Source organism: Pseudomonas sp. Ag1, assembly GCF_000278565.1.
Taxonomy (GTDB): domain Bacteria; phylum Pseudomonadota; class Gammaproteobacteria; order Pseudomonadales; family Pseudomonadaceae; genus Aquipseudomonas.
The window spans coordinates 57,672-115,342 of the sequence record NZ_AKVH01000103.1; the positions used below are offsets into that span (position 1 = coordinate 57,672).

Below are 57,671 nucleotides of genomic sequence, written 5' to 3' on the forward strand. Positions count from 1 at the left end.
CTCAGGTTGAATGGGCGGTCAGTGTGCAAAGTCGCGAGTGCAGCGTCTTGGGAGCTGTTCATCGGTTATCCAAGGGCAGGAGAAAAGGGCAGTCGTGCATCCACCATCACCAGCGGGCGGCCATGCACCTGTTCCAGGCGGCCACTCACACCATAGACGTTTTTCAGCAACGCCTGATTGATCACCACTTGCGGTGGCCCGGCAGCGGCCAACTGACCGTTGTGCAACACCACCACCTGATCACTGAAGCCCAGGGCGAGGTTGATGTCGTGCACCACCACCAGGGTGATCAGGTTGCGTTCGCGGGTGGCCTGGGTGATGGCTTCCACCACCTGGCACTGGTGATACAGGTCCAGGGCGCTGGTGGGTTCGTCCAGCAGCAACACCCGAGGCTGGCGCACCAGGGCCTGGGCCAGGCCCACCAGTTGGCGCTGGCCACCGGAAAGTGCATCGATCGGGCGGTCGGCGAGGGCGGTCAGGTCGAGGTCGGCGAGGATTTTTTCCACGCCCTTGAGCACCGTCGGGCTCGGCCGCCCAGGCGCAAAACCCGCGCCGCGATGGCCGGCCATGGCCGCACTCAGTACCGCTTCGAAGGCGCACAGGCGCGTACGCTCCGGCAGGCTCTGAGGCAGGTACACCACTTGTTGCGCGCGCTCGACTTGCGGCAGGCGATTGAGATCGACACCCTCCAGCCAGATCTGGCCGTGCGCCTTGTGCAGTCCGGCGATGCCACGCAACAAGGTCGACTTGCCGGCAGCGTTGGGGCCGATCAGCGCGGTGATGGTGCCGGGCAGCAACGCCGGCAGATGAATGTCCTGCAGCACGCTGCGACTGCCGTAGTGCATGCTCAATGCTTGTGTGCTTAATCCGGTCACAGAGCACCTCGGCGGTTACGCATCACAATCGCCATGAAAAACGGAATTCCCACCAGTGCGGTGACAATCCCCACCGGAATCAACACGCCGGGCATCAATGCCTTGCTGGCAATCGACGCCATCGACAGGATCAAGCCACCGCTGAGCACGCTCGCTGGCAGGAACAAGCGGTGATCTTCACCCACCAACAGCCGCGCGATATGCGGAGCAATCAGCCCGATAAAACCGATAGTGCCGACAAACGAAACCGCCAGCGCCGACAGCAGGCTGATGCGCAGCAACGACAGCACCCGCAGGCGGCCGACATCAATCCCGAAACTGCGGGCGCGTTCCTCGCCCAGGGTCAGGGCAGTCAACGCCCAACTCTGACGCAGGGAAAACGGCAGGCACAGCAGCAACGCCGCAGCGAGGATCGCGAGCTTTTCCCAGGACGCCCGGGCCAGGCTGCCCAGGGTCCAGAACACCAGTTGCTGAAGGCTGTCCTGGCTCGCCACAAACTGCAGCAGTGCCACCAGCGCATTGAACGCAAACACCAGGGCAATCCCGAACAGCACCAGGCTCTCCACACCAAACCCACGCCAGCGTGCCAACAGATACAGCAATGCCACCGATGCCAGTGCGAACAGAAAGGCGTTGGCCGAAATCAGGTACTGCGCCGGCACGCCAGGAATGCCCATCCCGAGCACAATGGCCAGGGCTGCACCGAAGGCGGCGGCGGCGGAAACGCCGAGGGTGAACGGGCTGGCCAGCGGGTTATCCAGCACCGTCTGCATTTCGGCGCCGGCCAGGGCCAGTGCCGCGCCCACCAGTACCGCCATCAACGCGTAAGGCAGGCGCACATTCCATACGATCACCGCCTCCACCCGCGGCATCGAAGCCGGGTCCCACAGCACTTGCAACAGGCGCGTCAGGCTCATGCCGGAAGGCCCGGTGGTGATGTCCACCGCCAGGGAAACCACCAATGCCAACGCCAGCGCCGACAACAGCAATACCCGTCGTCCATGGCGGTGGCGATAGCGCTCACCTGCGCCATCGGCGCTCGCACAGGCTTGCACCTGCGTCACGGCACAAGGCTCGTGGTGAATACGCCGCTGGCCGGAATTGGCATAAAGCGCCGGTACAATTCGGCTCGGGTCTGTTCCGGATCCAGGTCGGCGAACAACTCAGGATGCAGCCACTTGGCCAGGGCCTGCACTGCGATCAAGTGTTCCGGCGAGTCATAGAAAATATGCCAGAGGCCATGCACGTTGCCTTCACGTACCGCCCGCAGTTCATTCAGCGGCGCGCGCTGGGACACTTGCTTGAGGCTGTCGTTGGCCTGCTGCGGCGTGGCCGAATAGCCGAGGGTCACACCGCCCTGGCCGTGGCCGAATACGCCGGTGGCGACGTACACATCCGGATCGCTGGACAGAATGTATTCGACGTTCAATGTGCCGATCGGGCCGGGAATGCGCCCGTCGGCGATGTTCCGGCCACCCGCGAGCTTGATCATTTCCCCGAAGTTGCCGGTGCCCGGCGAACCACAGCAATCCTGCAGGCCGGCGAGCATGTCGATGAAGATCTTCGGCCGTTTTACCGTCCCGGCCTTGGCCAGGGTATCGGTGACCTTGGCCAGCGAGGCCTGGTAAAACGCGATGTAGTCCTCGGCTTGTTGATTACGGTCCAGAGCCTTGCCCAGCAGGCGCATGCTCGGCACCGTGTTGCTCAGCGGATGGTCGCTGAAGTCGACGAAAATCACCGCCACGCCGGCCGCTTCCAGCTGCTTGACCGCCTCGCTGTCGGGGCTCGGGCCATGGCCGCCGCTCAAGGCCATGATCGCCAGGTCCGGGTGTACCGCCAGGGCCTTTTCCACACTGAAGGTTTCGGCGGAGGTGCCGCCTACCAACGGTACGTTGTCGGCTTCGGGAAAGTGCTTCTGGAACGCGGCGTAACCCTGCACGTCCAGGCCGCGAAAATCCCCTTGCCAGCCGGCGATGCGGGTAAACGGGTTCTTGCCTTCAAGGAGCGACAGCGAGTAGATCATCCGGCCTTCACCCAGCAGGATATGCGAGACCTTGTCCGGTACGTCGACCTTGCGCCCCGCCAGGTCGGTGACGGTGTGGGCGCAGGCCAGGCCGCTCATTAACAGGCCAAGACCGAGCAGCAGGCCGCGTTGCAACAACAGAGGGTGTTTCATGAACAATTTCCTTGAACAGTTGGGCGCACGTGGCGGACGCGTTTGCGCCACCACAACAACAGCCCGGTGAGATAGAGCAGCGGCAATGCCAGGCCGCAAAGAAAGGCCAGGGCCGCGCCGGGCAACCCGAGCAACAGGTGGCCGTGGGCGGCGGAGAACAGCGGTTTGATCGCGGCGGGGTTGGCGAAGAACCAGTCGGGCCGGGCCAGCCAGGCGCCGCTGCCGGCAATCACCGCCAACGGCAGGCACAGCCAGGCGGCTGCGACGTTGTGCCATTCCCGCAGGCGGCGCAGGCCCTGGCTGCCCGGGCGCAAGCTGGCGGCTTTCCACCAGCTGCGCCGCCCCGGCCACCACAGGTACAGGCCGCTGCCCACCGAGCCCAGCAGCACCAGGCCACAGGCAAACAGGGCGACGGCGCCAATGGGCGGCGGCAACAGCAGTGCCCGGTGCAGCGCCACCAGCTTCGCCAGCCACAGGTCATCGAACACAAAAAATGCCCGTGGCTCGGCACTGTAGGGATCGATCATCGCAATGCCGATGCCGGGCCGATCCTCCAGGGCTCCGAAGACGATCGCGTTGTCCGATTCCAGGAAACCCTGGCGCGGTTTTGCGGCGCCAAAGACTTTCTGAAATTGCGGGTAGGCACCCAGTGCCGCGCTGATCCACTGCGCGTCATCCAGCAGTGCGCCGTGTTCAACCGGAGCCAGGTCCAAGGCCTGGCTGCCGACCTCCCAGCGCAGGATCGGCCCCTTGAGTTCCAGCAGCGCACCGCTCAAGCCAATCAGCGCCAGCAGCAGGCCGACGCTCAGCGCCAGCCATCGATGCACACGAAGCCACCACCCACGCATGGCAGTTACCAGCGATAGCGCAGGCTGGCGATGACACTGCGGTCATACCCGGCACTGCAGCTGGAGAGGGAGCAGCCTTCGTAATAGTGCTTGTCGGTCAGGTTGGTGGCATTCACCGCCAGGCGCAGGCCCTTGGCCGCCGGGATCAGCTTGTCGAAATCGTAGTGCACCGCCGCGTCGAGCAAGGTGTAGGAGGGCACGCTCACAGTGTTGGCAGCATCGGCCTCGGTGGAACCGATATAGCGTACGCCGACGCCAAATCCGAGCCCGGTGAGCGGGCCAAAGGGCAGGGTGTAGTCAGCCCACAACGACGCCATTTTTTCCGGGGTGTCGGTGGGGCGGTTGCCTTTTTCCAGCGGGTTGTTGCTCTTGCTGACTTCGGCGTCGTTGTAGGTCAGGGTTGCCAGCAGGTCCAGGCCCTTGGCGAGGCTGGCCTTGCCTTCCAGCTCCACGCCGCGCACGTTGACCTCACCGGTCTGCACGCTGTTCAGCGGGTTGCTCGGGTCGGTGGTCTTGACGTTCTGCTGGGTCAGGTCGAACAGCGACAGGGTGATGTAGCTGTCGATCCCGGGCGGCTGGTACTTGATGCCGACTTCCGACTGCTTGGCGGTGCTCGGTTTGAAGCTGGTGCCGTAGAAATCAGTGCCGAGCACCGGGTCGAACGAGGTGGCGTAGCTGATGTACGGCGACAGGCCGTTGTCGGCCAGGTAAACGAGGCCTGCACGGTAGGTGAACTTGTTGTCGTCCTGCTTCTGCCCGGTGTCGGTCAGGCGGTTGTCGGTGCGCGCACTCGAATGATCCTGGCGACCGCCGACGGTCAGTACCCAACGGTCGTTGAACGTCATCTGCTGCTGGGCGTAGAGCCCGGTCTGGTCGGCGCGCTGCAAGGTGCTGGCGAACGGGGTGTTCGGCGCGAACACACCCCCGTGCACCGGGTTGTAGATGTCGATCGACGATGCCGCGCCGCCGTTGAGGTAATAGTCTTCACGGGTGCGCCGGTAATCGACCCCCAGCAGCGACACCATCTGCACCTCGCCAAGGTTCCAGCGGGCCTGGGCATTGTTGTCCAGGGAGTACACGTCGCCGACGATGCGGAAGCGGTAGGCCGACCGGTTCAAGGTGCGCAGGTCCGGCGCCAGGGACATGCCGCTGGCGGTGTTGGTCAGCAGGTTGACGTGGCCATAACGTGCGCTGGAATTCAGGCTCCACACATCGTTGATCCGGTGCTCCAACAGGTAGCCCAGCGAGTATTGCGTGCGGCCGTTGTCCAGGCCGGGTTCGTCGAGAAAGACGTTGTGTTTGACCTTGCCATTCGGGTTCGGCTTGAGCGTGCCCACCGTCGGCAGGAACACCCGGGGCGCGCCGAATTCATCCTCCGAGTAATCGGCCAGTACGGTCAGGCTGGTGTCGTCGTTCGGCCGCCAGGTAAACGACGGCGCGATGAAGGTTTTGTCGTCCTTGATGTGATCGAACTGGGTGCCGCTGCTGCGCTCCAGGCCCACCAGCCGATAGAGGAATTGCCTCTGGTCATCCAGTGGCCCGCTGAAGTCGAACTGGCCCTGGGCGCGGTCGAAACTGCCGCCCTGGAGCTGCACTTCATGGAACGACTGGTCCAGTGGCCGCTTGCTGATCTGGTTGACCACACCGCCCGGTGCGTTCTGGCCGAACAACACCGAGGCCGGGCCCTTGAGCACGTCGATGCGTTCCAGGCCATAGGCTTCGGCTTTTGGCCAGGCCTGGGTGGTGGTGCCACGTAAGCCGTCGCGCAACATGCCGGTGCTGGTCACGTCGAAGCCGCGAATCGAGAGGTTGTCGAAGCGCTGGCTGGCGGCGGTAGTGTTGGCCTGCACGCCGGCCGTGTAGCGCAACGCTTCGCTCACCGATTGCACTTGCTGCGCGTCCATCTGGTCGCGGGTCACTACGGAGATCGACTGGGGGATTTCATTGAGCGCGGTGTCGGTCTTGGTCCCGCTGAGGCTACGCTTGGCCACGTAGCCGGCCTGTTGTCCGGTGGGGCTGTCGGCTTGGGTCCCGGTGACCACGCTGCTGTCGAGCACCAGGGCGTGATCGGTGTCCGCCTCGGCGGCCTGCACAAGGTTCATCTGGGTCAGCGACAGGCCCAGGGCAACGCCATGGATCAGGGTTGCCAAGGGCTTGCGACTGGTTTTCAAGTGCGGGACTGCGGTATCGATTGGCAAACCTGGGGTGTCTCGGTACAGAACGCGGGTGCCCATGCTTCACTCCATGATGAGGTGTTCAATGCGAATGCAAACGTATCTCATCCAGGCGTTGTGACGCAGGGCTATTGCTTTGGGTCGAGCGATCATTTCTTTCGTTTGCGGGGCAGGGCGGAACTTTCACAACCCGTCAGCGCAACGCCTTGGGCGAAACCCCGAAACGCTTGCGAAACGCCGTGGAGAAATGCGCCGGGCTGTAACCCACGCGGTACGCGGCGCTGGACACATTGGTCTCACCGCTGGCGAGCAGGCGATAGGCTTCGGCCAGGCGCTGTTCCTGCAAGTACACATAGACACTGGTGCCGAATACCTGACGAAAGCCCGCGGTCAATTTGCGCGGGTTGAGGCCGACTGCGCGAGACAGCTCGGCCAATGACGGCGAAGCCTGCAACGAACCGAGCAACAGGTCGCGGGCGGCATGAATGCGTTCGATGTCCGCTGAGTTGCAATGGGCGTCCTGCACCGGGCGCGACTCGGTTTGCGCGAGAATTCCCTCCACCCCCAGCGCTGTCAGCTCCAGGGCCTTGCCGCCCAGATAGAAGGAGCGGGCAGGGCCCTGCAACGGGCAGGTGAAAATTTGTTGGGCAAGGGCGAGCAACGGTTTGCTCGCGGGCTGGCAGAACATCATCGGCCCGCCGCCGCGTTTATCCAGCAGGCGCTCAGGCTCAAGGCCGACGCTGCGGATCGACGGGAAATCCAGCTGCACGGTGGTGTAGCGCACCGGCACACCACTGGCGAACAGGTGATCGCCACAATGTTCACCCTGGTTGGCCACGGCGCACAGGGTCGGCCCGCGAATCTCCACTTCCTGCTGGCCTTCGACCCGGCAATTGAGCTGGCCGCTGAGCACCAGGATGATCTTCAAACCTTGCCACAGCGGCTCTTGCATCCACATCTGGCTGTCCATCAACACAGTCCCGGCGGACAGGGTGATTTCCGGCACGACGGTGGCGGCACCCGTGTTCAAAGTGTTGGGAAAATTGAGGGTGAAATCCCTTTGGGTCGGTAGCGGCGCAGCGTGTGGGCTGAGCATGGCGGACTCCCTGTGAACCGGAAAAGAGGGGCATACGCTAGCAGGAAATTTCTTACCTGTAATTAAGAATGATTATCCTTTAGCCGAAAGCCCGGACCACGCCTCATCGCTGCAGGCCGCAGAAACTCACGCTGTAGCGCAATCAAAAGAAAAAGCCGCGCAAACGAATGTCCTGCCGGTTGCCGTGCTGCGGCTTTTGCCTATTAATAATCACTCTCATTTCCGCAGCCCTTGGCGACTCATGGATGAACCGCTCAATGACCCATTCTCCCTAGCCCTTTTCACCCTTGCCCCGCAGGCCTTTTGTTCACGGCATCGGCCCCTTATTGCCGAAAAAAACTCTGGAGACCCCATGACTATCATTGACGACTGCCCCGATTGGCCCGAAGCGTTTGCCCAACGCTATCGCGACGCAGGCTATTGGCGCGACGAGACCTTTGGCGACCTGCTGCGCAACGCCGCCCGCACCTTTGGCGAGCGTGAAGCGATCACCGATGGAACGCTGCGGGTGAGCTATCGCCAACTGGATCAACGGGTCGATCAACTGGCCGGCGGGTTCTCCCGGCTGGGGTTGGTGGCAGGGGACAACGTGGTGGTGCAACTGCCGAACTGCGTGGGTTTTGTCGAAGTGTGCTTCGCCCTGTATCGCCTCGGCGTACGGCCAATCTTTGCGTTACCGGCCCATCGTCATCTGGAAATCGGCCGCTTCTGCGAGTTTGCCCAGGCCAGGGCATACCTCTGCGCTGACGTCACGGCAGGTTTTGATTATCGGGGCATGGCCCGTGGCTTGAAGGCGGCCCATGGCGACCTTGCGTGGGTGATCGTGGCCGGTGAGGCTGAAGAATTCATCGCGCTCGAAGACCTTTATCTGGACGACCCGCAGCCAACCTTTTCTGCGCCGCCCGCGGATGCCGTCGCGTGTTTCCAGTTGTCCGGTGGCTCCACCGGCGTGCCGAAACTGATCCCGCGTCGCCACAATGAATACCTCTACAACGTGCGGACCAGCGCCGAACGTTGCGGCCTGACCGACGCCACGGTGTACCTCGCCGCGCTGCCCATGGCCCATAACTTTCCCATGTGCTGCCCGGGGTTCATGGGCACCTTGCTGATGGGCGGCCGTGTGGTGCTGAGCGGCTCGCCAAGCGCCGAAACCTGCTTCGCCCTGATCGAGCATGAACGCGTGACCCATACCGCGCTGGTGCCGCCACTGGTGCTGGTCTGGCTGGATGCCGCCCAGGCGCGCGGGCAGGGCCTGCCAGGATTGCAACTGCTGCAAGTCGGCGGCGCCAAACTGAGCTTCGAGGCTGCCCGCCGCGTGGAACCCACCCTCGGCTGCCGCTTGCAGCAAGTGTTCGGCATGGCCGAGGGGCTGATTTGCTATACCGACCCCAACGACCCACCGCAACGAGTCCTGCACACCCAGGGCAAACCCATGTCCCCGGGCGACGAAATCCGGGTGGTGGACGACAACGAACAGGACGTGATACAGGGCCAGGTCGGCCAATTGCTGACCCGTGGTCCGTACACGATTCGCGGTTACTACCGCCACCCTGCGCACAACGCCCAGGCGTTTACCACTGACGGTTTCTACCGCACCGGCGACCGGGTAATGCTCACCGACGACGGCTACCTGATGGTCGAAGGTCGCGACAAGGACGTGATCAACCGTGGCGGCGAAAAGATCGCCGCCGAAGAAGTCGAAAACCTCCTGCTCAGCCATCCTGCCGTCGCCGATGTGGCCTTGGTGGCGATGCCGGACGCCTACCTCGGCGAACGCACCTGCGCCTTCGTGATTCCCCGTGGCACGGCACCGCGCCCGCCGGAACTGCTGCGCCATCTGCGTGAGCAAGGGTTGGCGGCCTTCAAGCTGCCGGACCGCTTCGAATTTATCCCCGGTTTCCCGCAAACCGGCGTGGGCAAGGTCAGCCGCAAGCACCTGCGGGAGGCTATCCAGCAGCTGTATTTCGGGGCAAAACAACCTGAGGGAAGCGCCGACCGTGGCTGATCAAGACTCGCTGCGTGAACTGCTCGCGCCTGTACGTGGCCGGTTGATCTGCGCCATGCTGCTGCAAGCCCTGGCGACCCTGATCGGCCTGCTGCCGTTGATCGCGGTGGCGGAGTTGGCGCCGTCGTTGCTGGACGGAAAACTCGATCTGCACGATGGGTTCTGGTGGTTGTTGGCCGGTGCGGGCGCTTTGCTGTTGCGCATGCTCGGGCTGGCTGCCGCCTTGCAGATGACCCACCTGGCCGACAGCGACCTGCAACGCCAGGTTCGCCAACGGCTGGCCGCGCATTTGGCGCGGGTTCCGCTGGCTTGGTTCAGCGCCCGTGGTGGGCAAAAAGTCGACCGTGTTTTGCTCGACGACGTAGGTGCGCTGCATCAACTGGTGGCGCACTTGCCAAACAACCTCGCCGCCGCATTGGTGGCGCCCCTGGCGTGCCTGTTGTACCTGCTGACGGTAAGTGTGCCGATGACCGTTGTGGTGCTGCTGCCTCCAGCGCTGGCGCTGTGGCGACTGCGAGCCTTGCGCTCCCAGGCTTATCGGGATGACCAGAAGGCACTGGGCGCCGCGCTGGGCAACCTGTCCCTGGCCACCCAGCAGTTTGTGCAGAGCATCGCCATGGTCAAGTCATTCGGCCGGGCCGATCGGGTGCAGTCAAAGTTCTTCGGTGCGGTGGAACGTTTCGCCAGTTTCTTTTCCTGCTGGGCCCAACGCTGGGCCGGGCTTGGGGCGAGTGTCGAGGTGCTGCTTTCGCCGTTGCTGGTGCTGGCCCTGGTGCTGTTGGGCGGTGCGTCGCTGGTGGCTGGCGGTTGGCTGATGCCGGTGCAACTGCTGCCGTTCCTGCTGCTGGGGCCGGCCCTGGCAGCGCCGGTCGCGGCCGTCGGGCATGGTGCGGATGCACTGGTGCAGGGCCGCATGGCCGCCAGCCGTATCGCCACCGTGCTCAACAGCGCGACGTTGACGCAACCTCGCGAATCCCGCGAGCCCAAGGGCCGCCAGGTGAGCTTTGAAGGCGTGGACTTTCGCTACCCCGACGGCACGCAGGTGCTGCATGACATTGACCTGGATCTACCGCCCGGCACGCTGACCGCATTGGTGGGCGACTCGGGCGCCGGCAAATCCACCCTGGCCACTTTGCTTGCGCGCTTTGCCGATGTGAGTGCCGGGGCGATCCGCATCGGCGACGTCGACCTGCGGGACATGCACAGCGCCACCTTGTATCGCCAGGTCGCCTTTGTGTTCCAGGATGTGCGCCTGCTGCGCACCAGCGTCCTCGACAACCTGCGCCTGGCGCGCCCCGACGCCACGCAAATCGAGGTGGAAGCCGCCGCCCGGGCCGCGCAGATTCACCAGCGCATCCTCGCGCTGCCCCAGGGGTATCACACCGTCCTCGGAGCCGGCGTGCAACTGTCCGGCGGTGAAGTGCAACGCCTGGGCATTGCCCGGGCGATGCTCAGTGAAGCGCCGATCCTGATTCTCGATGAAGCCACCGCCGCCAGTGATCCTGAATCCGAAGCCGCGATCCAGCAGGCGCTGTCTCGCCTGGCCCGTGCCCGCACGGTGCTGGTAATCGCCCACCGCTTGAGCAGCATCCAGGACGCCGACCAGATCGTCGTGCTGCAAGGCGGGCGGATTGTCGAGCGCGGTACGCATCACGGCTTGCTGGACCAGCAGGGCACTTACGCCGGGCTGTGGGCCGCTGAGCAGTTTTCGGCGGCCGCACTGAAGAGGGCACGGGCATGATTCGCGCGCTGTTACGCAGCCTGCAACCCCGTGAAGCCGGCTTGTTGCGGCGTGCGCTGATGGCGATGGCGTTGAGTGCGTTGGCCCAGGGCGCAGCGTTGGCGTTGTTGCCGATGGCCTTTGCCCAGTGGTTCGGCAACACCACGCCTTGGGCCTGGGCCATCGGTTTCACCGGCATGGCCTTGTTGTGCCTCTGGCTGCGCCGGTATGCCCAGCTGGCGGGCTATCGCGCCGGTGCCGAAGCAGCCCAGGCGTTGAACCGACGCATTGGTGACAAGCTGGTGCAACTGCCGCTGGAATGGTTTGTGGAGCGGCGCAGCGCTGAACTGAATCGCCTGGTGACTCACACCGTGCTGCAAATCATGAGCACCCCGGCGCACCTTTTGCAGCCAATGGCCAATGCGCTGTTGACGCCTTTGGCACTCCTGCTGGCGCTGTTTTTCTACGACCGCTCCATGGCGTTGGCGGCACTGGCCGCGTTGCCGTTGCTGGTGCTGGTGTACCACTGGGGCGTGCGCTGGGGCGGGCAAGCTGAAGCACTGAGCGAAGCCGCAGCCAATGAAGCGGCGGCCCGGGTGATGGAGTTTCTGCGCCAGCAACCGTTGCTGCGCTCCAGCGGGCGCACCGAGCAAGGTTTCGACCTGCTCACCGAGGCCCTGGCCCAGCAGCAACAGGCACAGCGTCACGCCCACTGGCGCACTTTTCCCGCCGCGCTGGGTTTGGCGGTGGTGTTGCAGGCCGGCTACAGCGCCATCCTGTTATGCGGCCTGTATGCCGTGTTGGGTGGCACCCTCGATGCGGCGAAGTTCCTGGCGCTGGCGATTCTCGCCACCTGCCTGGTGGAGCCAATGGGCGCGCTGGTCAACCTCGGTACCACGTTGCGCCAGACCCGCCACGGCTTGAATCGCCTGCGCCACCTGCTGCAGATGCCGGGGTTGCCTGAGCCTCTCGAACCCCAACCTGCCCTGGGTTACGACGTGCAAGTGCGGGACGTAGGACTGGTCCGCCAGGGCCAGGCGATCTTGCAAGGCATCGACTTCACGTTGCAGGAGCGTTCGCTGAACCTGGTGGTGGGGGCGTCCGGCTCCGGCAAGTCCAGCCTGTTGCGCCTGCTGGCGCGCTTCAGCGATGTAAGCAGTGGCGCGATTCACCTCGGCGGTGTCGACCTGCGGCAACTGTCGGCCCTGGCCCGAGATACCCAGGTCGCCTTGATGTTCCAGGACAGCCCGCTGTTGCCGGGCAGCCTGCTGGACAACCTGCTGCTGGGCCGCCCCGACGCCAGCGAAGAGCAATGGCAGCACGCCGCCCGCGCCACCGGCCTCGACCGCCTCGCCGAGCGCCTGCCCCAGGGCTGGCACACCGTGCTGGGCGAGCAGGGCGTCAGCCTGTCCGGCGGCGAGCGCCAATGCCTGGCGTTGTCGCGGGTGTTGCTCAAGGACGCGTCGCTGATCCTGCTGGACGAGCCGACCGCCGCCCTCGATGCCATCAGCGAGGCGCGGGTCAATCGGACCCTGTTGCAACTGGCCCGCCGGCACACGGTGGTGCTGGTCACCCACAAACCGACCTTGGCGCCCCATGCCGACCAGATTCTGCTGCTCGACCACGGCCAGTTGGCCCAGGTCGGCCGCCATGACGCGTTGATGGCCACGCCCGGCCGTTACCGCGAGTTGTTCCACGAGCGCGAAGCGATCAATCGCTGGCGCTTGCGCCCAGACCCTACCGTTCCCCAAAGGACCGTCCCCCATGACCGATAACCCATCACTGGCATGCGTTCATCCTGCACCCGGCGGCCTCGCACACAGCCCCGAGGCGCTGTGCGCCGGTGTCGCGCAGTTGCTCGACTATGCCCCCCAGGACCTGGAGCCCGATGCCTCGCTGATCGAGCAGGGCCTGGACTCGGTGAGCATGATGCGCCTGCCGGCCTTGCTCGCCCGCGAAGGTGTGCAGGTGAGCTTTGCCGAACTGATTGAGCAGCCGACCCTTGAGGCCTGGTGGTTGCTGATCGACCGCCGTCGCGGGCAGGCGACGCACCTCAAGCCCGTCGCCGCCGACAACGATTTCGCCCTCACACCGTTGCAGCAGGCTTATTGGTTTGGTCGCGACCCGGCCATGCCGCTGGGGGGCGTTGGCTGTCACCTGTATCAGGAGCTGGACGGGTATCAGGTCGACGCTCAACGCCTGGAAAGCGCGGTGATGCGCCTGACTCACCGCCATCCCATGCTGCGCGCCTGTTTCCCGAACGCCACTTGCCAGCGCGTGCTGCCGACCAGCCCGTGGCCTGGGTTGACCGTGCATGAACGGCCGGATGAGTTGGCCTTGCGTGAGCGCCTGGCCCACCGCTGCCTGGATGTGCGCCAGGGCGAGGTGTTTGATGTGCAACTCAGCCGCTTGCCCGACGGCCGCAGCCGGGTGCACCTGAACATCGATTTGCTGGTGGCGGACGTCCTGAGTATCAGCGTACTGCTGCGGGATCTGGCGCTGATCTACAGCGGGCAAGAGGCGCAGCTGCCACGTCTGGAATGGGATTTTGCCCACTACCTGGGCGCCACCCGAACCAGCGATGCCGGCGCGCGGGACTACTGGCTGCAACGTCTGGATGACCTGCCCGACGGCCCGCAACTCCCCTTGGCACACGAGCCGCAATCCCTCGGCCCGCCGCGTTTTCGTCGCCTGGCGATGCGCCTCGGCCGCGCGCAGTTGCGAGCCCTGGAAGACCAGGCCCGCCAACACGGCCTGACCCTGGCCAGCGTGCTGTGCTGCGCCTATACCCAAGTGCTGGGCCGCTGGAGCGCCAGCCAGCATTTCCTGTTGAACGTGCCGCTGTTCAACCGCCAGGAGCTGCACCCCTGCGTCCCGCATCTGCTGGCGGATTTTTCCAACCTGGTGCTGCTGGAGATCGACCAGCGCCAGGCGGGTTCTTTCGCGCAGCAGGCGCAAGCCCTGCAACGCCAACTGCACCGCGACATCGCCCACAGCGCCTGGCCTGGTGTGGAAGTGCTGCGTGAGTTGTCCCGCACCCGGCAAGGCGGCGCCCCCGTAGTGTTTGCCTGCAACCTTGGCGAAGCGTTTGTCGACGCCACTTGCCGGCAGCACCTGGGCGAACCGGGCTGGGCCTTGTCGCAAACGCCCCAAGTGTGGCTTGACCACCAGAGCTATCCGCTGCCCGATGGCCTGTTGCTCAACTGGGACGGGGTAGATGCGCTGTTCCCCGAAGGCCTGCTGGACGAAATGTTCACCGCCTATGGCGACCTGCTGGCGTGGCTGTGTACCGGTGACTGGCGCCAACCCGCGCCGCTGCCGTTGCCCCAAGGCCAGCAAGAGGTCCGTGCAGCGGTCAACCACACGCCCTGGGCCTATGACAAAGGCTTGCTGCACGATGGCTTTTTCCAACAGGCGCAGGTGCACCCGCAGCGGGTGGCATTGATCACCGAGGACGCTGAGTTGAGTTACGCCGAGCTGGCGGCCCAGGCCCTGCAAGTGGCAGGTGCCCTGCGCCAGTGGGGGATTGAACCGGGTGATACGGTGGCGATCACCTTGCCCAAAGGCCAGGCGCAAATCGTTGCGGTGCTCGGCATATTGGCGGCGGGCGCGGTGTATGTGCCGGTGGGTATCGAACAGCCGGCAGCCCGTCGCGACATGATCTATCAACGCGCCGGAGCCAAGGTGGTGATCACCGATACGGCCCACCGTGATCGCGGTGTATGGCTGGCGGACTTGCAAGTGGTGGACCTGGCCCAGGCGCGTTCGGCCAGGGCCCTGAAACAACCGATCGAGGTGGCGCCGGACGCACTGGCCTATGTGATTTTTACCTCTGGCACTACCGGCGAACCCAAGGGCGTCGAGGTTTCCCACCAGGCGGCGCTGAACACCGTCGCCGCGATCAACCGGCGTTATCAGGTGGGCGCGGATGACCGTGTGCTCGGGGTTTCCGCCCTCGATTTCGACCTGTCGGTGTACGACCTGTTTGGCCTGCTGAGTGTCGGTGGCGCCGTGGTGCTGCCAGCGGATGCGCGGCGCAAGGAGCCGTCCGAATGGTTGCGGCTGATCCGCCAGCAGCGCGTGACCCTGTGGAACTCGGTACCGGCGTTGCTCGACATGCTGACCCTCAAGGCCCGCGAGCCGAATGCCCTGAGCGGATTACGCCTGGCGATGGTCTCGGGTGACTGGGTCGGGCTGGACCTGCCACGCCGCCTGCGATTGGCAGCCGGCGAAAGCGCCCGGTTCGCCGCTCTCGGCGGCGCCACTGAAGCGGCCATCTGGTCCAACGTCCAGGACGTCGACGAAGTGCCGGCTCACTGGCTCTCGATTCCCTACGGCAAACCCCTGGATAACCAAAGCTTTCGAGTCGTCGACAGCCAGGGCCGCGATTGCCCGGACTGGGTGGCGGGGGAGTTGTGGATCGGCGGCGCCGGGGTTGCCCAGGGCTATCGTGGCCTGCCGCATCTCAGCGCCCAACGCTTCGTCGAGCACGCCGGGCAACGCTGGTACCGCACCGGCGATCAGGGCCGTTATTGGCCCGACGGCAGCCTCGAATTTCTCGGGCGTATGGACCAGCAGGTCAAGGTCCGTGGCTTCCGCATCGAACTCAGTGAGATCGACGTGGCCCTGGAACGCCATCCGGCCGTCAGTCGTGCCGTCACCCTGGTGTTGCCCGGGGCCAACCCGCAGTTGGCAGCAACCCTGATGGGCGACGCGCTGCCGGATGCCGAAGCCATGCGCCAGTGGCTCTGCCAATGGTTGCCGGAACACATGTTGCCGGACCACTGGCTGAACCTCACCGAACTGCCCCTGAGCGCCAACGGCAAGGTCGACCGCGCCGCACTGCTGTGGCTGGTGCAGGAGCAACGCCAGGGCGCCAGACCCGAGCATGAAGACGCGCCTCAAGGCGAAGCCGAACAACTGTTGGCCGGGCTCTGGCGCGAATTGCTCGACATTCCCCTGGTGGGACGCAACCAGGGCTTTTTCGCCCTCGGCGGCAACAGTCTGTTGGCCGCTCGCCTGATCGAACGTATCGCCCGACAGTTCGACGTCGAACTGTCGCTGAAGGACTTTTTCAACGCGGCCACCGTCGCCCGCCAGGCCCAATGGCTTGTCGCCCGACGAGAACAGGACCACGTCAACCGGAACGCAATGGTGGAGGGTGCGCTATGACACTGCAGCAACTGCAACAGGACCTCGAAGCACTGGGTGTGGAACTCTGGGAAGAGCAGGGCCGCCTGCGCTACCGGGCGCCCGCCGGGGTGATGGATGAAGGCCGCCTGCAACAATTGCGCGAACACAAGGACGCGTTGTTGCAGCAATTGATGGAACCGGTGATGCCCACCGTCTCGGCCGACCTGGCTGCCCGCAGCGAACCGTTTCCGCTGACCGACGTGCAGGCCGCTTACCTGATGGGCCGCACCCAGGCATTCAGCTACGGCGGGGTGGCGTGCCACGGTTACCTGGAATTTGAACTCAGGGAACTGGACCCGGCGCGCCTGGAGCAGGCATGGAACCATCTGATTGCGCGTCACGACATGCTGCGGGCGGTGGTGCTGGAAGACGGCTACCAACAAATCCTGCCCCAGGTGCCGCATTACCTGATCGCCCGGCATGACCTGCGCGAAGACGACGGCCGTGCACTGGCCGCTCTGCGCGAACGCATGGAAATTCGCCTGGCGTCGCCCCAGCAGTGGCCGCTGATCGAGTTGTGCGTCAGCCAGGGCCGTGAACATGCGCGCCTGCATCTCTCAGTGGATCTGCTGGTGTGCGACTACCAGAGCGTGCGCATGCTGTTGGCCGAGTTGCAGCAGGTCTATCGTGGCGAAGCCTTGCCGCCGGCGGCGCCCATCAGTTTTCGCGACTACGTACTGGGCGAGCGCCGGTTGCGGGAACAGCCGCGTTACCAGCGTGACCGCCAGTACTGGTGGGCGCGGGTCGACAGCCTGCCCGGTGCTCCGGAATTGCCCATGCAGGGCGCTCCCAGCGGACCGCGTTTCGAGCGCCGCGCCCTGAACCTGGAGGCCCGGGATTTCAACGCCCTGCGCCTGAATGCAGCGGCGGCCGGCGTGGGTGCGTCGGCGGCGATTCTTTCCTGCTATGCCGAAACCCTGGGGCGCTGGAGCCGCAAGGGGCATTTCTGCTTGAGCCTGACCTTGCTCAATCGCCTGTCGCTGCACCCGCAGGTCGATCGGCTGGTGGGGGATTTCAGCTCGGTGGAATTGCTGGAAGTCCAGACCCTGCAAGGCGGCAGCTTTGGTGAACGCAGCCAGCAGTTGCAGGAGCGACTGTGGCAAGACATGGACCACCGCCTGTGTTCCGGCATTGAAGTACTGCGCGAACTGGCGCGGCGCAAAGGCCGTGATGCGGCCTTGATGCCCTATGCCTTCACCAGCACCCTGGGCGCCGGTGGCGAAAGTGGCGGCGGGGCATTTATGCCCGGCGCAGAACTGGTGCACGGCATCAGCCAGACCCCGCAAGTGTTGATTGATTGCCAGGTCAGCGAGCGCGACAACGGCCTGTTCATCAATTGGGACATTCGCCAGGGCGTGTTCAATGAGGCAATGCTGGAAGCGATGTTCGACACCTTCGAACGTCTGCTCAAGCGCTTGGCGCGGGAGCCTTCGGCCTGGACCCTGGACGATTGCCTTGAACTGCCGGCACCCCAGCGACTGGTGCGGGAGTTGATCAACCAGACGGCGCAGCCGATTCCCCCAGGCTTGCTGCATGAACCGTTCTTTCGCCAGGCCCGGGCGCAACCCCAACGTGTCGCCCTGATCCAGGGCGCGCGACAGCTCACTTACGCGCAACTCGCCGCCCGTGCCGAGGCGATTGCCGAGCAGTTACTGGATGGCGGTTGCCAGCCCGGCGAGCGGGTCGCGGTATGCATGGAAAAAGGCATCGACCAGGTGGTCGGTGTACTCGGGATCTTGCGGGCCGGCGCGGCGTACCTGCCGCTGGACACTAATCAGCCGATGGCGCGGCGCGCGTTGATTCTTGAGAACGCCGAGGTCAGCCGGGTGCTCAGCCAGTCGTGGTTGAGCGAGGACGTGGCCTGGCCCGCCCAGGTGACCCAGTGCATACCCGTTGATCAGGCCGCAGCCAGTGCCGGACGTGAACTGCCGGCGCCGCAGGTGACACCGCAACAACTTGCCTACGTGATCTACACCTCCGGCTCCACCGGGATTCCGAAGGGTGTGATGATCAGTCACCAGGCGGCCCTCAACACGGTGGTGGATATCAATCAGCGCTTCGCCATCGGCGCCGAAGACCGGGTACTCGCCTTGGCCAGCCTGGGCTTCGACCTCTCGGTGTACGACATCTTCGGCCTGCTGGCCGTAGGTGGCGCCCTGGTGTTGCCCGACGCCGGACGCCGCGCCGACCCGTCCCACTGGGCCGAATGCGCCCGCGAGCACGGTGTGACCCTGTGGAACTCGGTGCCCGCGCAGTTGCAGATGCTTGCCCATTACCTGCAAGCCGTGCCGGCCGCGGCACCTCAGAGCCTGCGCCTGGCCTTGCTGTCCGGCGACTGGATCCCGCTGAACCTGCCCGCCGAAATCGCTGCGTTGTTGCCTGAGCTCCAACTGATCAGCCTGGGCGGCGCCACAGAAGCGGCGATCTGGTCGATTGCCTATCCAATCACCGAGGTGGACGCACAATGGCGCAGCATTCCCTACGGCGCGCCGCTGGCCAATCAACGCTTCATGGTGCTCGACGAACAAGGCCGCGATCGCCCGCAAGGCGTTGCCGGTGAGCTGTTCATCGCCGGCACGGGGTTGGCGATGGGGTACCTGGGGGACGCGGAGAAAACCGCCGAGCGTTTTATCGAGCATGCCCACAGCGGCGAGCGGCTGTACCGCACCGGCGACCTGGGGCGCTACCTTGAAAGCGGGTTGATTGAGTTCCTTGGCCGTGAGGATTTCCAGGTCAAGGTTCGCGGGCATCGCATCGAGTTGGCGGAAGTCGAAAGTGCCTTGCTCAGTCATCCTCATGTCGAATCGGCCGTGGTGGTCGCTGCGGGCGAGGGCGCGTTCGAGCGGCGTTTGCAGGCCTGCGTGCGCGGGACTTTGCGTGATACTCCATTGCCTTGGCCGACCCGGTTGGCACCCAACGCCTTGGCGGCGGCCAACGGCGTGAAAGGCCAACTGACGGAAGCGCTGATTACGCAGATGTCCGATTGCGTCGAGCGTGCCGCGTTGCTCTCCATGGGCCTGGCCCTGCAACGCCCGGGGCTGTTTGATCAACCGGGCGTCGAGCACGACCTGGCCCAGATCATGAGCCTGTGCGAAGTGGCGCCACGCAACGAACGGCTGATCCGCCGCTGGCTGCAAGCGCTGCATCGCGAACAACTGGTAGACCGCAACCCAGGCACCGGCGCCTATTCGTCACTGCGGGTCTCGGGTGCTGAATACCGTCAGCTGTGGCAGCGCATCGAGGCGCTGGAACCGAGTGTGGGCTGGGGCGGTGAAGTGCTGCGCTACCTGCGGGAAAGCCAGGAGCAATTGCCTGCCCTGATGAGCGACCGGCTCGACCCGTTGCACTTGCTGTTTCCCGAAGGCCGTACCGACACCGCCGAAGGCGCCTATCGCAAGAACCTGATCAGCCAGTACCTGAACCAGGCGGTGTGTGCGGCGGTGCAGGAAATCGCCGCACTGCAACCGGCGGGCTGGCGTCTGCAGTTGCTGGAAATCGGCGCAGGCGTGGGCGGCACCAGTGCCGACCTGATTCCGGCCCTGGACGGCTTGGCGGTGGACTACCAGTTCACCGACCTGTCGCAGTTTTTCCTCAACGAAGCGCGGGAGCATTTCGTCGAGTTTCCGTGGGTCAGCTACGGGCTGTTTGACCTGAACCTCGACCACTGGGCCCAAGGCATCGCCGCCAACTCCCTGGATGTGATTCTGTGTGCCAACGTGCTGCACAACTCGCGGCATGCCAGCCAGGTACTCGCCCGGCTGCGGGAAATGCTCGCCCCCGGCGGCTGGCTGATCTTTATCGAAGCCACCCGCGACACCTACCAGATCATGGCGTCCATGGAGTTCAAGGAGGGCCTGACCGCGTTCGAGGATTTCCGCGCCGAGCAGGACACCACGTTCATCCGCCGCGAGCAGTGGCAGCAACTGTTGCAGGAAGCCGGCGCGCAGACGCCGCTGTGCATGCCGGCAGCTGACGATGCGATGTCACAGATCGGCCAGCACCTGTTCATCACGCGCTTCAAGACCGAGCGCCAGACCCTTGAGCCGGAGGCGTTGCGCGCGCATCTGGGCCAGCGCCTGCCGGATTACATGGTACCCACCGAGTGGCGGGTACTGGATGAAATGCCGCTGACGGTCAACGGCAAAGTCGACCGCCAGGCGTTGGCCAACCTCGGCATGGCCCAGGCCACGCAACAGGCCAACAGCGGGGCTGCACCGCTGGATGCGCTGGAGCGCAGTATCGCAGAGGTCTGGCAAACCCTGTTGCGGGTGCCCAGTGTGGGCCGTGAACAGGGCTTCTTTGAGTTGGGCGGTGATTCATTGCTGGTGGCGCAGGTGGTTGGTCGCCTGCGGGAAAGCCTGCCCCAGGCCCGTAACGTGCCCTGGGGGGATTTGCTGCGCCAGTTGATCAACCAGCCCACCGTTGCGGCCCTGGCGGATTACCTGCGGGGGCAGGGCAGCGAGAGCCTGTCGCCGCTGGTGCGGATTCGTGAGGAGGCGCAAGGCCCGGCGCGGATCTTCGTCCATGATGGCAGCGGCACCCTGGCACCGTATCGCGCGCTGTTTGCTGCACTCGGGGAAGAAGCGCCACTGGAGGGGCTGGTGCTCAATGATGTACCGGGTTACCTGGCTCTGGCACCGGCTACGGCGATTCGTGAACTGGCCGAGCGTTATGCCGACACCTTGCACGCCGAAGGCCGGCGCCAGGTGAGCATCGTCGGTTATTGCCTCGGCGGGTTGCTGGCGACGGAGCTGGCGTCATGCCTCGCGGCGAGGGACATCGAGGTGCTGCAACTGACAGTGATCAGCAGCTACCGCGTGCCGTTCATGATCGAGGATGACCTGCTGGCGGAGTACGTGTTCGCCCGCGTGATGCAGGCCGACCCGCACACCCTGGGTTACCCGGTGGATGAACAGGCGATGGAGCGGGCGATTGCCAAGGTGCTGCGCCAAACTCCGGGCCGCGTGCCCCAAGGTGCGTTGCTGGCGCTGCAGGATGAGCCCGACTGTGCCACGGCCCTGGCCTGCCTGCGGGCCCTGGCATCCAAGTCGGCAGATGAGCGCTTGCAGGCAATTGCAGACGCGATGCGCCACGCCGGCTCGCAACTGAGCGACCTGGACTGGCTGCGCGAGCAACTGCAGGTGCTGCGCCACAGCCTGGCCGCCGTCGCCTTGCATCAGGCCACGCCTTACGACGGTGACATGGTGTTTATCCGCCAGTGCGGTGAAGTCCAGGTACTGCCCGGCATGCACCGCGACATGAGCCAATACTGGCAGGCCCTGTGCCTTGGCGAATTGCAGGTGGTGGACGTGCCGGGCGACCACTTCAGCTGCATGCAGAGCCCCCAGGTCGAAGCCGTGGCCCGCGCGTTCGAACGGCTGGCGCAGGTGGCGGCGTGAGAGTCGGGATTGTAGGCGGCTATGGGCATGTCGGTCGGCAGGTTGCGCGGGTGCTGGTCGGTCATTGCCGCTTGCGCCTGGGCGGTCGCGACCCTGGGCAAGGGCAGCGTTTTAACGACGGCGAGTTGAACGGGCAGGCCGAGATCCGTGAAGTGGACCTGTGGGACGCCCAAAGCCTGGCGGCGTTTTGCAGCGGCTGCGACCTGCTGATCAATTGCGCGGGCCCCAGCTACCAGGTGCTCGACCGGGTGGCGCTGGCCGCTTTGGCCAGTGGCGCCGATTACATCGATGTCGGCGGCGATGATCCGCTGCATCAGCTGCTGCCCGCTCAGTTGCCGCCGGGTCGTCGTGTGGTGTTATCAGCCGGCATGTTGCCCGGGCTGTCGGGGTTGTTTCCCAAGGTGCTTGCGGCGTCGTTCGAGCGCGTCGATGCCGTGCATTGCTATGCCGTCGGACTTGGGCGGTTGTCGACAACGGCGGCCGAGGACTTTCTATTGAGCCTCGGCAACGGCTATGGCCAGGCCTCGATGGGCTGGTGCGATGGCCGTGCAATCAAGTCCGCCGTACTCGTCGATGAACACTTCGAGCGGCCCTGGCTGGTGGGCGGTCCCGTAACGGCCCACCCGTATCTAACCACTGAGCAACAGCGCTTGTTTACTGACTTGCGGGTGCGCGAAGCCCAGGCCTACAACCTGTTCGACGGCGGCCACCTGCGGGCCGCACTCGGGCGCATTCAGGGCTCGCCACCGGCTCTGCGACACACGGCAGAGAACATTGCCGCCCTGGTACAGGCCAGTGCGCTGGACCTGGCAGGGCGCACGCCTTACCAGTTGCTCGCAGTCGAAATGGCAGGCCTGCAACACGGCGAACCGCAGCAGGCCACCGCCTGGTTGCGTGCCGCCGACGGCTCGGCGTTGACCGGCACAGTGGCGGCAATCTGCGCCCTGCAACTGGCCAAACTGCCCGAAGGCACGCACTACGCTGCCCAGGTGATGGACGCCGATGACTGCTTGCGCCAGGTGCTGCGCTGGTTGCCGCAGACCCGGATCCACGTCACCACTGAACTGGAGGAGGGCGTGTTATGAAGAAAATCCCCAGCCCATGGCTGCGACGTTACCCGCAGCATCAAACGCCGCGTTGCCGATTGGTCTGCCTGCCCCACGCCGGCGGCAGCGCGGGATTTTTCAGCGGTTGGCAGGCACTGTTGCCGGCTGACATCGAACTGGTCAGCGTGCAATACCCCGGCCGCGAAGAGCGCCTGAGTGAAACCTGGCCCGGCAGCCTGGAATGGATGGCGGGCACTATTACCCGGGCGCTGTGGGACCTGTCCGACCGGCCGCTGGTGCTGTTCGGCCACAGCATGGGTGCGGCGCTGGCCTATGAGGTGACGCGGCGCCTGAACCGCCAGGGCAAGGACCTGCAACGGCTGATCGTCTCCGCCCATCCGGCCCCTCACCGGCAACGTCACAGCCAATTGCACCAGGGGCCGGATGCCGGTCTGCTGGCGGATGTGCGGCGCCTGTCGGGTGGTGCGCCATCACCCCTGGACGAACCCGAGATGCAGGCACTTTACCTGCCCGCATTGCGCAATGATTACCGCCTGATCGAAAACTACTGCGGCGATATCAGCGAGCTGCTGGACGTGCCCGTGAGCGTATGCCTGGGCAGCACCGACCGCGAAGTCGATCGGGAGGAAGCCCATGCCTGGTCGGAAGTGACGCGCCAGGTCACCGACTTTCGAACCTTCAACGGCGGGCATTTTTACCTGCGCGACAGCCAGGCCGACCTGATCGAGCACCTGGAACTGTTGCTGGGCAGCCCCGCCGAACCGGCGTGGCAGTGCTGGCCGTCGACCCCATGACCGGAGAATCCTATGAAAACACCTGAGCAGTGCAGCGGGCTGGAAGACGTCCGCCTGGGTATCGACACGTTGGACGAACAGATCATCCGCGCTCTCGGCCAGCGGTTGGCCTATGTGAAAGCTGCGGCGCAGTTCAAGCCTGACGAAGCCAGCATCGCCGCCCCCGAGCGGGTGGCCGCCATGCTGCCCCATCGCCGCCGCTGGGCCGAGCGCGAAGGGTTGGACCCGATGTTCGTGGTCCCGCTGTTTGCGCAGATCATCCAATGGAATATCGACCAGCAAGTGCGCCACTGGCGCCAGCAGCATCAAGGAGCGGAGCATGAGTGAACGTCTGCCGGGATTGCTTCAGGCGCTGACCGAGGGCGAACGCCTGGCGCGCGAGAAGGGCGGCGCAGTGCTGGTGGTGTTCAGCCTGGCCTCGGAGCGCCTGGACCCGCTGCGGTTATTTGCCGCCAACCGCCAGGTACTCGGGCAAAGCCTGTTCTGGTCAAGTGACCGGGGCGCACTGGCCATGGCCGGCTTTGGTTGTACCGAGGAAATCAGCCCCGGGGCCGATGACCGCTTCAACGCCAGTGCCCTGGCGTGGCAGGCGTTGCTCAGCCAGGCCCATCAGGTGGGGCCGCGCCAGCCGTTGCTGTGTGGCGGCTTTGCGTTTGACCCGAAGGGCCCACGCTCGCTCAAATGGCAGTCATTCGCCGCCACCTCCCTGGTGCTGCCGCGCATCCTGCTGCTGCGGGAAGCCGAGCAACATCATGTGATCTTCAGCCAGTGGCTGGAGCCCGGGGCGGACGCGGTGCGTTGCGCCCAGAGCCTGGAAACCCAGTGGACGTTGCTTCTGTCCCGCTACGCCAGTGCGCCACGCCAGGAGATTCCCCTCGGCACACCGAGCGACGAAAACACCATCAGCGCGCAGCAATGGCAAGACACCGTGGCGACGGCCGTGCAGCGCATCAACGCCGGCGACCTGCGCAAGGTGGTGCTGGCCCGCGAAGTGCGGTTGACCACCTCACGGACGATCCCCTGTGGCCCGCTGCTGGAAAACCTCAAGGCGGCCTATCCCCAGGCGTACCTGTTTGCGTTCAGCCGTGGTGACAGCTGCTTTCTCGGCGCAACGCCGGAGCGGCTGGTGCGGGTGACTCGTGGCACGCTGAACACGGTGGCGTTGGCCGGTACTTGCCCGCGTGGTCGTCACGAGCAGCACGATGCCGAACTTGGCCAGGCCTTGATGGACAGCCCCAAGGACCGCCACGAACACACCCTGGTGGTTCAAACCCTGCGCGAAGCATTGCAGCCCTATTGCGCGATGCTCGACATTGCCAGCCAGCCGCAGTTGCACCGGCTGGCCAACGTGCAGCACCTGTTGACGCCGGTGATGGGCCGCTTGCATCCCCAGGTGCAATTGCTGCAACTGGTGCAGGCCCTGCACCCGACGCCGGCGGTGGGTGGCTTGCCGCGACGTGAGGCGATGGCCTATATCCGAGAGCACGAGCAGCTCGACCGTGGCTGGTACGCAGCGCCAGTGGGCTGGATGAATGCGCAGGGTGATGGTGAATTTGCCGTGGCGTTGCGCTCGGCGTTGATCAGAGGCTGTGAGGCGCACCTGTTCGCCGGCTGCGGCATTGTCGCCGAGTCGGATCCCGGGAGTGAGTACGAGGAAACGTGCTTGAAGCTGCGGACTATCCGCGATGCCTTGCGGCCTTCGGACGGAGTGCAGGTGGCGTCAGCCTGAGGAAGGCTCTCGCCCGGCAGGCCGGGCGAGAGCATGCAGCGTCTGGATCAGTTCAAGCCAAGCTTGCCACGCAGTGTGGACAGGTCTTCCGCCAGGGTATTGACCGGGCCAACCAGGGCTTTGCGGTCGGCTTCCTTGACCTTGTCGTAGGTCTCGAAACCACCATCCTTGGTTTTGTACTTGGCCAGGATCTTGTCCACGGTGGCGAAGTTCTTGTCGACTTTGGCGACGAAGGCCTTGTCCTGCTTCTCGATCTGCGGACGGAACAGGTCGACGATTTTCTTCGCGCCGTCGATGTTGCCCTGGAAGTCATACAGGTCGGTGTGGCTGTAGCGGTCTTCTTCACCGGAGATCTTGGTCGCGGCGACTTCTTCCAGCAGAGCAGCAGCACCACCCACGACTTTTTCCGGCGGGAAGGTCAGGCCGTCCACGCGGGTTTTCAGGTCCAGTACGTCGCTGTTGAGCTTGTCCGCCAGGGCGTCGAGGCCTTTGGTGGTGTTCTCGGAGAACAGGCTGTACTCGATGCGGTGGAAGCCGGTGAAGTCTTCGGCTTTCACGCCTTTCTCGTGGTCGTCCACGCGGGAGTCGATGGAGGCGTCGAGGTCGCTGAACAGTTCGGCGATCGGCTCGATCGACTCATAGTGCACGCGGGTTGGCGCGTACAGCTTCTTGGCGGTCGCCAGGTCGCCTTTTTTCACGGCGTCGGTGAACGCCTGGGTCTGGGTGACCAGCTCGCCGATTTCTTCGGTGACATAGATCTTGTAGTCCGACACCGGCCCTACCAGGTCCAGCGGCGCGGTGGCGGCGAAGGCGGCCAGCGGCGAAAGGCTCATTAACAACGACAATGCGAGAGACGACTTCTTCATGGGACGATTTCCGCTCTGGGGTTTGTTTTAGGTTTTGGCAGTGGTTTGTGGATGTGTCGCATCAAGCAGCGTGCGCCCGATGAAATCCTGGGCCCCGGTGACGCCTGGCAAGGTGAAGAAGTAACCGCCGCCAACCGGCTTCAGGTATTCCTCCAGAGGCTCGCCGTTGAGCCGGGTTTGCACGCTGATAAAGCCTTTCTCCAGGTCAGCCTGGTAGCAGATGAACAACAGCCCCATGTCCAGCTGACCGTTTTTGTTGACGCCGTTGGAGTAGTTGAACGGCCGGCGCAGGATCAGGTTGGCCTGGGTCTGTGCAGTACGCGGGTTGGCCAGGCGGATGTGGGCATCGAGCTTGGTCAACTTGCCTTCCGGGTCCTTGCTGTAGTCCGGGACCTGGGTTTCTTTCTGGCCGTCCATGGGCGCGCCACTGGTCTTGATCCGGCCAATGATGCTTTCTTGCTCTTGCAGCGGGGTGCGGTCCCAGCGTTCGACGAAGTTGCGGATGATCCGCACCGCCTGGTAGCTGCCATTGGCGGCCCAGGCCGGTTCGTCGCTGCCTGGCTGGACCCACACAATCTGATCCATCGCCTTGTTGTCGTTGGAGTTCGGGTTGGCCGAACCGTCGCGAAAACCGAGGAAGTTGCGCGCGCTTTGCGCCGGCTCGCCGGGGCGGGCAGGGGCCTGGGGCGGCACGCTGCCTTCCTGCTTCCAGCGCACCAGCAGCAGGTCCGGCAGGTTTTTCACGATGTCGCGCAGGGCGTGGATGTTGGTGTCCGGGGTGTTGGAGCTGAACTGCAGGCTCAGGTCGCCGTGGCACTGCGCCGGTTCCAGCGCATCGTTGGGGAAACCGACCATGCGGATCAGGCGCTTGGGCTTGGCTGCGGCCAGGCCGAAGCGTTCGTCGAACAGCGACTCGCCCACCGATACGGTGATGGTCAGGTTGTCCGGTGTCACCACCGGGCCGAGGATGCCGGAGTCGGTGGGGGGCAGTTTCGGGTCGACTTGCACCACGGTGCCGCCGGTCATCAGGAACGCGATGCGCTCGTTCAGGGTGCGGAACAGCCGCTCCAGGTCTTCGCGGTCGCTGGCCAACACGTCGAATGCCACCAGCATGCCGCAGGCCGGGCGCGGAGTGACGATGCCGGTCTGGTGCTTGCCATGGAAATCGTGGTGGTCCTGGGTCTTTTCACTGCTTGGCGCGGTGGTCACTTGTGCCGCCGCGTTGGCAGCCATTGCCGGGCAGCTCAGGCTGCTGCCGGCAATGGCCGCGCCAGTGGCGGCCATACCCAACAATACACGACGACGCTGGGCGGAAAATTGTTCTGAATCACTCATGTCTACGGTCGTCTTCACTTCAGGCCGGAAAGGCCAAGGGCGGGGTCGATTCCATCGAGTGCAACGGCCAGAGCCTTGGCCTTGTCGGCGATCTGCTTGCGCTGATCGGCGGTAACGCTGTCATACGAGGCGTAGCGGCCATCGACTTTCAAACCGTTGAGTTCGGCATCGAGGGCGGTGATCGCGCTGTCGATCCCCGGCAGTAATTGCGCGGCAGATTTGGTCAGCAGCGGGCGCATCAGGTCGACCACTTTGCGGGCGGCGTCCAGGTTGGCGGCGAAGCCGTTGAGGTCGGTATGGCTGTAGCGTTCTTCCTCACCGCTGGCGGCACGTACGTCGGCCAGGCTGTTGAGGTTGCGCACCACGATGCTCACCAGTTGCTCCGGCGGCAGCGACTGTGCCAGCAGCTGTTGCTTGAGGCTGGTGACGTCGGTGACCAGGCGCTGGGCAATCGGCGCCAGGCCGTCGAGATTGCGTTGCTGGAACAGGCCGTATTCGAGACGGTGGAAGCCGCTGAAGGCCGGGTCCTGCTCGCGCTTTTCAAAGTAGTCGGCGCGGGCGTTGATCGCGTTGTCCAGTTCCGCCAGGCGTTGCGAGGCCGGGGCCAGGCGCTGGTAAGCCTCGCGGGCCGGTACGTAAAGCGCCTGGGCCTGGGCGAGGTCGCCGGCTTCGATGGCTTGGTCCAGCGCGGTAACGGCCTTGACCAGGGCGCTACCCTGGCTGCTCAGGTACACGCGGAACTCCGACAGCGGGCCGATAAACGCGACCATCGACGGCTTGGCCTTGGCTTGGGCGTCAGACTCGGCAGTCGGTGTCACCTTCAAGGTGCCACGCGGGTTGCTCAGCAGGCCGCAGGTGATCTGGTAGTCGCCGGGCAGCAGGTTGGCGTTGATCACCTGGCTCAGGCCGGGGGCGATGTTTTCGCGCTCTTCGACCACCAGCACGCCGTCGAGGATTTCCCACTCCACGGCACGGTCCGAGCGGTTGATGATGCGGAAGCTGGCGCGTCCCGCCGGTACCGTCAGCGCATTCGGTTCGCAGCTATGGGCGTGGATCGTCACCGCGATTTCATTGTGGTTGGCCTGGCGCTTGGAGGCGGCCAGTTGCGAGGCGTAGTAGAACAGGCCACCGGCGGCGATCATCACGACCACCGAGCCGCCCACCGCCCAGCGCAAGGCGCGGGAGGGCGGAGCCGGTTGAGGGGTTTGGTTGGACAAGAGGCGGTCCTTACTGGCTGGAAACGGAAGAGGTTGTGCGGGTAGCCGGCTTGCTCGGCGGCGCCGGCAGGAAGAACATCACCAGGGCCACCACCAGGTAAATCAGGTAGGCACCGAGGGTGCTGATGGTCGGGGCGTCCTGATAGCCGAACATGCCGGCCAGCACCGAGCCCAGCGGGCCATCCATCGGCAGCGTCGCGCTGAAATCGAACAGTACGGTTTGCAGGTGGTTCCATACCCCGGCTTCGTGCAGGGCTTGTACCGAGTTGGCGAGGATGCCGGCGGCCACCACCAGGATGAACAGGCCGGTCCAGCGGAAGAACGCACCGAGGTTCAGGCGCATGCTGCCGGTGTAGATCAGGAAGCCGACGATGATCGCCAGGATCAGGCCGAGCAGGGCGCCAATCGGCGCGCCCGGACCTTCGCTTTGCTGGAACACGGCCAGCAGGAAGAACACGGTTTCCAGGCCTTCACGGGCCACGGCGAAAAACACCATGGCAATCAGTGCGGTGACCTGGTGTTTGGAGCCGGCCAGGGCATGATCGAGGGATTCATGCAGGGAATGCTTGATGGAGCGCGCGACCTTGCGCATCCAGAACACCATGGAGCTGAGAATGCCCACGGCCACCAGGCCGACGATGCCTTCGAACAGTTCCTGTTGTTTCTGCGGGAATTCGGCACTCACCAGTTCCAGGCCACCGCCGACCAGCAGCGCGAGGGCCGCTGCCAGAAATACGCCGATCCACACTGCGGGCATGTACTGGCCACGGCCAGTTTGCTTGAGATAGCTGGCAATAATGCCAACGATCAAGGCGGCTTCTATGCCTTCGCGCAGCATGATTAAAAAGGGAACAAGCATTCGGCACCGAATCGTCACTAGATAGGATGCTAAGTTGTAACATAATGATACTCATTACTAAACAGGGAATATTGACCTTTACTGAACCTTGACTGAACGGTGGTGGCAAACCGCATCCGACACTAGAATGCGCGGCATCGTCCCAGCCACCGGATTGCGCCATTCCCCATGTCGGAAAAAGACACGATTTCCATCCAACTGGTCCGCGAAGCCCTGTTGCAGAGCTGTGCGCCGGGTGCGGCGAGCGATGAAGTGTTGACCAAGGTCGGGATTGAGCCGGCACTGCTGGGCCAGCCAACCGCACGCGTCCCGGCAACCGCTTACGCACGCTTATGGCGCTTGCTGGCACGGCGAATGGACGATGAATTCTTTGGCATGGACCCGCGCAAGCTCAAATCCGGCAGCCTGGAGTTCCTCTGCCGAGCCTCCATGGCACAACCGAGCCTGGCCACTGCGCTGGAAACCGGCCTGGAGTTCCTGTCACTGATGCTCGAGCGCATGCCGGCGCAACTGGTGCGCCAGCAGAGCCTGGCGGAAATCGTACTGTTGGAGCCGGAGCCCGCACCCAGGCGCGCCTTCACCTATTTCGCCTACTGGATGATCGTCCACGGCGTCGCCTGCTGGCTGGCGGGGCGCCGGATCCCGATCCTGGCGATTGAACTGCGTTGCCCGCAGCCGGACTTCTGCGACGACTACCAGGTGATGTTTTCCGACAACTTGCGCTTTGACCGGCCGCGTACCCGGATGATCTTTTCCGCCGACTGCCTCGACCTGCCGATCAAGCGCAGCCCGGAGGAGCTCAAGCGCTTCCTGGCCCATGCGCCCGCCAACATCCTGGTCAAATACCGCGACCCGGACAGCCTTGCCACCCGCATCAAGACCGACCTGCGGCACATGCCTGCCGACACTTGGCCGGAAACCGAAGGCCTGGCCGCATCCCTGTGCATCTCGGCCTCGACCCTGCGCCGGCGCCTGGCGGAAGAAGGGCAGACCTACCAGGGCCTCAAGGACAGCGTGCGCAAGGAGTTGGCGATCGTCTGGCTGGCCGATTCCGACATCAGCTTTGCCGAGATCGCCACCCGCCTGGGGTTTGCCGATGCCAGCTCGTTCTACAAGGCGTTTCGCAAGTGGTCGGGCTCCAACCCCGGGCACTATCGCAGCCTGATATTGAACGAAGCGCTGAGCCAGTAGGTCACTGCCAGGCACCCCCGGCACGTTTGCCTGCTTATCCACGCCTTTAATGATCTGGGTCACTTTCCTGCGCCGCCGTGCGTGTGATATTCGGCGCCACCGCTCCATCGTTCGTTTCCTGACGCAGCCTGATCGGCATTTGTCGCGATCAACGTCTACGCCATTTCCCTCATTCAAGAGCAGGATTTCATGGCACTTCACAGAACCGTAGAGACCCAGGACCAAGCCATCGAAGACGTCTATTCGAGTGGCTCCGCCCAGCACAAACTGCCCAAGTACCGCCTCCCGGACCATTCGACCACGCCGTCGGCCGCCTACAACCTGGTGCGCGACGAACTGCTGCTGGACGGCAATTCCCGGCAGAACCTGGCGACCTTCTGCACCACTTGGGTCGAGCCCGAAGTGCAGCAGTTGATGGCCGATGCCCTCGACAAAAACATGATCGACAAGGATGAGTACCCGCAGACGGCCGAGATCGAAAACCGTTGCGTGCACATCATTGCCGACCTGTGGCACGCGCCGAAATCGTGGCAAACCGTGGGTTGCTCCACCACCGGTTCCAGCGAAGCGGCGATGCTTGGCGGCCTGGCACTGAAGTGGAGCTGGAAGAAACGCCGGGAAGCGGCGGGGCTGCCCACCGACAAACCGAATTTCGTGTGCGGCCCGGTGCAGATCTGCTGGAAGAAATTCGCCCGTTATTTCGATGTGGAAATTCGCGAAGTGCCGTTGCGCGGTGACGCATTGGGCCTGCGCCCGGCCGACCTGCGGGAATATTGCGACGAAAACACCATCGGTGTCGTCGCGACCCTGGGCGTGACCTTCACCGGGATCTACGAACCGGTCGCAGCCCTGGCGGCCGAGCTGGACTCGATGCAACGTGACCTCGGCCTGGATATCCCGATCCATGTCGACGCGGCGAGCGGCGGGTTTATCGCCCCGTTCATCCAGCAGGAGCTGCAATGGGATTTTGTGATCGAGCGCGTCAAGTCGATCAACGCTTCCGGCCACAAGTACGGCCTGGCGCCGCTGGGCGTCGGCTGGGTTATCTGGCGCTCCACCGAAGACTTGCCGGAAGAGTTGATCTTCTACGTCGACTACCTGGGCGGCAACATGGCGACCTTTGCCCTGAACTTCAGCCGGCCCGGCGGTGAAATCATCGCCCAGTACTACAACTTCCTGCGGCTGGGGCGCGACGGCTACACGCGGATTCAACAAGCGTGCTCCGACACGGCGCAATGGCTGGCCTCGGAAATCACCAAGTTTGCCCCGTTGGAACTGGTGTACGACGGCAAGGATGGGCTGCCAGCGGTCTGCTACAAGCTCAAGGACGGCGTCGACCACGGCTTCAGCCTCTACGACCTGTCGGAGCGCGTGCGCATGCGCGGCTGGCAGATCGCGTCATACCCGTTGCCGTCCGATCGGCAGAACGTCGTGGTACAGCGCATCCTCGTACGGCATGGCGTGAGCCGTGACCTGGTGGCGTTGCTGCTGGAAGACCTGCGCAAGGCCGTTGCCCACCTGCAGAAAAACCCGGTGGAGCATTCCGACGCGGGCCCCAGCTTCAGCCATGGCGCCATCGCCGACCCGGTCATCCCGGCCGACACCCCGAACCTCGACTGAACGCACTGAACACTCACCGGGCCTCGAGGCCCGGTGCCTTTAGCGTTGCATCGCCAGGTACGAATCATCGTGACTGCCTTCTTTACTTTCCTGCACGACAACCCCTACATCCTGCTGTTCCTGGTGGTTGGCCTGTCCGTCTGGGTCGGGCGCGGCACCATCAAGGGTTATGGCCTGGGCGCGGTGGCCGGGGCCATCGTGATCGGCTGCGCGATTGCGACGTGGGCGTCGTACTACGGCGTACATTTCGAACTCGATAACTTTACCAAGAGCCTGTTTTATTACCTGTTCATGTACGGCGTCGGGCTGCGGGTCGGGCCTTCGTTCATCAACAGTCTCAAGGGTGATGGCCTGAAATTCACCTTCCTGGCAATCCTGTCCTCGTTCCTCGGGCTGGGTATCGTGGTGCTCGGCGTGCGGCTGTTATCCCTGCCGGTGGGCGCGGCGGGCGGGATTCTTGCCGGTTCGCAAACCATGTCGGCGGCGATTGGCTCCGCCGAACAGGCGATTACCTCGGGCGTGGTGCCGCTGCCACCGGGCACCACGGCGGCGGCGGCCACCGCGATGATCGCGCTGTCTTACGGCATCACCTATATCTGGGGCACGGTCGGCATCATCCTGATCTGCAAGTATCTGCCGCGCTGGTGGGGTGTGGATGCGCGCAAGGCGGCCAAGGCATTCGAGGTGGAGCACGGAGTGCCGAACGTCGACGATGCCGGGCTCAGTGGGTATCGGCCGTTTGACCTGCGGGCCTATCGCCTGGTGAACCCGGAGCTGGTGGGGCAGAGCATCGCGCAGTTTCGCCAGCGCTTTGCGTTGTACCAGATCGAGAACGTCGAGCGTGGTGACGAGTTGCTGGGGGCTGATCCGACGCTGGTGTTGCAACTCGGCGATGTGATCGCCCTGGGCGGCAGCCTGGATGCGCTGACCGATCACATGGGCCTGATCGGGCCGGAAGTACCGGATGCCCGGGCGTTGAATATACCGCTGGATGAGGCGGTGATTCTGGTGACCCACAAGGATGCCGTGGGCAGGGCGCTCAAGGAATTCAGCCAGTCGCCGATTGCCGGGCAGGTGCAGTTGGTGGGGATTGAGCGAGGTGGAGCGCCGATTCCGGTGGGGCTGGAAACGCGGTTGCAGCGCCTGGATGTGATGCACTTGATTGGCTTGCGCAGTGCCATCGACAAGGCCACGGCGTTGCTGGGCAAGGCGGGGCGGGCGAGTACGGCGACGGATTTGCTGACGCTGTCGCTGGGTATGGTGCTGGGGTTGTTGATCGGGCTGATTCAGGTGCCGGCGTTCGGTGCGGCGGTGGGGCTGGGCAATGCGGGCGGGTTGCTGGTGTCGGGGATTATCGTCTCGTCGCTGGTGTCGCGGGTGCGGTTTTTTGGGAATACCCCGAATGCGGCGCGCAACATTCTCGAGGACATGGGGTTGATATTCTTTGTCGCGATTGTGGGGGTGAATGCGGGGGCTAACCTGGTTTCGCAGATTAGCGCGATAATTGCGTTGAAGATCTTTTTGCTTGGGTTCGTGGCTTGTACGATTCCACCGTTTATTGTTTGGGCTGTGGGTTTTCATGTGTTCAAGATCAACCCGGCGATTCTCATGGGCGGTGTTGCGGGGGCGCGGAGTCACTCGGGGCCGGCGCGGGAGGCGGCCAAGGAAATTGATAGTACGGTGCCGTGGATTGGGTTTCCGGTGGCGTATGCGGTGTCGGGGATTTTGCTCACGGTGTTTGGGTATTTTGCCATGGTGCTGGCGCGGTAGCTGTATTGGGTACATATCCGTTGCTGCGGTAACGGCGGCTTATGGTTCCGCTCTTACAGCGGGTCACTTTTTTACAAACGCCTAAAAAAGTAACCAAAAAACGCTTTGCCCCACCACTCGGTGCCTCGCYTAGGCTCGGCATGCCCGCACTCCGGCACGGCTCCGCGGGCCGCCGCGACGGGCCATCCATGGCCCGGCGCGGCTAAATCGGCATCCYTGCCGATTTACCCGCTCCACCGTGCCTACTTGCGGCCATCGTGGTTGACGGGGCCCGCAGATCAAAATCAAAAGCAGATCAAAAGCAGAGCACAGCGGCCTMCCGGCCGGCTTGAGTGTTTAACAGCCAGATCAAAAGCCAGAGCGAATGCAGATCTGCTTTTCTGTGGGAGCTGGCTTGCCTGCGATGCAGAYACCTCGGTGCATCAGGTACACCCAGTTGATGCCATCGCMGGCAAGCCAGCTCCTACAGTGGACCGTGCCCGCTTTAGCTTTTGATTTTGCTYTTCAACACTCAAGCCGGCCGGKAGGCCGCTGTGCTCTTGATCTGCTTTTGATCTTGATCTTAGGCGCCCCGTTAAACCACGCTGGCCGAACGCAGGTATTACGGAGCGGGTAAACCGGCAGGACGCCGGTTTAGCCGCGACGGGGCAGGGACGCCCCGTCGCGGCGGCCCGCGGAGTAATGCCGGAGTGAGGGCACTCCGAGCCTAAGCGAGGAGCCGAGTGGTGGGGCAAGAGCGTTTTGCTTACTTTTGCGCTTTTCAAAAGTGAGCCGCTGTAAGAGCGGAACCATAGGCGGCCTTTACCTAAATAACGGATATACACCCATCAGCCGAGCCCCAACCGCTCATGCCACTCGGCAATCGACTCCTCTGGATACTCCTCAAACTCCAGGTCCCCCGCGCGAATACTCACCTCAACCCACGGCGCCTTCGACCCCAGCATCAAATGCGTATGCTCCGGTGGCACCGGCAACGGCGTATCAATCGCCGAAGCAAACGGATGAATCAACTCCGGCCACTGCGGACTGAACAACCACAACCCCGACCCACACTGCGAACAAAAATGCCGCTCAGCCGTACTCGCATGCGCCCGGCTATCCCCCGGCCCTTTCATCCGCGCGTGATAAATCGAAATCAACTTGCGCCCCCGCACCTTGAGGCTCCTGGCATCCCCCCCAAGGTTGATCGCATACCCGCCACCCCCCTGGGTCTTGCGACAAATCGAGCAATAACACCGCTGATAAGGGTAGGGATGCGCACTCTCAAGACTGAACGAAACCGCGCCGCAATGGCAGGAACCTTCAAGCTGCATGACCAGATCTCCTTCGCAAAAGGGCAACGTTAGCTTAGGCGCCCGGCAGCCGGGGCGGTTCCATCTCGGGCATCAAGGTCGCGATCAACGCCCGAATCGTCCCCGGCAACGCCTCCAGTTCCCGCACCAGAATACTGCGCTCGCGCACTGCCCAAACTTCATCCAGCTTCACCGTCACCAGTTGCATGGTCCGGCTGTGCCGCACGGCGGCCGACTCGGGAATGATGCCGATCCCCACGCCCGCCTCAACCATCCGGCAGATCGCCTCGAAGCTCGACATTTGAATGCGCAACGACAAGTGCTTGCCCAGCCGCTCCACATGCTCACGCAGGAAACTCAGCAACGTGCTGCCGTCATGCAAGCCGATATGTTGATAAGCCAGGGTTTGCTCCAGCGTCACCGAAGGCAGGCCCGCCAGCGGATGCCCCACCGGTACCGTCAGCACCAGGTGGTCGGTGCTGAAGTGCAGCACCTGCAAACCCGACGCTTCCACAGGCCCGGCGATGATGCCCATGTCGCTGGTGCCATCCAGCACGCCCCGCACGATATCCCGCGACAGCCGCTCCTGCAGGTCCACCGTCACGCCGGGGCGCTGGGACAGGAAGCCGGCCAGCACCTCCGGGAGAAACTCGGTCACGGCGGTGGTGTTGGCAAAAATGCGGATATGCCCGGCCGAGTCGATGCCGTATTGGGTGAACTCGCTTTTCAGGTAATCCACCTGGCGCATGATCAGCCGCGCATGGTGCAGCAGCCGTTCGCCCGCCGGGGTGATCTCCACGCCACGGCTGTCGCGGTACAACAGGCGGGTGTCGAGTTGGCCCTCCAGGGCCTTGATCCGCGCACTGGCGGCGGCCGGCGAAAGGAACGCGCGCTTGGCGCCCTGGGTCAGGCTGGGGGATTCGGCGATATGGATAAACAGGCGTAAGTCAGCCAGATCAAAGTGCATGCAAGGCTCCGGGGCAGCGACGAAGAACCCATGTGGGAGCCGGCAAGCCAGCTCCCACATTGATCATCCGGGTTCTTGAGATCTTTTTATGGGCGATGGCGTTCAGCATAGCCGAACGCTGCTTTATTGAAATGCAAATTCTCAGAACGGCCAGGGCCCAGCATGATCCGGTTCAGATTCCCTGCCCGAGGACATGCCCCTGATGAGCGCCACAGACTGGATCGGCCGTAGCGAAACAGCCCACGACCACTTGAGCCACAACCTGCTCAAACGCATCGCCGCCACCTTTGGCGAAGCGGCACCGGCAGATGGCGAGCCGGTTCCGCCCTTGTGGCAATGGTGCTTCTTCCAGGACCCGCTGCCCGAGTCCGCCCTGGGCGGTGACGGTCATCCGGCCCGTGGCGGCTTCCTGCCGCCGGCCGATAATCGCAACCGCATGTGGGCCGGCGGGCGCATCGAGTTCTTCCATGCATTGCGTGCCGGTGAGGCCGCCACCCGCGTTTCGACCATCACCCAGGTGGAAGAAAAAACCGGTCGCACTGGCTCGTTGTTGTTCGTCACCGTGCGCCACGACTATTCCCAGGACGGCCGCCTGGCCCTGCGCGAAGAACAGGACATCGTCTACCGCGAACCCACACCGCCCAAGCAGGGCAGTGGTGACGCGCTCCCCGAAGGCGCCTGGCGTGAAGCGGTCGACCCGACGCCAACCCTGTTGTTCCGCTACAGCGCCGTGACCTTCAACGGCCACCGCATTCACTACGACTACCCCTATGTCACCGGCACCGAAGGTTATTCGGGGCTGGTGGTGCACGGTCCGCTGATCGCCACCTTGAGCCTGCGCGCATTTTGCCGCGCCAACCCCGCGGCCACGTTGCGCCGTTTCTCGTATCGCGGCGTGCGTCCGTTGATTGCCCCGCAAGCCTTTGAAGTGGGCGGGCACATCACCGCGCCGGGCGTCGCGGAACTGTGGGCGGGCAACGCCGACGGCCTGGCCCAGCGCGCCGAACTGCATTTCGAATAAACCTCCAAGAACAACAGGCGGAGAGCCGTTAATGAACCCGAATGACAACGAAGAACTGAATGCCATCCGCGAAGGCGTGCGCGCACTCTGCGCCGAATTCGACGCCGCCTACTGGCGCAAGGTCGATGAAGAAAAGGGCTTCCCGGAAGCCTTCGTCAAAGCCTTGACCGACGCCGGCTGGCTGTCGGCAATGATCCCCGAAGAATACGGTGGCTCCGGCCTGGGGCTGGCGGAAGCCTCGGTGATCCTGGAGGAAGTGAACCGCTGCGGTGGCAACTCCGGCACCGTCCACGGCCAGATGTACAACATGTTCACCTTGCTGCGTCACGGCAGCGAAGCACAGAAAAGCTTCTACCTGCCCAAGCTCGCCAACGGCGAATTGCGCCTGCAGTCGATGGCCGTGACCGAGCCCACCACCGGCACCGACACCACCAAAATCAAGACCACCGCAGTCAAGCGCGGCGACAAGTACGTGATCAATGGCCAGAAAGTCTGGATCTCGCGGGTGCAGCATTCCGACCTGATGATCCTGCTGGCCCGCACCACGCCGTTGGCCGAGGTGAAGAAAAAATCCGAAGGCATGTCGATCTTCCTCGTGGACTTGCGGGAAGCCATCGGCAACGGCCTGACCGTGCAGCCCATCGCCAACATGGTCAACCACGAGACCAACGAACTGTTCTTCGACAACCTGGAGTTGCCGCTGGACAGCCTGATTGGCGAGGAGGGCAAGGGCTTTCGCTACATCCTCGACGGCCTCAACGCCGAACGCACCCTGATTGCCGCCGAGTGCATCGGCGATGGCCGCTGGTTTATCGAGAAAGCCAGCGCCTATGCCCGCGACCGCGTGGTATTTGGCCGGCCCATCGGACAGAACCAGGGCGTGCAGTTCCCGATTGCCGAAGCCCATATCGAGATCGAAGCGGCCGACTTGATGCGCTGGCGTGCCTGTGAGGAATATGACAGCGGCGCCAATGCCGGGGCCAGCGCGAACATGGCCAAGTACCTCGCGGCCAAGGCTTCCTGGGAGGCGGCCAACGCCTGCCTGCAAACCCACGGCGGCTTCGGGTTTGCCTGCGAATACGACGTGGAGCGCAAGTTCCGCGAGACCCGCCTGTACCAGGTTGCGCCGATCTCCACCAACCTGATCCTGTCCTACGTGGCCGAGCATCTGCTCGAACTGCCACGCAGCTTCTGAGGGCCCGACCATGAGCCATACCCAAGCGCTGTGCCGGTTCCTCGCCGAGTTGAATTACGCACAATTGCCGGACGCCGTACTCGCCCGCACCGAAGACCTGTTCCTCGACTGGCTCGCCTCGGCGCTGGCCAGCAAGGGCGCGCATCCGATCCCGCTGTTCGAACGTTATGCCCGCAGGATGGGCCCGGCTGATGGCCCGGCGCAGATCATCGTCAACGGCGGCAGCAGCAGTGCCTATTTCGCCGCGCTGGTGAATGGCGCGTCGTCGCACCTGGTGGAGCAGGATGACCTGCACAACAGCTCGGTATTGCACCCGGCGACCGTGGTGTTTCCGGCGGCATTGGCGGCGGCGCAAGACCTCGGCAAGTCCGGTCGCGAGCTGCTGCTGGCCTCGGTGGCCGGCTACGAAGCCGGGATTCGCATCGGTGAGTTCATGGGCCGCTCCCACTACCGGATCTTCCACACCACGGCCACCGTCGGCACTCTCGCGGCGGCGGTGGCCGTGGGCAAATTGCTCGACTTCAACCAAGAGCAATTCATCAATCTGCTGGGCAGTGCCGGCACTCAGGCGGCCGGGCTGTGGGAGTTCCTGCGGGATGCCGCCGACTCCAAGCAACTGCACACTGCCAAGGCCGCTGCCGATGGTTTGCTGGCGGCGTATCTGACGGCGGACGGGCTGACCGGTGCGCGCAATATTCTGGAAGGTGATCAGGGGATGGCGGCGGGTATGTCCACCGACGCCGACCCAGGCAAATTGTCGGATCGCCTCGGCAGTCGCTGGGCGCTGCTGGAAACGTCGTTCAAGTTCCATGCTTCATGCCGGCATACCCATCCGGCCGCCGATGCGCTGCTGGATCTGATGCAGCGCGAAGGGCTGGGCCATGAGCAGATCGCCCATGTGGAAACCCGCGTTCACCAGGGCGCCATCGACGTGTTGGGCCGGGTGACGCTGCCGCAGACCGTGCACCAGGCCAAGTTCTCCATGGGCACCGTGCTGGGGTTGATTGCCGTGCATGGCAAGGCCGGGCTGACCGAGTTTCACGAGCTGGCGCTGAGCGACGGGGACGTGGCGGCGTTTCGCGACAAGGTCTCCATGACCCTCGACGCCGAAGTCGACGGTGCCTATCCGCAGCGCTGGCTGGGCCGGGTCATCGTGACCACCGCCGATGGTCGCACCCTGCACGGCGCCATCGACGAACCCAAGGGCGACCCGGGCAACACCCTGAACCGCTCGGAGCTGGCCGACAAGTTCCAGCGCCTGACTCAATTCAGCGGTGCCCGCACACCCGCGCAAACCACCGGGCTGATCGAAAAAGTCTGGGACCTGCGCAACGCCGCGTCCCTGGCTCACTGGCTTTAAGGAACTGTCATGACCGCTAATCAACGACCGCTGGACGGCATCACCGTTGTCAGCCTGGAACACGCGATTGCCGCACCGTTCTGCACCCGCCAGTTGGCCGACCTGGGCGCGCGGGTGATCAAGATCGAACGTCCCGGGGCGGGCGACTTTGCCCGGGGCTATGACGAGCGCGTGCGCGGCCTGGCCTCGCATTTCGTGTGGACCAACCGTTCCAAGGAAAGCCTGACCCTGGACCTCAAGCACGACGATGCCGGGGACATCCTGGAAACCCTGCTGGCCGATGCCGATGTGCTGGTGCAGAACCTCGCACCGGGCGCGGCCGCGCGCATGGGTTTGTCATTCGAGGCGCTGCATGAGCGCTTCCCGCGGCTGATCGTCTGCGACATCTCCGGCTATGGCGAGGGCGGCCCGTATGAAAAGAAAAAGGCCTACGACCTGCTGATCCAGAGCGAAGGCGGCTTTCTCTCGGTCACCGGTGGCCCGGGTGAAGACCAGATGGCCAAGGCCGGCTGCTCCATCGCCGATATCTCCGCCGGGATGTACGCCTACAGCGGCATCCTCTCGGCGCTGCTGTTGCGGGGCAAGACCGGGCAGGGCAGTCGCATCGACGTCAGCATGCTGGAAAGCCTGGTGGAGTGGATGGGCTACCCGATGTATTACGCGTTCGACGGCGCGCCCCAGCCACCGCGCGCGGGTGCGGCGCATTCGACGATCTACCCCTACGGGCCGTTTCCCACCGGTGACGGCGGCACGGTAATGCTCGGTTTGCAGAACGAGCGCGAGTGGGCTGCGTTCTGCGACAAGGTGCTGCTTACCCCGGAATTGGCCACAGACGAGCGTTTCTCGGCCAACTTCAAGCGTTCGGAAAACCGCGACGTGCTGCGCCAGATCATCGTCGACCGTTTTGCGCAGATGAGCGCCGAAGGCGTGATCCAGCGCCTGGAAGACGCGCAAATCGCCAGTGCACGAGTCAACAACATGCAAGGCGTGTGGGACCACCCGCAGCTCAAGGCCCGGGACAGTTGGCGTGAAGTCGACAGCCCGGCGGGCAAGTTGCCGTCGTTGCTGCCACCGGCACGCAATGCCGCGTTCACCCCGCGGATGGATGCGGTGCCGGGGCTGGGGCAGCACAGCCAAGGGATTCTCGACCAGCTGGGTTACTCCGCTGAAGCCATCGACGGCCTGCGTGCACGCGGCGTTATCTGACAAGGAATCGAACGATGCCAACCTCTCTTGTGCGCTCTGCGCTGTTTGTACCGGGCAGCCGACCGGAACGTTTTGCCAAGGCCCTGGCCAGTGGCGCCGATGCGGTGATTGTGGATTTTGAAGACGCGGTGGAAGAGCCGCTCAAGCGTCAGGCCCGGGACAACCTCGGGGTGTTTTTGCAGGCGACGCCGGCGGCGCGGGTGTGGGTGCGGATCAACGCGCCGGAGCATCCCGAGCATTTTGCCGATGTGGCGTTCTGTCAGGCCCACGCCGGGGTCGCAGGGGTGTTGCTGCCCAAGGTTGAAAGTGCGGCCCAGGTGGCCGTGGTGGCTGCAACGGGCAAGGCTATCTGGCCGATTATCGAGAGTGCGCGGGGTTTGCTGGCGGTGGCGGAAATCGCCCATGCGCCGCTGGTGGAGCGCCTGTCGTTTGGTGGCCTGGACCTGGCGCTGGACTTGAACCTGAGCAGCGGCTCCCCGGCCGCGCAATTTGCCCTGGACCAGGCTCGCCTTGCCTTGATCGTGCATTCCCGCGCCGCCGGGCTGGTGGCGCCGCTGGACGGCGTGCACCCGGCCATCGACGACCCCGAAGGCCTGCGCCGTTCGATTCGGCATGCCTATGAAATGGGCTTTTCCGGCGCGCTGTGTATCCATCCCAAGCAGGTGGCGGTGATTCACCAGGCGTTGGCCCCCAGTGCCGAGGATCTGGCCTGGGCCAAACGGGTGGTGGACGCTGGTGCCCATGGGGCCGGGGCGTATCAGCTGGACGGGCAGATGGTGGATGCACCGGTGTTGTTGCGGGCCCAACGATTATTAGCCGCGCAACCGTAGAAATGTGGGAGCGGGCTTGCTCGCGAAAGCGGTGGGTCAGCCAGTGCATCCGGTGACTGGCACACCGCTTTCGCGAGCAAGCCCGCTCCCACATTGGATCTCCGTTGTTTGCAAAATCGGCGTTCGTCCACGCCGAACGCAGGTATCTAAAATTCGAAATTCTCTATACGCGTGACATCAGGCACCTTGCCCTATAACACAACAATAAGAAGGTGATTTTCCATGCTCAAGCTTTCTCGGGCGCTGTTCTGCGCCGCCACCTTGTTTGCCGCGGGCCTGGCCCAGGCGGCCGACCCCATCGTGATCAAGTTCGCCCACGTCGTCGCGGAAAACACCCCCAAAGGCCAGGGCGCCTTGCTGTTCAAGAAGCTCGCTGAAGAACGCCTGCCCGGCCGGGTGAAAGTCGAGGTGTACCCCAACTCCTCGCTGTTCGGCGACGGCAAGGAAATGGAAGCGCTGCTGCTGGGCGACGTGCAGATGCTGGCGCCGTCCCTGGCCAAGTTTGAGCAGTACACCAAGCAAGTACAGATCTACGACCTGCCGTTCCTGTTCAACGACCTGGCGGCGGTCGACCGTTTCCAGGCGGCCCAGGGCAAGGCGTTGCTGACCTCGATGCAAGACAAGAACATCCTCGGCCTGGCCTATTGGCACAACGGCCTCAAGCAACTGTCGGCGAACAAGGCATTGCGTGAGCCCAAGGATGCCCGTGGCCTGAAGTTCCGCGTGCAGGCCTCCAGCGTCCTGGAGGAGCAGTTCAAGGCGATCCGCGCCAACCCGCGCAAGATGAGTTTTGCCGAGGTGTACCAGGGCTTGCAGACCGGCACCGTCAACGGCACCGAGAACACCTGGTCGAACTATGAAAGCCAGAAGGTCAACGAAGTGCAGAAGTACTTCACCGAATCCAACCATGGCCTGATCGACTACATGGTGATCACCAACGCCAAGTTCTGGAACGGCCTGCCGCCGGATGTGCGCACCACCCTGGACCAGGTCATGGTTGAAGTCACCGTCGAGGTGAACAAGCAGGCCGAGGCGCTGAACCAGTCGGCCAAGCAGAAGATCATCGACGCCAAGACCAGCGAAATCATCGAACTGACACCGGAGCAACGCCAGCTCTGGCGCGAAGCCATGCGCCCGGTGTGGCAGAAGTTCGAAGGTGAAATCGGCGCTGACCTGATCAAGGCGGCCGACGCGTCGAACCAGTAATTTGGAGAGCACCGAGATCAAATGTGGGAGCGGGCTTGCTCGCGAATGCGGTGTATCAGTCACCGAATGCATCAACTGAAAGACTGCATTCGCGAGCAAGCCCGCTCCCACATGTTGATCCGGTTCCCGCCTCCAAGCCTTGCACACACCTATCTCCGCTTCGCGAGGTTTTGCCATGCAAACGCTAAGGCGCGTCTGGGAGCACCTGGAGGAAGGCTTTATCGCCATCCTGCTGGCCGCCATGACCCTGGTGACTTTTGTCTACGTCATGCTCAACAACATCTACACCCTGTTCTTTGCCCTTGCCGACAAGTGGGCGTGGAGCAGCGGTTTCTTCAACGCCCTGGGTGACCACACCATGGGCTGGGCCCAGGACATGACCTGGAGCGTGGCGCTGACCAAGGCCATGTTCGGCTGGCTGATTTTCTTCGGCATCTCCTACGGCGTGCGCACCGCCGGCCACTTGGGCGTGGACGCGCTGGTCAAGCTGACGCCGCGCCGGGTGCAGCGCCTGCTGGGCATGCTGGCTTGCCTGTGCTGCCTGGCCTACGCCGGGTTGTTCATGGTTGCCAGCTACAAATGGCTGAGTGCGGTCACCACCGCGCACATCGGCGCCGAAGACCTCGACAAGTTCGGCATCGACGTCGACGACATCGTGGTGATCGTGCCCATCGGCTTTGCCCTGGTGTTCATCCGCTACCTGGAAATTTTCTACCGCATCTTCACCCACCGCCAAACCGGGCTGGGCCTGGCCGACGAAGCCGGTGAAGCCAGCAAGTTGGCCGGCAGCCATGAGGAGCGTCACTGATGGCCGTTCTGTGTCTGTTTTTGCTGCTGTTCGTGTTCATGTTCCTCGGTGTGCCCATCGCGATTTCCCTGGGGTTGTCGGGCGCGGTGTCGATCCTGATGTTCAGCCCGGACTCGGTGAGTTCCCTGGCAATCAAGCTGTTTGAAACCTCGGACGCCTATACCTTCCTGGCGATTCCGTTCTTCCTGTTGTCGGGTGCGTTCATGACCACCGGTGGCGTGGCGCAGCGGCTGATCGACTTTGCCAACGCCTGCGTCGGGCATATCCGCGGCGGGCTGGCGATTGCGGCGGTGCTGGCATGCATGCTGTTTGCCGCACTGTCGGGCTCCTCGCCCGCGACAGTGGCGGCGGTGGGTTCGATTGCCGTGGCGGGCATGGTGCGCTCGGGCTACCCGAAGGAATTCGGCGCCGGGATCATCTGCAACGCCGGTACCCTGGGCATCCTGATTCCGCCGTCGATCGTGATGGTGGTGTACTCGGCCGCCACGGAAACCTCGGTGGGCAAGCTGTTCATGGCCGGGGTGATTCCGGGCCTGCTGCTGGGCTTGATGTTGATGGTCGCGATCTACATCGTCGCGCGCATCAAGAAACTGCCGGCCCAGCCACGGGCGACCTTTCGCGAGTGGCTGACCTGCGCCCGCCGGGCATTCTGGGGCCTGTTGCTGCTGGTGATCATCCTGGGCGGGATCTACAGCGGCATGTTCACCCCGACCGAAGCGGCGGCGGTGGCGGCGGTGTACTCGGCGTTTGTCGCGCTGTTCATCTACAAGGACATGAAGATCAGGGATTGCCCCAAGGTGCTGCTGGAGTCCGGGCGCCTGGCGATCATGCTGATGTTTATCATCGCCAACGCCATGCTCTTCGCTCACGTGCTGACCACGGAGCAGATTCCCCAGGAAATCACCGCGTGGGTGATCTCCGAGGGCCTGACGCCGATTGGTTTCCTGATCATGGTCAACGTGGTGTTGCTGGTGGCGGGCAGCTTTATGGAGCCGTCGGCGATCGTGCTGATCCTGGCGCCGATCTTTTTCCCGATTGCGATGAAGCTGGGGATCGACCCGATTCACCTGGGGATTGTGATGGTGGTCAATATGGAGATTGGCCTGGTGCATCCGCCGGTGGGGTTGAACCTGTTTGTGACCTCGGCGGTGACCGGGCTGACGCTGGGGCAGACCATCCGCGCGGCGTTGCCGTGGCTGATGATCCTGCTGGTGTTCCTGATCATGGTGACTTACCTGCCGTTCATATCGCTGGCCTTGCCGCATTGGCTGGGGATGTAAACCCAACTTGAATCACGCCACAAAACAATGTGGGAGCGGGCTTGCCCGCTCCCACATTTGAGGTGTGCAGGGATTTATTTATCCATCGCACTCAAGATCGCATGGGCCACTTTTACCCGTTCGGCATTCGGGTAGTTCTTGTTCGCCAGGATCACCACCCCCAGGCCTTTGCTCGGCACGTACGCCACATAGGCGCCAAAACCACCGGTGGCGCCAGTCTTGTTCACCAGCGTGTCGGCATGGGGCGCTTGCGGTGGTGTCAGCCAGTTGACCTTGTGGGGCTGAAAGGCCATTTGCGCCGAGTTGCCTTCCGTCAACGCATCCAGCGTGATTGGGTAGGGGTACATCTCCCAGCCGAGGCCCTGGGTCATGCCATCCACCGTGTAGTAGCCGGTGTGAGTTGCGGCAATCGCCTGTTGCAGCGGCTTCTCCAGCTTCGCCGGGTGCATGTTCACTTCAACGTACTGAATCAGGTCCGAGGTGCTGGTCTTGATGCCGTAGGCCTCGGCGTCCAGGGCGCCAGGCCCGACGCGCACCGGTTTGCCGGCCTTGTCGTAACCCTGGGCGTACAGGTTCATTTGTGACTTGGGTACGCTGATAAAGGTGTGCTTGAGGCCGAGTTTCGGCAGCAGGGTCTGCGCCATCAACCGGTCAAACGGCTGGCCCAGGCTTTGCGCTGCCAGGTGGCCGAACAAGCCGATGCTCGGGTTGGAATACAGGCGTTGGGTGCCGGGAGCGAAGTCCGGTTTCCAGTGCTGGTAGTAGCTGATCATCTTGCCGGCGTTATCGGACTCATCGGGGAATTGCAGGGGCAAGCCACCTGCGGTGTAGGTGCCGAGGTTGAGCAGGCTGATGTGGTCAAACGTGTCGCCGCGCAATGCCGGCAGGTATTGGCTGGCCGGGTCCGACAGCTTCAGCTTGCCGTTGGCCAGGGCATAGCCGGCGAGGGTGGCGGTGAAGGTCTTGCTCACCGAGCCGATTTCAAACAGGGTGTTTTCGGTGACGGGCTGCTTGCTCTCCTTGCTGGCAACGCCGTAGTTAAAGTATTGCGCCTTGCCGTTCTGTACGATTGCCACCGACAGGCCGGCGATGTCCTGTTGCTGCATCAGGGGCTGGACAGTACTGTCCACGACCTGGCGCATGTCGGTAGCCGCCATGCAGTTGCCTGCGCCGAGCAATAAGGCGAATATCGCGGTGTTGCGCACGGTTGGAAAAAGGGATGTGTACATGATGACGTGACTTCCATGAAGGTGATCGGGTGAATACCGTTGCCTGCGCAGGCGCCGCAAATCTAGGCAGTTTGTGATCCCGCGGCAAACGATGATATCTCGCAACAGCCATTAGAAAAATTAGGGTCAAGCCATGCTCCGTTCCCATTTGCCACTCAACGCGCTGCGAGCCTTCGAGGCGTCTGCGCGGCATTTGAGTTTTACCCGGGCGGCGATTGAACTGTGCGTCACCCAGGCGGCGGTCAGTCACCAGGTGAAAAGCCTGGAGGCGCAGCTCAATGTCACGCTGTTCAAACGCCTGCCCCGGGGCCTGATGCTCACCAGCGAGGGCGAGACCCTGCTGCCGGTGTTGCGCGAATCCTTCGACCGGATAGCTCAAACCTTAGGCCAGTTTGAAGGTGGGCATTACCGCGAAGTATTGACGGTAGGCGCGGTGGGCACCTTTGCGGTGGGCTGGCTGTTGCCGCGGCTTGCGGATTTCCAGGCGCGCTACCCGTTTATCGACTTGCGCCTGTCCACCAACAACAACCGCGTCGACGTGGCGGCCGAAGGCCTGGATTACGCAATCCGGTTTGGTTCCGGCGCGTGGCACGGCACCGAGGCGTGCCAATTGCTGGAGGCACCGCTGACGGTGCTGTGCGTGCCGCAACTTGCTCGGCAATTGCAGACTCCGGCGGACCTGTTGAAGCACACGCTGTTGCGCTCATATCGTGCGGATGAGTGGACGCAATGGTTCCAGGCCGCGGGATTGCCAGCCGACACGCTGGTGCCGCGCAGTATCGTTTTCGACTCGTCCCTGGCGATGATGGAGGCGGCGCTGCAAGGGGCGGGGGTGGCCCTGGCGCCGGCGATGATGTTCAGCCGGCAGTTGGCGACGGACGTGATTCGCCAGCCGTTCGAGATCGGCATCACCACCGGCAGTTATTGGCTGACGCGCTTGCAGTCACGGGCCGAGACGCCGGCGATGCTGGCGTTCAAGACGTGGTTGCGTGAAGTGGCCATGCACTGAGGTTGGGTCGACGCTGTGGCGAGGGAGCTTGCTCCCGCTGGGCTGCGTAGCGGCCCCAAAGAAGCGACGGTGTTAGTTCAGCAAGAACGCGGCGGATGGTTTCAGGGTCGCTGCGCAACCCAACGGGAGCAAGCTCCCTCGCCACAGGTTATTCTCCCACTCGGTCTGCCCATTGATCATAAGAGGCTGCAATGCAAACTTCCGGCGTAGACATCCGTCAACTCAAGGCCTTCGTGGTGGTGGCCGAGGAGCTCAGCTTCGTGCGCGCCGCGACCCGCCTGCATGTCTCGCAACCGGCGCTGTCCCAGACCATCCGCCAGTTTGAGGCGCTGCTGGACGTACAACTGTTCCAACGCAACACCCGCAACGTAGCACTGACCGAAGCCGGCCTGGCCTTGCTGGTAGAGGCGAGGGAAATCGTCAATGGCGTAAGCCGCCTGGTACGCACCGCCCACGAACATGCACGCGGCGTACGCGGCTCATTGAATATCGGCTTCCTGATCGGCGCGGGTGTGGACTTGATGCCGCAAATCCTCAGCGTGTTCGCCAAGCGCTACCCGGAGATCGAACTGGTGGTGCGCGAGTATGACTTCGGCTCGCCCCATGCCGGGATCGACGAGGGCATGGACGTATCGGTGTTGCGCCCGCCACTGGGCCTGCCGGACATCGAGTTGCACACTCTGGTGACCGAACCCTGCGTGGCGTGCCTGGCGTCCAGCCACCGGTTGGCCGGGGAGAGCAGCGTGAGCATCTACGACGTGCTGGATGAACCGATCATTGCTGCACCGGGAGTGGGCGTGTGGCGCAGTTTCTGGACCGCCGACGCGTACCGCGATGGCCAGCCGGCGCGGATCGTCCATGAAGCTTCGACGGTGGAGACCGAGTTGCAGGCGGTGGCGTCGGAGCGCGGGATCAGTATCACCGCGCTGTCCACCGCACGTTTTTATGCACGGCCCGGCCTGGCCTTCCCGGTGATCAGCGATATGCCGATGTGTGAAGTGGCGGTCGCCTTGCCGCCACAACCGAGTGTGGCGGCGCGCAACTTTGCCGAGTTGGCGATGGAAGTGGCGAGCAGCCGGGGTTAGTCAGGACAGGTCGTGCAGGGATTTTCCGTTGGGCGCACTTACCTGAAGCTCGGAAAACTCCACCTCCAGCCCGCCACGTTCCGGCGTGCAGCAATAAGGCCCCACCCGATACGACGCAGCCACGGGGAACGGCGCCAGGCGCACCAATGGCCAGCTCACGCCATCCACCGACACCTGCACGCGCAGCACGCCTTTGGCCACGGTGGCGCGAATCCAGAACGCCTCGGGATCACCCGGGAACGCACCGGTGGCCCAGTCCGACACGCCATCGGTCAATGCGCTGCTCAACAGCGTCACACCGTCGGACAGCTCTGCACCGATCTTCACCCAATGCGCTTCATCCACCCGCACCATCAACCCGGCCTGGTCATACAGGTGGGTAAACGCGCTGTGGATTTTGACTTGGGCGGTAAAGTCGCCGTCGGTTTCAACAAACAGGAAATGCCCGTTGTCGCGCACAAAACCATAGTGGGTTTCGCGCCAGAAATCGGTGCTGGCATCGGTGCGCACCTTGAGGCGCTCGCCTTCTCGGCTCCATTGCTGGGGTTGATTGAGCCAGCTGGCCTTTTCAAACATCGGGAAGCTCCTTGAAGGTGACAAGACAAAACCCCGGCGTCCGGGGTTTTGTTGTTTGGCCGCAATCAACGGCTAGTGGTCGAGCAATTTGCCGCTCGGCCCGGCGGTGCCATTGTTAAGGCGCGTGCGCAGCGAAAACAACCACCACAGCACGCCGACCCCGAGTGTAACCCCGGTGGTGATGGCGCCGGTGTGGCTTTCTTCGGGCACGCTCAGGGTCAGGATCACCGCGATGGCCCACAGGCCGCCGAGGACGATCATCGGCAACAACCACTTGCCCAGGCTGAACACCCCCGCAGGCGCCCCCGGCATCCGGCCATTTTTATAGGCCAGGTACGCGGCAATCAGTGTCAGCAGGTAGGTGCAGTAGTAGGTCAGGCCGACCATCGAGTAGATCGCCGTGACAAACCCGCCGCTCGCCAGGTTCAGCAGCACGGCAATGGCGGTGATCAGCACGATGGCGGCGACCGGCGTACCGAAGTGCGGGTTGATCTTCGCCAGCACCTTGGAGCCCGGCAGCATGTTGTCCCGAGACAGGGCGAAGGTCATGCGGGTGGCCACCGCCATGTTGGCGATCAGGCAGGCGAGGATCGAGGCGAAGGCGATCACGATCATGCCCACGCCGGCGGCGTTGCCCAGTTGCAGGCGCACGATATTGATCACCGGGTTTTCGCTGTGGCTGAGCAGCTCGCTGACCGACCCCGGGATCGCAATGCTCAGCAAGGCGAACACCACGAAGCCCAATACACTGGACACCAGCACCGCACGAATCATCGCCCGGGGCGCGGCGCGGCGTGGGTCCTTGGTTTCCTCGGACAGGTCGGCGGCGCCCTCCCAGCCCAGCAGCACCGAGACCGGCAGCAAGGTGGCGAGGGCGAGGGTGGTGAAGCTGAGGGTGCCGCCGCTCACCGGTTGTGCCGAGGTCAGGATCGCCACGCCCTGGGTGTGCTCGAAGAAGAAAAACACCCCGAAGAACAACGCAACCGCCAACAGCACCGTGCCGATGATTTCGATGATCGCGCCGATGTCGTTGATCCGCGTGGCCAGGCGAATCCCGCAGATGTTCAGCAGGCCTACCACCAGCGTGGCACCGATGCTCAGGCCCTGGATCTGGCCCTGTGTCGGGTTGGCCCAGATCTCCGGCGCGAACACCGTGCCGATGGCCGCCGAGGTGGCGGCTGTACCGGCGACAAACGAGGTGAACGCGACCCAGCCGGTAAACCAGCCGAAGTGATTGCCCGCCAACCGGCTGGACCATTGGTAGGCGTAGCCGGTAAGCGGAATGCGCCCGGCCAGGTGGCAGTAGACCATGACGATGCAGCACACCAGCGGGATCACCAGCAGCCACAAAAGGATGCCGATACCGCCGACGCGGTTGAACGGGTCGGCGAACAGCGTGACCACCCCGGTGTTGATCGAGACCATGGAAAAGGCCAGGGCAAACGAGGTGAACGAACTCATGGTGCGGTGCATCTTTTGCTCGTAGCCGAGGCTGGCAAGGTCGGCGTCGTCGCTGGACAGCGGGGCCTGGGCATTCGGCGGGGCGGTCACGGTGTTTTCAACGAATGTGCTCATGGCCGTTGCTCCTCGATGATGCCGATCACCTCGTCCAGCACGTCGAGGGCCTTGGCCAGCAACGGGCGTTCGATATCCAGAGGAGGCTTGACCTTGATCAGGTTACCCAGCCCGGCGTAGCGGCTTTCGCCAAACAATACGCCGCGCTCCACCCCAAGGCGATACACCTCCTGGGATTCCCGGCAGGCCGGTTCCTTGGTGGTGCGGTCCTTGACCAGCTCGATGGACGCCATCAGCCCGGGGCAGCGCACGTCGCCGATCAGCGGGTGGCGGGTTTGCATGTCCTTGAGGCGGGCGCTGATGTAGTCGCCGGAGTCGCGGGCCTTTTCGCAGAGGTTGTCGGCGACGATCGCTTCCACCGTGGCGTAGCCGGCGGCCAGCGAGACCGGGAAGTGGCCGAAGGTCAGGGCTTCTTCACCTTCGTCGAACCACTTGAGCTTGTCATCGGCGAGGATCCCGGCCAGCGGGAAGCCGCCGCCGACGCCTTTGCCGAACACGATGATGTCGGGCAGCACGTCGTAATAGTCCGCAGCGAACATCGTGCCCATGCGCCCGAAACCGGTCTGCACTTCATCAAAAATCAGCAGCACGCCGAGGCGGTCGCAGATCTCGCGCACGCCTTTGTAGTAGGAGCGGGGGAACTCGATATGCCCGCCATTGCCCTGGATCGGTTCCATCATCACTGCTGCCACGCCACCGTCGACGCCCTTGAGGATGGTTTCTTCCAACAGGCCAAGGCACAGCTGCGACTCGGTTTCCGGGTCCATGCCCAGGCGCGTGCGGTACGGGTTGGGGTGGGGGACGCGGGTGAAACGTGGCTGGATCGCCAGGAACGGATTGTTCGGGTGCGGCCAACTGGCGCCGAGGGTGGCCAGGGAGCGGCCGTGGTAGCCGTCCTGCAGCACCAGCAGGTTCTGTGCGCCAGGGCGGTTCTTGAAGGCCAGTTTCATCGCCATTTCACCGGCGAGGCTGCCATGCAGGGCAAAGCCCATCTGGTTGAGGGCGCCCGGGGAGACTTCCCGCAGCTTCTTCACCAGCCGGGTGTGGGCCGGTGAGCCAAAGTTGGGGCGGATGTGAGTCATTTCGCGCAATTGCGCAACGGCGGCTTCCACCACCCGGGGGTCATTGGCCCCCAAATTGTTCGACCAGGCCTGGGCGGTACAGTCGATGTATTCCTTGCCCTGATCGTCCCATACCAGCGAGCCTCGGGCCTTGACCAGGTTGATCTTGGCGGGTGCGGTGTTCATCACTTCATTCATCTGCGTTATCTCTTTTGTTAGGGCGGCAGTGTTTGGGGATGTGTGCAGTTAGGGTTGTGACTCGCTGCATCGAGTTGTCCCGATGCTAGTCCCGGGGACGGGAGGAATAGAAAGACCGATTGCAGTGGGATTGATTGGCGTGGCTTATTAATAGAATCCTCTGAAACAAAATGAAACATTTGTCGCGGGCCAGCCTCTACCGTATCTCCACGACGAGTACTTCTATGAAAATTCCGCGTCCCTCTTCGCGAATGCCCCACCTCACGCAACTGCGCAACCTGAAGATGGCGCGCTCCGCCCACGCCTATGTGCGGGGCAGTACGGTTCAGTTTTACGAGTGGCTGCACAGCCAGCGCGGCCGGCGCTTGCCCCACGGGCCGGCGATCTGGATCTGCGGCGACTGCCACGCCGGTAACCTTGGGCCCACGGGCGATACCAAGGGCCGGATCGACATGCATATCCGTGACCTTGACCAGGCGGTGATCGGCAATCCGGCCCATGACCTGGTGCGCCTGGCCTTGTCCCTGGCCACCGCTGCGCGGGGTTCGGACCTGCCGGGGGTGACCACCGCGCGCATGCTTGAAGAGATGATGGTGGGCTACGCGCAGGCGTTTAAAGACAAGCCCGACGAGGCACCACCGCGCCCGTCCCAGGTCAAGTCCGGGATGCGCAGTGCGGTGGAGCGCACCTGGAAGAATCTGGCCCGCGAACGTATTGAAAACACCCGGCCGACAATTCCATTGGGCAAGCATTTCTGGTCGTTGTCGCGGTCAGAAAAGTCCGCCCTTGAAACGTTGTGCGCGTCGGATGAAATCCACCGGCTGGTGACTTCGCTCAAAGGCCGCTCCAACGACGCCGAGGTCGAGCTGCTGGACTCGGCCTATTGGGTCAAGGGTTGCAGCTCCCTTGGGTTGCTGCGTTATGCGGTGTTGCTGGGAGTAGGGGACAAGTCTGATCAGGAATACTGCCTGCTCGACATCAAGGAAGCGGTAGGCGCTGCGGCGCCGCGTGCGGCCCGGGCAAAAATGCCTCGGGATAACGGCCGGCGGGTGGTGGAGGGCGCGCGGCACCTGTCACCGGCGTTGGGGGAGCGGATGTTGGCCACGCGGTTTCTGGATCACGGGTTTTTCATCCGCGAACTGCTGCCCCAGGACATGAAGCTGGAACTGGATGAGCTGAGCGAGATTGATGCGATGCACGCGGCCGGGTACCTGGCGCGGGTGGTCGGCGTGGCCCATGCGCGGCAGATGGACCGGGATACGCGCAAGGACTGGATGGCGCTGTTGCAAGAGAACCGCTCCAGGCAACTGGATGCGCCTTCGTGGCTGTGGACCAGTGTGGTGCAGTTGGTGGGGAGCCATGAGGAAGGGTATTTGAATCATTGCCGGCGGTATGCGCTGGAGCACTGAGCTCAAGAACGCTGAAAGTCCCCTGTGGGAGCGGGCTTGCTCGCGAAAGCGGTGGATCAGTCAAACATCAGCTGACTGACACACCGCGTTCGCGAGCAAGCCCGCTCCCACATGAGTTGGGTGGTGTTTTGGAGGGCGGGTTACACCAGGTATTTCTTGAACCAGCCCAACGTCCGCTCCCACGCCAGATTCGCCGCCGCCTCGTCATACCTCGGCGTCGAATCGTTGTGGAAGCCGTGATTGGCGCCCTTGTAGATAAACGCCTCATAGGTCGTGCCGGCCGCCTTCAACGCTTTCTCATACGCCGGCCAGCCCTCATTGATCCGCGTATCCAGCTCACCGTAATGCAACATGATCGGTGCCTTGATCCGTGGCACATCCTTGGCTTCCGGCTGGCGCCCATAAAACGACACCGCCGCACCCAGCTCCGGATAAGCCACCGCCGCCGCATTCGTCACGCCGCCGCCATAACAGAACCCGGTAATGCCCACCTTGCCGGTGCTTGCATCGTGGTACATCAACCATTCGATGGCCGCGAAAAAGTCGTTCATCAGCTTCTCGGGATCGACTTTCTGTTGCAACTCCACACCTTTCTCATCATTGCCGGGATAGCCACCCACCGAGGTCAGGCCATCCGGCGCCAGGGCAATGAATCCGGCCTTGGCCAACCGACGGGCGACGTCTTCGATATACGGGTTCAACCCCCGGTTCTCATGCACCACCACCACCGCCGGCACCTTGCCGCTGGCCTTGGCCGGGCGCACCAGGTAGCCGCGCACCGTGCCGTTGCCCTTGGGTGACGGGTAGGTGATGTAGTCGGCGACGATCTCCGGGTCGGTGAATTTCACCTGCTCGGCCAGGGCGTAGTTGGGGCTCAGGGCGGCGAGCAGGGCCGAGGCCGTCAGCCCGCCGAAGGTGAACAGTGCTGCGCGGTCGAGAAATTCCCGGCGGTTGATCTTGCCGTGGGCGTAGCCATCGTAAAGCTCCAGCAGTTCAGGGGCGAAGTCTTTGGCGGTCAGACGAGTCATCGGTAGCGTCCTCGATTAGCGGTGGGACTGAATGTAGACCAGTATCAGGCTTCCCGGCCATGGGCCGCGGCGGCCAGTTGCCCGGTGTCGACCCGCACGAAGACCGAATCGCCAATCGCCGTCAGCACGCCATCGGCGTACACCTCGCACACCACGCGGCTTTTGCGCCCCACGTCACCTTCGACTCTTGCGCGCAAGGTCAGCGGCACGCCCATCGGTGTCGGCTTGATGAATTTGATTCCCAGGTTGCCGGTGACGCAGTCGATACGCGGCAGGCTGCCGGGTTCGCGTTGCTCGGACCGGTAGTGGTAGGCCATGGCGGTCCAGTTCGAGTGGCAGTCCACAAGCATCGCGATCAGACCGCCATAGACCAGGTCTGGCCAGCCGCTGTATCGGGCGTCGGGCTGGTGCTCGGCGATCACGTGGATGCCGTCGGCGTCCCAGCGACTCTTGATGTGCAGCCCGTGGGGGTTGCTGCTGCCGCAGCCATAACAGACGCCTTCGGGGGCGGTGGTGTCTTGCAGGGAAAGCGCGGGCATCGTGGCTCCTTGTTGTTTGGGTTCCGTCGAGGCACGAGCCTAATGCCAGGCGCGTGAATAAATCCAGCGCCTACGCTGTTAGCAGTGCACAGCGTGTTCATTCCCGGTTGAGAATCCCATGAAATCTCGATTGCCAGCGGTCGTCCTTGCCCTCGCCACCTTGTCTAACGCGTACGCCGTGGAATACACCGACGTGAATCCGACGGCCAGCACCATCAGCTTCACCTATGACCAGATGGGCCAAGAGGTGTACGGCACGTTTGGCACCTATTCGGCGACCCTGAATTTCGACACGCAAAACCCGGCTGCCGCCAGCACCGTACTGACCATCCAGCTGCCGAGCATCAATGCCGGCAGCGACGACGCCAACACCGAACTGCCCAAGCCCGGTTGGTTCGACATGACGACCTACCCGGTGGGCACCTTCACCTCGACCCACATCACTGACCTGGGCGACAACCGTTACCTGTTCAGCGGCAACCTGACCCTCAAGGGCCAGACCCGGCCGGTGGAGGTCAAGGTGGCCCTCAAGGAGCAGAGCGGCATTGGCGTGTTCGACGGCGAATTCGTGCTCAAGCGCGATGACTTCAGGATCGGCGCGGGGGAGTGGGCGGACAGCGTGGTGTCCAATGCGATTGTCATCAAGTTCAAGATGGTTGCGCCTGAGCGCTGATGGCTAGCGGGCGAACTTCTTGGCCCCCGCCACGCACGCAATCACCGCGACGGTCACCCCCAGCATGCCCAGGCTCACCTGCTCATGCAGCAGCGTGGCCGCCAGTGCCAGGCCGAAAAACGGTTGCAGCAACTGCAATTGCCCGACGGCGGCAATGCCGCCCTGGGCCAGCCCGCGGTACCAGAACACAAACCCGATCAGCATGCTGAACAGCGACACATAGGCCAGGCTCAGCCAGGCCGGCAGGCTGATGCTCACGAAAGTGCCCGGGGCGAGGATCGCCGTCAGCGGGGCCACAATCGGCAGCGAGATCACCAGCGCCCAGCAGATCACCTGCCAGCCACCCAGGGTGCGCGAGAGTTTGGCTCCTTCGGCATAACCGAGGCCGCACACCAGGATTGCCAACAGCATCAGCAAATCCCCGGCGGGCGCAGCGCTCAGGCCCTGGGCAACCGCGTAGCCCACCACCAGCAGGCTGCCCAGGATCGAAAACAGCCAGAACACCAACTTGGGCCGCTCGCCGCCGCGCCATACGCCGAAGACCGCAGTGGCTAAAGGCAGCAGGCCGACAAATACGATGGAATGGGCACTGGTGACGTACTGCAAGGCCAGTGCGGTGAGCAAAGGAAAGCCGATCACCACGCCCAGCGCGACGATTGCCAGGGGCAGCAACTGACTGCGGGCCGGGGTTTTTTCCTTGAACAGCCACAGCAGGCACAGGCCGAGCAGGGCGGCGATGGTGGCGCGGGCGACGGTCAGGAATACCGGATCGAACTCCAGCACCGCCAGGCGCGTGGCCGGCAGCGAGCCGCTGAAGATCACCACGCCGATCAAACCGTTGATCCAGCCGCTGGCGTTGTTTTCCCGGGTGTTGAGGTGGGTGGTTCGTTCCATGGGTGTAGGGCTCGATAGGGATAAGTTGCGTCCTGCGCATCCTATGATTCACTATCAAGACAATCAAAAAATTGTCATGGATACATCGCCTATGCCCCGCGCCCGCTACAAGACATTGGTGGACACCTTCGCCCGGGATATCCGTTCGGGCGCGCTGGCGGCGGGCACCCGGTTGCCGACGCACCGCCAGTTGGCCGCCAGCCATGGCCTGGCGCTGGTCACGGCCAGCCGGGTATACACCGAGCTTGAGGCCATGGGCCTGGTCAGTGGTGAAACCGGGCGCGGAACCTTTGTGCGGGAAATCGCGTTGTCGCCAGGGCAGGGCGTCGGCCAGATCGCGGTGGCGGCGGGCATGATCGATCTCAACTTCAACTACCCGTCGCTGCCGGGCCAGACCGACCTGCTGCGCACCGCATTGCGCCAGTTGGCGTTGTCCGGCGACCTGGCGGCGCTGCTGCGCTATCAGCCTCACGCCGGTCGGCTGCATGAGCGGGCAGCGGTGGCGCGTCATCTGCTGAGTCGTGGGTTGACGGTGCAGGCCGAGCAGGTGCTGATCGTCAGCGGTGCCCAGCATGGCCTGGCGGTGACCATGATGTCGCTGCTCAAGCCCGGCGATGTGGTGGCGGTGGATGCGCTGACCTATTCCGGGTTCAAGGTGTTGGCCGAGACGCTGCACCTGGAAATCGTCGCGATCCCGGTGACCGCGACGGGCCCCGACTTGGCCTTTCTTGAACAACTCTGCGCCCGGCGCCCGGTACGCGCCGTGTACAGCATGCCGACGCTGCATAACCCGTTGGGCTGGGTGATGAGCATGGCGCAGCGCGAGCACCTGGTGGCGATTGCCCGTCGGCATGACCTGATCCTGATCGAGGATGCTGCCTACGCGTTTTTAGCCGAGGACGCGCCACCGCCCGTGGCCGAACTGGCGCCGGAACGCACGGTTTACGTGTCGGGGCTGTCCAAGAGCGTCGCCACCGGCCTGCGGGTGGGTTACGTGGCTGCGCCGTTGCCGTGGATGGCGGCGCTGGAACGTACGGTCATGGCCACCACCTGGAACACTCCGGGGGTGATGACTGCGGTGGCTGCCGCGTGGATCGACGACGGCACGGTGCTGCAGCTTGAAGCGCAAAAACGTAAGGACGCCCAGGCGCGCCAGGCGGTGGCCGATGAGGTGTTGGCGGGCTTGAATGTTATCCGCCATCCGTCTTCGTATTTCTTGTGGTTGCCGTTGCCGGAAGATGCCCGCGCCGATCAGATCACCATGGCGCTGGCACGGGAAAATATCTCGGTGTCCAC

The 57,671-nt window shown here is 63.7% G+C and carries 45 protein-coding genes (2 of these 45 cut by a window edge); 25 read left to right on the forward strand and 20 right to left on the reverse strand.

Going from position 1 to position 57,671, the window contains the following annotated elements:
* The 7 genes from A462_RS13000 to A462_RS12970 all read right to left on the reverse strand — a co-directional run.
* A protein-coding gene (locus A462_RS13000) for an MFS transporter (RefSeq protein WP_003218442.1) crosses the window boundary here: on the reverse strand, nt 1-62 show its beginning. The gene continues 1,159 nt to the left of window position 1, outside the view; 62 of the gene's 1,221 nt are visible here — the first part of the coding sequence; its start codon is at nt 60-62; its stop codon lies off the left edge, out of view.
* A gap of 3 nt (nt 63-65) precedes the next feature.
* Nucleotides 66-845, reverse strand: coding sequence for an ABC transporter ATP-binding protein (locus tag A462_RS12995; RefSeq protein ID WP_003218440.1), 780 nt, complete (start codon nt 843-845; stop codon nt 66-68).
* Nucleotides 846-871: 26 nt separating this feature from the next.
* The gene (locus A462_RS12990; RefSeq protein WP_023658859.1) at nt 872-1,939 is read right to left on the reverse strand and encodes a FecCD family ABC transporter permease; all 1,068 of its coding nucleotides are present in this window, start codon (nt 1,937-1,939) and stop codon (nt 872-874) included.
* Nucleotides 1,936-3,051 (reverse strand): ABC transporter substrate-binding protein, encoded by a 1,116-nt coding sequence (locus tag A462_RS12985; RefSeq protein WP_003218435.1) that lies wholly within the window; start codon nt 3,049-3,051, stop codon nt 1,936-1,938. Before A462_RS12985 ends, A462_RS12990 begins: the two co-directional genes overlap by 4 nt.
* Nucleotides 3,048-3,899 carry a PepSY-associated TM helix domain-containing protein gene (locus tag A462_RS12980; protein WP_003218433.1) on the reverse strand — a complete coding sequence of 284 codons (852 nt, stop codon included), beginning with the start codon at nt 3,897-3,899 and terminating at the stop codon, nt 3,048-3,050. Before A462_RS12980 ends, A462_RS12985 begins: the two co-directional genes overlap by 4 nt.
* 5 nt (nt 3,900-3,904) lie before the next feature.
* Nucleotides 3,905-6,133, reverse strand: a complete 2,229-nt coding sequence (locus tag A462_RS12975) for a TonB-dependent siderophore receptor (protein ID WP_003218431.1) — start codon at nt 6,131-6,133, stop codon at nt 3,905-3,907.
* A gap of 133 nt (nt 6,134-6,266) precedes the next feature.
* A complete protein-coding gene (locus A462_RS12970) occupies nt 6,267-7,169 on the reverse strand; it encodes an AraC family transcriptional regulator (RefSeq protein WP_003218429.1) in 903 nt (300 codons plus the stop codon).
* Between the two features lie 352 nt (nt 7,170-7,521).
* Between A462_RS12970 and A462_RS12965 the strand changes: the two genes are divergently transcribed.
* The 9 genes from A462_RS12965 to A462_RS12925 are packed head-to-tail and all read left to right on the forward strand — an operon-like array spanning nt 7,522 to nt 25,076.
* A complete protein-coding gene (locus tag A462_RS12965) occupies nt 7,522-9,174 on the forward strand; it encodes a (2,3-dihydroxybenzoyl)adenylate synthase (protein WP_008436207.1) in 1,653 nt (550 codons plus the stop codon).
* Entirely contained in the window at nt 9,167-10,915 is a 1,749-nt protein-coding gene (locus tag A462_RS12960) for an ABC transporter ATP-binding protein (protein ID WP_003218426.1), read from the forward strand. Before A462_RS12965 ends, A462_RS12960 begins: the two co-directional genes overlap by 8 nt.
* The gene (locus A462_RS12955) at nt 10,912-12,669 is read left to right on the forward strand and encodes an ABC transporter ATP-binding protein (RefSeq protein ID WP_003218423.1); all 1,758 of its coding nucleotides are present in this window, start codon (nt 10,912-10,914) and stop codon (nt 12,667-12,669) included. Before A462_RS12960 ends, A462_RS12955 begins: the two co-directional genes overlap by 4 nt.
* Nucleotides 12,659-16,066 (forward strand): non-ribosomal peptide synthetase, encoded by a 3,408-nt coding sequence (locus A462_RS12950; RefSeq protein ID WP_008436209.1) that lies wholly within the window; start codon nt 12,659-12,661, stop codon nt 16,064-16,066. Before A462_RS12955 ends, A462_RS12950 begins: the two co-directional genes overlap by 11 nt.
* Entirely contained in the window at nt 16,063-21,486 is a 5,424-nt protein-coding gene (locus A462_RS12945) for a non-ribosomal peptide synthetase (protein WP_003218420.1), read from the forward strand. The genes A462_RS12950 and A462_RS12945 overlap by 4 nt, the downstream gene beginning before the upstream one ends.
* On the forward strand, nt 21,483-22,571 hold the full coding sequence (locus tag A462_RS12940) for a saccharopine dehydrogenase NADP-binding domain-containing protein (protein WP_023658858.1): 1,089 nt from the start codon (nt 21,483-21,485) through the stop codon (nt 22,569-22,571). Before A462_RS12945 ends, A462_RS12940 begins: the two co-directional genes overlap by 4 nt.
* Nucleotides 22,568-23,347, forward strand: coding sequence for a thioesterase II family protein (locus tag A462_RS12935; protein WP_003218418.1), 780 nt, complete (start codon nt 22,568-22,570; stop codon nt 23,345-23,347). The genes A462_RS12940 and A462_RS12935 overlap by 4 nt, the downstream gene beginning before the upstream one ends.
* A 12-nt stretch (nt 23,348-23,359) precedes the next feature.
* Complete coding sequence (locus A462_RS12930) at nt 23,360-23,674, forward strand: isochorismate lyase (RefSeq protein ID WP_003218417.1); 315 nt, start codon at nt 23,360-23,362, stop codon at nt 23,672-23,674.
* The gene (locus A462_RS12925; RefSeq protein ID WP_003218416.1) at nt 23,667-25,076 is read left to right on the forward strand and encodes an isochorismate synthase; all 1,410 of its coding nucleotides are present in this window, start codon (nt 23,667-23,669) and stop codon (nt 25,074-25,076) included. Before A462_RS12930 ends, A462_RS12925 begins: the two co-directional genes overlap by 8 nt.
* A 47-nt stretch (nt 25,077-25,123) precedes the next feature.
* On the opposite strand, the gene efeO (A462_RS12920) is transcribed toward A462_RS12925, so the two are convergent.
* The 4 genes from efeO (A462_RS12920) to efeU are packed head-to-tail and all read right to left on the reverse strand — an operon-like array spanning nt 25,124 to nt 29,353.
* A complete protein-coding gene (efeO, locus tag A462_RS12920; RefSeq protein WP_003218415.1) occupies nt 25,124-25,942 on the reverse strand; it encodes an iron uptake system protein EfeO in 819 nt (272 codons plus the stop codon).
* A 27-nt stretch (nt 25,943-25,969) separates the two neighbouring features.
* Nucleotides 25,970-27,277, reverse strand: a complete 1,308-nt coding sequence (gene efeB, locus A462_RS12915; protein WP_008436218.1) for an iron uptake transporter deferrochelatase/peroxidase subunit — start codon at nt 27,275-27,277, stop codon at nt 25,970-25,972.
* 14 nt (nt 27,278-27,291) lie between these two features.
* Nucleotides 27,292-28,494: an iron uptake system protein EfeO gene (gene efeO, locus A462_RS12910; RefSeq protein ID WP_008436219.1), complete on the reverse strand. Its 1,203-nt coding sequence runs from the start codon at nt 28,492-28,494 to the stop codon at nt 27,292-27,294.
* A gap of 10 nt (nt 28,495-28,504) precedes the next feature.
* Nucleotides 28,505-29,353 (reverse strand): iron uptake transporter permease EfeU, encoded by an 849-nt coding sequence (gene efeU, locus A462_RS12905; RefSeq protein WP_003218412.1) that lies wholly within the window; start codon nt 29,351-29,353, stop codon nt 28,505-28,507.
* A gap of 168 nt (nt 29,354-29,521) precedes the next feature.
* On the opposite strand from efeU, the gene A462_RS12900 reads away from it, so the two are divergent.
* The 3 genes from A462_RS12900 to A462_RS12890 all read left to right on the forward strand — a co-directional run bounded on the left by A462_RS12900 (nt 29,522) and on the right by A462_RS12890 (nt 33,934).
* On the forward strand, nt 29,522-30,544 hold the full coding sequence (locus tag A462_RS12900; protein ID WP_008436221.1) for an AraC family transcriptional regulator: 1,023 nt from the start codon (nt 29,522-29,524) through the stop codon (nt 30,542-30,544).
* A 189-nt stretch (nt 30,545-30,733) separates the two neighbouring features.
* On the forward strand, nt 30,734-32,164 hold the full coding sequence (locus A462_RS12895; RefSeq protein ID WP_008436222.1) for a glutamate decarboxylase: 1,431 nt from the start codon (nt 30,734-30,736) through the stop codon (nt 32,162-32,164).
* A gap of 69 nt (nt 32,165-32,233) precedes the next feature.
* On the forward strand, nt 32,234-33,934 hold the full coding sequence (locus tag A462_RS12890; RefSeq protein ID WP_032899505.1) for an aspartate:alanine exchanger family transporter: 1,701 nt from the start codon (nt 32,234-32,236) through the stop codon (nt 33,932-33,934).
* Between the two features lie 827 nt (nt 33,935-34,761).
* Here the strand turns inward: A462_RS12890 and A462_RS12885 are convergent.
* Together A462_RS12885 and A462_RS12880 are read right to left on the reverse strand one after the other, a co-directional pair.
* Nucleotides 34,762-35,247: a GFA family protein gene (locus tag A462_RS12885; RefSeq protein ID WP_008436232.1), complete on the reverse strand. Its 486-nt coding sequence runs from the start codon at nt 35,245-35,247 to the stop codon at nt 34,762-34,764.
* 34 nt (nt 35,248-35,281) lie between these two features.
* Nucleotides 35,282-36,193 (reverse strand): LysR family transcriptional regulator, encoded by a 912-nt coding sequence (locus A462_RS12880; RefSeq protein ID WP_008436234.1) that lies wholly within the window; start codon nt 36,191-36,193, stop codon nt 35,282-35,284.
* 202 nt (nt 36,194-36,395) lie between these two features.
* Here A462_RS12880 and A462_RS12875 point away from each other — a divergent pair, with 202 nt between their 5' ends.
* From A462_RS12875 to dctM, 8 genes are all read left to right on the forward strand, one after another.
* On the forward strand, nt 36,396-37,214 hold the full coding sequence (locus A462_RS12875) for an FAS1-like dehydratase domain-containing protein (RefSeq protein WP_008436236.1): 819 nt from the start codon (nt 36,396-36,398) through the stop codon (nt 37,212-37,214).
* Between the two features lie 31 nt (nt 37,215-37,245).
* Nucleotides 37,246-38,409, forward strand: coding sequence for an acyl-CoA dehydrogenase family protein (locus tag A462_RS12870; protein WP_008436237.1), 1,164 nt, complete (start codon nt 37,246-37,248; stop codon nt 38,407-38,409).
* Between the two features lie 10 nt (nt 38,410-38,419).
* Complete coding sequence (locus A462_RS12865) at nt 38,420-39,769, forward strand: MmgE/PrpD family protein (RefSeq protein ID WP_008436239.1); 1,350 nt, start codon at nt 38,420-38,422, stop codon at nt 39,767-39,769.
* 9 nt (nt 39,770-39,778) lie between these two features.
* Nucleotides 39,779-40,975 (forward strand): CaiB/BaiF CoA transferase family protein, encoded by a 1,197-nt coding sequence (locus A462_RS12860; protein ID WP_008436240.1) that lies wholly within the window; start codon nt 39,779-39,781, stop codon nt 40,973-40,975.
* Between the two features lie 14 nt (nt 40,976-40,989).
* Nucleotides 40,990-41,805, forward strand: a complete 816-nt coding sequence (locus A462_RS12855) for an HpcH/HpaI aldolase/citrate lyase family protein (protein ID WP_008436242.1) — start codon at nt 40,990-40,992, stop codon at nt 41,803-41,805.
* Between the two features lie 222 nt (nt 41,806-42,027).
* Nucleotides 42,028-43,011 (forward strand): C4-dicarboxylate TRAP substrate-binding protein DctP, encoded by a 984-nt coding sequence (dctP, locus tag A462_RS12850; protein WP_003215057.1) that lies wholly within the window; start codon nt 42,028-42,030, stop codon nt 43,009-43,011.
* Nucleotides 43,012-43,186: 175 nt separating this feature from the next.
* A complete protein-coding gene (locus tag A462_RS12845; protein ID WP_003215060.1) occupies nt 43,187-43,819 on the forward strand; it encodes a TRAP transporter small permease in 633 nt (210 codons plus the stop codon).
* Complete coding sequence (gene dctM / locus A462_RS12840) at nt 43,819-45,099, forward strand: C4-dicarboxylate TRAP transporter large permease protein DctM (protein WP_003215062.1); 1,281 nt, start codon at nt 43,819-43,821, stop codon at nt 45,097-45,099. The genes A462_RS12845 and dctM overlap by 1 nt, the downstream gene beginning before the upstream one ends.
* Nucleotides 45,100-45,173: 74 nt before the next feature.
* Here dctM and ampC read toward each other — a convergent pair whose 3' ends face one another.
* A complete protein-coding gene (gene ampC, locus A462_RS12835) occupies nt 45,174-46,328 on the reverse strand; it encodes a class C beta-lactamase (RefSeq protein ID WP_008436247.1) in 1,155 nt (384 codons plus the stop codon).
* A 133-nt stretch (nt 46,329-46,461) separates the two neighbouring features.
* Between ampC and A462_RS12830 the strand changes: the two genes are divergently transcribed.
* Nucleotides 46,462-47,337: a LysR family transcriptional regulator gene (locus A462_RS12830; RefSeq protein ID WP_003215066.1), complete on the forward strand. Its 876-nt coding sequence runs from the start codon at nt 46,462-46,464 to the stop codon at nt 47,335-47,337.
* A 191-nt stretch (nt 47,338-47,528) separates the two neighbouring features.
* Nucleotides 47,529-48,422 (forward strand): LysR family transcriptional regulator, encoded by an 894-nt coding sequence (locus A462_RS12825; RefSeq protein WP_003215068.1) that lies wholly within the window; start codon nt 47,529-47,531, stop codon nt 48,420-48,422.
* Here A462_RS12825 and A462_RS12820 read toward each other — a convergent pair whose 3' ends face one another.
* From A462_RS12820 to A462_RS12810, 3 genes are all read right to left on the reverse strand, one after another.
* On the reverse strand, nt 48,423-48,998 hold the full coding sequence (locus A462_RS12820; protein ID WP_008436250.1) for a DUF1349 domain-containing protein: 576 nt from the start codon (nt 48,996-48,998) through the stop codon (nt 48,423-48,425).
* 72 nt (nt 48,999-49,070) lie between these two features.
* Entirely contained in the window at nt 49,071-50,573 is a 1,503-nt protein-coding gene (locus A462_RS12815; protein ID WP_003215072.1) for an APC family permease, read from the reverse strand.
* A complete protein-coding gene (locus A462_RS12810) occupies nt 50,570-51,832 on the reverse strand; it encodes an aspartate aminotransferase family protein (RefSeq protein WP_008436252.1) in 1,263 nt (420 codons plus the stop codon). Before A462_RS12810 ends, A462_RS12815 begins: the two co-directional genes overlap by 4 nt.
* Nucleotides 51,833-52,056: 224 nt before the next feature.
* Here A462_RS12810 and A462_RS12805 point away from each other — a divergent pair, with 224 nt between their 5' ends.
* Nucleotides 52,057-53,241: a DUF2252 family protein gene (locus A462_RS12805; protein ID WP_032899494.1), complete on the forward strand. Its 1,185-nt coding sequence runs from the start codon at nt 52,057-52,059 to the stop codon at nt 53,239-53,241.
* Between the two features lie 140 nt (nt 53,242-53,381).
* Here A462_RS12805 and yghX read toward each other — a convergent pair whose 3' ends face one another.
* Together yghX and A462_RS12795 are read right to left on the reverse strand one after the other, a co-directional pair.
* Complete coding sequence (gene yghX, locus A462_RS12800; protein ID WP_008436270.1) at nt 53,382-54,269, reverse strand: YghX family hydrolase; 888 nt, start codon at nt 54,267-54,269, stop codon at nt 53,382-53,384.
* A 44-nt stretch (nt 54,270-54,313) separates the two neighbouring features.
* Entirely contained in the window at nt 54,314-54,808 is a 495-nt protein-coding gene (locus A462_RS12795; RefSeq protein ID WP_003215081.1) for a PaaI family thioesterase, read from the reverse strand.
* A 118-nt stretch (nt 54,809-54,926) separates the two neighbouring features.
* On the opposite strand from A462_RS12795, the gene A462_RS12790 reads away from it, so the two are divergent.
* Nucleotides 54,927-55,481 (forward strand): YceI family protein, encoded by a 555-nt coding sequence (locus A462_RS12790; protein WP_032899495.1) that lies wholly within the window; start codon nt 54,927-54,929, stop codon nt 55,479-55,481.
* Between the two features lie 3 nt (nt 55,482-55,484).
* Here A462_RS12790 and A462_RS12785 read toward each other — a convergent pair whose 3' ends face one another.
* On the reverse strand, nt 55,485-56,375 hold the full coding sequence (locus tag A462_RS12785) for a DMT family transporter (protein ID WP_008436273.1): 891 nt from the start codon (nt 56,373-56,375) through the stop codon (nt 55,485-55,487).
* Between the two features lie 91 nt (nt 56,376-56,466).
* On the opposite strand from A462_RS12785, the gene A462_RS12780 reads away from it, so the two are divergent.
* Nucleotides 56,467-57,671, forward strand: the 5' portion of a protein-coding gene (locus A462_RS12780) for an aminotransferase-like domain-containing protein (RefSeq protein ID WP_008436280.1). 124 nt of this gene lie beyond the right edge of the window; only the first 1,205 of its 1,329 coding nucleotides appear in the window; the start codon lies at nt 56,467-56,469; its stop codon lies beyond the right edge, outside the window.

Bases quoted from the DNA above. Each gene is read 5' to 3' on its own strand.
- A462_RS12950 (WP_008436209.1), top strand. From the start codon at position 12,659: ATGACCGATAACCCATCACTGGCATGCGTTCATCCTGCACCCGGCGGC.
- A462_RS12860 (WP_008436240.1), top strand. From the start codon at position 39,779: ATGACCGCTAATCAACGACCGCTGGACGGCATCACCGTTGTCAGCCTG.
- A462_RS12925 (WP_003218416.1), top strand. From the start codon at position 23,667: ATGAGTGAACGTCTGCCGGGATTGCTTCAGGCGCTGACCGAGGGCGAA.
- A462_RS12930 (WP_003218417.1), top strand. From the start codon at position 23,360: ATGAAAACACCTGAGCAGTGCAGCGGGCTGGAAGACGTCCGCCTGGGT.
- dctP (WP_003215057.1), top strand. From the start codon at position 42,028: ATGCTCAAGCTTTCTCGGGCGCTGTTCTGCGCCGCCACCTTGTTTGCC.
- efeB (WP_008436218.1), bottom strand. From the start codon at position 27,277: ATGAGTGATTCAGAACAATTTTCCGCCCAGCGTCGTCGTGTATTGTTG.
- A462_RS12875 (WP_008436236.1), top strand. From the start codon at position 36,396: ATGAGCGCCACAGACTGGATCGGCCGTAGCGAAACAGCCCACGACCAC.
- A462_RS12985 (WP_003218435.1), bottom strand. From the start codon at position 3,051: ATGAAACACCCTCTGTTGTTGCAACGCGGCCTGCTGCTCGGTCTTGGC.
- A462_RS12880 (WP_008436234.1), bottom strand. From the start codon at position 36,193: ATGCACTTTGATCTGGCTGACTTACGCCTGTTTATCCATATCGCCGAA.
- efeU (WP_003218412.1), bottom strand. From the start codon at position 29,353: ATGCTTGTTCCCTTTTTAATCATGCTGCGCGAAGGCATAGAAGCCGCC.
- A462_RS12795 (WP_003215081.1), bottom strand. From the start codon at position 54,808: ATGCCCGCGCTTTCCCTGCAAGACACCACCGCCCCCGAAGGCGTCTGT.
- A462_RS12970 (WP_003218429.1), bottom strand. From the start codon at position 7,169: ATGCTCAGCCCACACGCTGCGCCGCTACCGACCCAAAGGGATTTCACC.
- A462_RS12935 (WP_003218418.1), top strand. From the start codon at position 22,568: ATGAAGAAAATCCCCAGCCCATGGCTGCGACGTTACCCGCAGCATCAA.
- A462_RS12825 (WP_003215068.1), top strand. From the start codon at position 47,529: ATGCAAACTTCCGGCGTAGACATCCGTCAACTCAAGGCCTTCGTGGTG.
- A462_RS12955 (WP_003218423.1), top strand. From the start codon at position 10,912: ATGATTCGCGCGCTGTTACGCAGCCTGCAACCCCGTGAAGCCGGCTTG.
- A462_RS12820 (WP_008436250.1), bottom strand. From the start codon at position 48,998: ATGTTTGAAAAGGCCAGCTGGCTCAATCAACCCCAGCAATGGAGCCGA.
- dctM (WP_003215062.1), top strand. From the start codon at position 43,819: ATGGCCGTTCTGTGTCTGTTTTTGCTGCTGTTCGTGTTCATGTTCCTC.
- A462_RS12895 (WP_008436222.1), top strand. From the start codon at position 30,734: ATGGCACTTCACAGAACCGTAGAGACCCAGGACCAAGCCATCGAAGAC.
- A462_RS12865 (WP_008436239.1), top strand. From the start codon at position 38,420: ATGAGCCATACCCAAGCGCTGTGCCGGTTCCTCGCCGAGTTGAATTAC.
- A462_RS12995 (WP_003218440.1), bottom strand. From the start codon at position 845: ATGCACTACGGCAGTCGCAGCGTGCTGCAGGACATTCATCTGCCGGCG.
- A462_RS12945 (WP_003218420.1), top strand. From the start codon at position 16,063: ATGACACTGCAGCAACTGCAACAGGACCTCGAAGCACTGGGTGTGGAA.
- A462_RS12965 (WP_008436207.1), top strand. From the start codon at position 7,522: ATGACTATCATTGACGACTGCCCCGATTGGCCCGAAGCGTTTGCCCAA.
- A462_RS12975 (WP_003218431.1), bottom strand. From the start codon at position 6,133: ATGGGCACCCGCGTTCTGTACCGAGACACCCCAGGTTTGCCAATCGAT.
- A462_RS12815 (WP_003215072.1), bottom strand. From the start codon at position 50,573: ATGAGCACATTCGTTGAAAACACCGTGACCGCCCCGCCGAATGCCCAG.
- A462_RS12855 (WP_008436242.1), top strand. From the start codon at position 40,990: ATGCCAACCTCTCTTGTGCGCTCTGCGCTGTTTGTACCGGGCAGCCGA.
- A462_RS12845 (WP_003215060.1), top strand. From the start codon at position 43,187: ATGCAAACGCTAAGGCGCGTCTGGGAGCACCTGGAGGAAGGCTTTATC.
- efeO (WP_003218415.1), bottom strand. From the start codon at position 25,942: ATGAAGAAGTCGTCTCTCGCATTGTCGTTGTTAATGAGCCTTTCGCCG.
- ampC (WP_008436247.1), bottom strand. From the start codon at position 46,328: ATGTACACATCCCTTTTTCCAACCGTGCGCAACACCGCGATATTCGCC.
- A462_RS12785 (WP_008436273.1), bottom strand. From the start codon at position 56,375: ATGGAACGAACCACCCACCTCAACACCCGGGAAAACAACGCCAGCGGC.
- A462_RS12810 (WP_008436252.1), bottom strand. From the start codon at position 51,832: ATGAATGAAGTGATGAACACCGCACCCGCCAAGATCAACCTGGTCAAG.
- A462_RS12790 (WP_032899495.1), top strand. From the start codon at position 54,927: ATGAAATCTCGATTGCCAGCGGTCGTCCTTGCCCTCGCCACCTTGTCT.
- A462_RS12830 (WP_003215066.1), top strand. From the start codon at position 46,462: ATGCTCCGTTCCCATTTGCCACTCAACGCGCTGCGAGCCTTCGAGGCG.
- A462_RS12885 (WP_008436232.1), bottom strand. From the start codon at position 35,247: ATGCAGCTTGAAGGTTCCTGCCATTGCGGCGCGGTTTCGTTCAGTCTT.
- A462_RS12980 (WP_003218433.1), bottom strand. From the start codon at position 3,899: ATGCGTGGGTGGTGGCTTCGTGTGCATCGATGGCTGGCGCTGAGCGTC.
- A462_RS12870 (WP_008436237.1), top strand. From the start codon at position 37,246: ATGAACCCGAATGACAACGAAGAACTGAATGCCATCCGCGAAGGCGTG.
- A462_RS12805 (WP_032899494.1), top strand. From the start codon at position 52,057: ATGAAAATTCCGCGTCCCTCTTCGCGAATGCCCCACCTCACGCAACTG.
- yghX (WP_008436270.1), bottom strand. From the start codon at position 54,269: ATGACTCGTCTGACCGCCAAAGACTTCGCCCCTGAACTGCTGGAGCTT.
- A462_RS12900 (WP_008436221.1), top strand. From the start codon at position 29,522: ATGTCGGAAAAAGACACGATTTCCATCCAACTGGTCCGCGAAGCCCTG.